This window comes from Burkholderia sp. GW821-FHT14F03, assembly GCF_058803765.1.
Map to the genome: position 1 here is coordinate 33,369 of NZ_JBXAPG010000006.1, position 57,078 is coordinate 90,446.

General features: G+C 69.0%; 51 protein-coding genes (1 of these 51 cut by a window edge). 19 read left to right on the forward strand and 32 right to left on the reverse strand.

Translation table 11 applies throughout. The features are described from left to right. Positions 1-213: 213 nt before the first annotated feature. The 3 genes from AC1RQF_RS06170 to AC1RQF_RS06180 form a co-directional block, all read right to left on the reverse strand. Entirely contained in the window at positions 214-3,588 is a 3,375-nt protein-coding gene (locus AC1RQF_RS06170; RefSeq protein ID WP_273997662.1) for a 3-keto-5-aminohexanoate cleavage protein, read from the reverse strand. Positions 3,589-4,267: 679 nt separating this feature from the next. Beyond that, complete coding sequence (locus AC1RQF_RS06175) at positions 4,268-4,732, reverse strand: DUF3761 domain-containing protein (RefSeq protein WP_273997663.1); 465 nt, start codon at positions 4,730-4,732, stop codon at positions 4,268-4,270. Between the two features lie 882 nt (positions 4,733-5,614). After that, complete coding sequence (locus AC1RQF_RS06180; protein ID WP_492871541.1) at positions 5,615-6,073, reverse strand: hypothetical protein; 459 nt, start codon at positions 6,071-6,073, stop codon at positions 5,615-5,617. A gap of 256 nt (positions 6,074-6,329) precedes the next feature. Here AC1RQF_RS06180 and AC1RQF_RS06185 point away from each other — a divergent pair, with 256 nt between their 5' ends. The 9 genes from AC1RQF_RS06185 to AC1RQF_RS06225 all read left to right on the forward strand — a co-directional run bounded on the left by AC1RQF_RS06185 (position 6,330) and on the right by AC1RQF_RS06225 (position 16,118). Then, a complete protein-coding gene (locus AC1RQF_RS06185; RefSeq protein WP_443111481.1) occupies positions 6,330-6,893 on the forward strand; it encodes a spore coat protein U domain-containing protein in 564 nt (187 codons plus the stop codon). Continuing rightward, entirely contained in the window at positions 6,883-7,422 is a 540-nt protein-coding gene (locus AC1RQF_RS06190; RefSeq protein WP_492871542.1) for a Csu type fimbrial protein, read from the forward strand. The genes AC1RQF_RS06185 and AC1RQF_RS06190 overlap by 11 nt, the downstream gene beginning before the upstream one ends. A gap of 18 nt (positions 7,423-7,440) precedes the next feature. Further along, complete coding sequence (locus AC1RQF_RS06195; RefSeq protein WP_443111482.1) at positions 7,441-8,268, forward strand: fimbrial biogenesis chaperone; 828 nt, start codon at positions 7,441-7,443, stop codon at positions 8,266-8,268. A 2-nt stretch (positions 8,269-8,270) separates the two neighbouring features. Further along, positions 8,271-10,688 (forward strand): fimbria/pilus outer membrane usher protein, encoded by a 2,418-nt coding sequence (locus AC1RQF_RS06200; protein ID WP_492871543.1) that lies wholly within the window; start codon positions 8,271-8,273, stop codon positions 10,686-10,688. A gap of 66 nt (positions 10,689-10,754) precedes the next feature. After that, positions 10,755-11,654 carry a Csu type fimbrial protein gene (locus AC1RQF_RS06205; RefSeq protein WP_337995279.1) on the forward strand — a complete coding sequence of 300 codons (900 nt, stop codon included), beginning with the start codon at positions 10,755-10,757 and terminating at the stop codon, positions 11,652-11,654. A 61-nt stretch (positions 11,655-11,715) separates the two neighbouring features. Beyond that, positions 11,716-14,178 (forward strand): ATP-binding protein, encoded by a 2,463-nt coding sequence (locus tag AC1RQF_RS06210; RefSeq protein ID WP_492871544.1) that lies wholly within the window; start codon positions 11,716-11,718, stop codon positions 14,176-14,178. Beyond that, entirely contained in the window at positions 14,175-14,789 is a 615-nt protein-coding gene (locus AC1RQF_RS06215) for a response regulator (protein WP_337995270.1), read from the forward strand. The genes AC1RQF_RS06210 and AC1RQF_RS06215 overlap by 4 nt, the downstream gene beginning before the upstream one ends. A 75-nt stretch (positions 14,790-14,864) precedes the next feature. Then, positions 14,865-15,119 (forward strand): hypothetical protein, encoded by a 255-nt coding sequence (locus AC1RQF_RS06220; protein ID WP_252987095.1) that lies wholly within the window; start codon positions 14,865-14,867, stop codon positions 15,117-15,119. Between the two features lie 66 nt (positions 15,120-15,185). Then, positions 15,186-16,118 carry a 2-hydroxyacid dehydrogenase gene (locus tag AC1RQF_RS06225; protein ID WP_492871545.1) on the forward strand — a complete coding sequence of 311 codons (933 nt, stop codon included), beginning with the start codon at positions 15,186-15,188 and terminating at the stop codon, positions 16,116-16,118. Between the two features lie 19 nt (positions 16,119-16,137). On the opposite strand, the gene AC1RQF_RS06230 is transcribed toward AC1RQF_RS06225, so the two are convergent. Together AC1RQF_RS06230 and AC1RQF_RS06235 are read right to left on the reverse strand one after the other, a co-directional pair. Further along, complete coding sequence (locus AC1RQF_RS06230; RefSeq protein ID WP_273997674.1) at positions 16,138-16,479, reverse strand: DUF3564 family protein; 342 nt, start codon at positions 16,477-16,479, stop codon at positions 16,138-16,140. A gap of 171 nt (positions 16,480-16,650) precedes the next feature. Continuing rightward, positions 16,651-17,658, reverse strand: a complete 1,008-nt coding sequence (locus AC1RQF_RS06235; protein ID WP_273997675.1) for an Acg family FMN-binding oxidoreductase — start codon at positions 17,656-17,658, stop codon at positions 16,651-16,653. Between the two features lie 158 nt (positions 17,659-17,816). Here AC1RQF_RS06235 and AC1RQF_RS06240 point away from each other — a divergent pair, with 158 nt between their 5' ends. The 4 genes from AC1RQF_RS06240 (at position 17,817) to AC1RQF_RS06255 (ending at position 20,985) form a co-directional block, all read left to right on the forward strand. Then, positions 17,817-18,008 carry a DUF3562 domain-containing protein gene (locus AC1RQF_RS06240; RefSeq protein WP_273997676.1) on the forward strand — a complete coding sequence of 64 codons (192 nt, stop codon included), beginning with the start codon at positions 17,817-17,819 and terminating at the stop codon, positions 18,006-18,008. 473 nt (positions 18,009-18,481) lie between these two features. Beyond that, a complete protein-coding gene (locus tag AC1RQF_RS06245; protein ID WP_492871546.1) occupies positions 18,482-19,063 on the forward strand; it encodes a hypothetical protein in 582 nt (193 codons plus the stop codon). A gap of 313 nt (positions 19,064-19,376) precedes the next feature. Then, positions 19,377-19,862 carry a hypothetical protein gene (locus AC1RQF_RS06250; protein ID WP_492871548.1) on the forward strand — a complete coding sequence of 162 codons (486 nt, stop codon included), beginning with the start codon at positions 19,377-19,379 and terminating at the stop codon, positions 19,860-19,862. An 82-nt stretch (positions 19,863-19,944) separates the two neighbouring features. Further along, entirely contained in the window at positions 19,945-20,985 is a 1,041-nt protein-coding gene (locus AC1RQF_RS06255) for a zinc-dependent alcohol dehydrogenase family protein (protein WP_273997679.1), read from the forward strand. Between the two features lie 30 nt (positions 20,986-21,015). Here AC1RQF_RS06255 and AC1RQF_RS06260 read toward each other — a convergent pair whose 3' ends face one another. The 12 genes from AC1RQF_RS06260 to AC1RQF_RS06315 form a co-directional block, all read right to left on the reverse strand. Further along, positions 21,016-21,702, reverse strand: coding sequence for an HAD family hydrolase (locus AC1RQF_RS06260; RefSeq protein WP_492871549.1), 687 nt, complete (start codon positions 21,700-21,702; stop codon positions 21,016-21,018). A 36-nt stretch (positions 21,703-21,738) separates the two neighbouring features. Further along, the gene (locus tag AC1RQF_RS06265; RefSeq protein ID WP_492871550.1) at positions 21,739-22,416 is read right to left on the reverse strand and encodes an HAD hydrolase-like protein; all 678 of its coding nucleotides are present in this window, start codon (positions 22,414-22,416) and stop codon (positions 21,739-21,741) included. Positions 22,417-22,458: 42 nt separating this feature from the next. Further along, positions 22,459-24,009, reverse strand: a complete 1,551-nt coding sequence (locus AC1RQF_RS06270) for an FAD-dependent monooxygenase (protein WP_492871552.1) — start codon at positions 24,007-24,009, stop codon at positions 22,459-22,461. A gap of 72 nt (positions 24,010-24,081) precedes the next feature. Further along, positions 24,082-24,372, reverse strand: coding sequence for a YciI family protein (locus AC1RQF_RS06275; RefSeq protein ID WP_492871553.1), 291 nt, complete (start codon positions 24,370-24,372; stop codon positions 24,082-24,084). A gap of 19 nt (positions 24,373-24,391) precedes the next feature. Beyond that, positions 24,392-25,258 carry an alpha/beta fold hydrolase gene (locus AC1RQF_RS06280; RefSeq protein ID WP_492871554.1) on the reverse strand — a complete coding sequence of 289 codons (867 nt, stop codon included), beginning with the start codon at positions 25,256-25,258 and terminating at the stop codon, positions 24,392-24,394. Next, positions 25,255-26,301: a 3-oxoacyl-ACP synthase III family protein gene (locus AC1RQF_RS06285; protein WP_492871555.1), complete on the reverse strand. Its 1,047-nt coding sequence runs from the start codon at positions 26,299-26,301 to the stop codon at positions 25,255-25,257. The genes AC1RQF_RS06280 and AC1RQF_RS06285 overlap by 4 nt, the downstream gene beginning before the upstream one ends. Continuing rightward, on the reverse strand, positions 26,298-26,540 hold the full coding sequence (locus AC1RQF_RS06290) for an acyl carrier protein (RefSeq protein WP_273997686.1): 243 nt from the start codon (positions 26,538-26,540) through the stop codon (positions 26,298-26,300). The genes AC1RQF_RS06285 and AC1RQF_RS06290 overlap by 4 nt, the downstream gene beginning before the upstream one ends. 4 nt (positions 26,541-26,544) lie before the next feature. Further along, complete coding sequence (locus AC1RQF_RS06295; RefSeq protein WP_492871556.1) at positions 26,545-27,921, reverse strand: class I adenylate-forming enzyme family protein; 1,377 nt, start codon at positions 27,919-27,921, stop codon at positions 26,545-26,547. Continuing rightward, positions 27,918-28,619, reverse strand: coding sequence for an SDR family NAD(P)-dependent oxidoreductase (locus AC1RQF_RS06300; protein ID WP_273997688.1), 702 nt, complete (start codon positions 28,617-28,619; stop codon positions 27,918-27,920). The genes AC1RQF_RS06295 and AC1RQF_RS06300 overlap by 4 nt, the downstream gene beginning before the upstream one ends. Beyond that, entirely contained in the window at positions 28,612-28,914 is a 303-nt protein-coding gene (locus AC1RQF_RS06305; RefSeq protein ID WP_273997689.1) for a hypothetical protein, read from the reverse strand. Before AC1RQF_RS06305 ends, AC1RQF_RS06300 begins: the two co-directional genes overlap by 8 nt. A 104-nt stretch (positions 28,915-29,018) precedes the next feature. Then, entirely contained in the window at positions 29,019-30,107 is a 1,089-nt protein-coding gene (locus AC1RQF_RS06310; RefSeq protein ID WP_492871557.1) for an AfsA-related hotdog domain-containing protein, read from the reverse strand. Between the two features lie 61 nt (positions 30,108-30,168). Then, entirely contained in the window at positions 30,169-31,725 is a 1,557-nt protein-coding gene (locus AC1RQF_RS06315; RefSeq protein ID WP_492871558.1) for an MFS transporter, read from the reverse strand. A 602-nt stretch (positions 31,726-32,327) separates the two neighbouring features. On the opposite strand from AC1RQF_RS06315, the gene AC1RQF_RS06320 reads away from it, so the two are divergent. Next, positions 32,328-33,233 carry a LysR substrate-binding domain-containing protein gene (locus AC1RQF_RS06320; RefSeq protein ID WP_492871559.1) on the forward strand — a complete coding sequence of 302 codons (906 nt, stop codon included), beginning with the start codon at positions 32,328-32,330 and terminating at the stop codon, positions 33,231-33,233. A 484-nt stretch (positions 33,234-33,717) separates the two neighbouring features. Here AC1RQF_RS06320 and AC1RQF_RS06325 read toward each other — a convergent pair whose 3' ends face one another. The 15 genes from AC1RQF_RS06325 to AC1RQF_RS06395 all read right to left on the reverse strand — a co-directional run bounded on the left by AC1RQF_RS06325 (position 33,718) and on the right by AC1RQF_RS06395 (position 49,312). Beyond that, positions 33,718-34,902 carry an acetyl-CoA C-acyltransferase gene (locus AC1RQF_RS06325; protein WP_492871560.1) on the reverse strand — a complete coding sequence of 395 codons (1,185 nt, stop codon included), beginning with the start codon at positions 34,900-34,902 and terminating at the stop codon, positions 33,718-33,720. A 150-nt stretch (positions 34,903-35,052) separates the two neighbouring features. Continuing rightward, entirely contained in the window at positions 35,053-35,625 is a 573-nt protein-coding gene (locus AC1RQF_RS06330; RefSeq protein ID WP_273997694.1) for a TetR/AcrR family transcriptional regulator, read from the reverse strand. A gap of 40 nt (positions 35,626-35,665) precedes the next feature. Next, positions 35,666-36,085, reverse strand: a complete 420-nt coding sequence (locus AC1RQF_RS06335; RefSeq protein WP_337995280.1) for a MarR family winged helix-turn-helix transcriptional regulator — start codon at positions 36,083-36,085, stop codon at positions 35,666-35,668. Between the two features lie 119 nt (positions 36,086-36,204). After that, complete coding sequence (locus AC1RQF_RS06340; RefSeq protein WP_492871561.1) at positions 36,205-37,728, reverse strand: efflux transporter outer membrane subunit; 1,524 nt, start codon at positions 37,726-37,728, stop codon at positions 36,205-36,207. A 10-nt stretch (positions 37,729-37,738) separates the two neighbouring features. Further along, positions 37,739-39,256, reverse strand: a complete 1,518-nt coding sequence (locus tag AC1RQF_RS06345) for a DHA2 family efflux MFS transporter permease subunit (RefSeq protein WP_492871625.1) — start codon at positions 39,254-39,256, stop codon at positions 37,739-37,741. Positions 39,257-39,333: 77 nt separating this feature from the next. Then, on the reverse strand, positions 39,334-40,425 hold the full coding sequence (locus AC1RQF_RS06350) for an HlyD family secretion protein (protein ID WP_273997696.1): 1,092 nt from the start codon (positions 40,423-40,425) through the stop codon (positions 39,334-39,336). A 290-nt stretch (positions 40,426-40,715) separates the two neighbouring features. Beyond that, entirely contained in the window at positions 40,716-41,912 is a 1,197-nt protein-coding gene (locus AC1RQF_RS06355; RefSeq protein WP_273997697.1) for a cytochrome P450, read from the reverse strand. A 42-nt stretch (positions 41,913-41,954) separates the two neighbouring features. Further along, the gene (locus AC1RQF_RS06360; RefSeq protein ID WP_252985893.1) at positions 41,955-42,140 is read right to left on the reverse strand and encodes a rubredoxin; all 186 of its coding nucleotides are present in this window, start codon (positions 42,138-42,140) and stop codon (positions 41,955-41,957) included. A gap of 16 nt (positions 42,141-42,156) precedes the next feature. Then, complete coding sequence (locus tag AC1RQF_RS06365) at positions 42,157-43,029, reverse strand: ferritin family protein (protein WP_273998307.1); 873 nt, start codon at positions 43,027-43,029, stop codon at positions 42,157-42,159. Positions 43,030-43,041: 12 nt separating this feature from the next. Beyond that, the gene (locus tag AC1RQF_RS06370; RefSeq protein ID WP_273997698.1) at positions 43,042-43,974 is read right to left on the reverse strand and encodes an alpha/beta fold hydrolase; all 933 of its coding nucleotides are present in this window, start codon (positions 43,972-43,974) and stop codon (positions 43,042-43,044) included. Between the two features lie 25 nt (positions 43,975-43,999). Then, the gene (locus tag AC1RQF_RS06375) at positions 44,000-45,100 is read right to left on the reverse strand and encodes a fatty acid desaturase (protein WP_273997699.1); all 1,101 of its coding nucleotides are present in this window, start codon (positions 45,098-45,100) and stop codon (positions 44,000-44,002) included. A 25-nt stretch (positions 45,101-45,125) separates the two neighbouring features. Beyond that, positions 45,126-45,449, reverse strand: coding sequence for an acyl carrier protein (locus tag AC1RQF_RS06380; protein WP_492871564.1), 324 nt, complete (start codon positions 45,447-45,449; stop codon positions 45,126-45,128). Positions 45,450-45,503: 54 nt separating this feature from the next. Further along, complete coding sequence (locus tag AC1RQF_RS06385; RefSeq protein ID WP_273997701.1) at positions 45,504-46,478, reverse strand: acyl-CoA desaturase; 975 nt, start codon at positions 46,476-46,478, stop codon at positions 45,504-45,506. A 46-nt stretch (positions 46,479-46,524) separates the two neighbouring features. After that, positions 46,525-47,454, reverse strand: coding sequence for an acyl-CoA desaturase (locus tag AC1RQF_RS06390; protein ID WP_273997702.1), 930 nt, complete (start codon positions 47,452-47,454; stop codon positions 46,525-46,527). A gap of 16 nt (positions 47,455-47,470) precedes the next feature. Then, positions 47,471-49,312 carry a fatty acyl-AMP ligase gene (locus tag AC1RQF_RS06395; RefSeq protein ID WP_492871565.1) on the reverse strand — a complete coding sequence of 614 codons (1,842 nt, stop codon included), beginning with the start codon at positions 49,310-49,312 and terminating at the stop codon, positions 47,471-47,473. 2,583 nt (positions 49,313-51,895) lie between these two features. On the opposite strand from AC1RQF_RS06395, the gene AC1RQF_RS06400 reads away from it, so the two are divergent. From AC1RQF_RS06400 to AC1RQF_RS06420, 5 genes are all read left to right on the forward strand, one after another. Beyond that, the gene (locus tag AC1RQF_RS06400) at positions 51,896-53,371 is read left to right on the forward strand and encodes an MFS transporter (protein WP_273997704.1); all 1,476 of its coding nucleotides are present in this window, start codon (positions 51,896-51,898) and stop codon (positions 53,369-53,371) included. 9 nt (positions 53,372-53,380) lie between these two features. Beyond that, positions 53,381-53,968, forward strand: a complete 588-nt coding sequence (locus tag AC1RQF_RS06405; RefSeq protein WP_252985902.1) for a hydrolase — start codon at positions 53,381-53,383, stop codon at positions 53,966-53,968. A 55-nt stretch (positions 53,969-54,023) separates the two neighbouring features. Beyond that, on the forward strand, positions 54,024-55,187 hold the full coding sequence (locus tag AC1RQF_RS06410; protein WP_492871566.1) for a zinc-binding alcohol dehydrogenase family protein: 1,164 nt from the start codon (positions 54,024-54,026) through the stop codon (positions 55,185-55,187). A 99-nt stretch (positions 55,188-55,286) separates the two neighbouring features. Continuing rightward, positions 55,287-56,525 (forward strand): CaiB/BaiF CoA transferase family protein, encoded by a 1,239-nt coding sequence (locus AC1RQF_RS06415; RefSeq protein WP_273997707.1) that lies wholly within the window; start codon positions 55,287-55,289, stop codon positions 56,523-56,525. After that, positions 56,522-57,078, forward strand: the 5' portion of a protein-coding gene (locus tag AC1RQF_RS06420) for an HpcH/HpaI aldolase/citrate lyase family protein (protein ID WP_273997708.1). The gene runs 316 nt beyond the window's last position; 557 of the gene's 873 nt are visible here — the first part of the coding sequence; it begins with the start codon at positions 56,522-56,524; its stop codon lies off the right edge, out of view. Before AC1RQF_RS06415 ends, AC1RQF_RS06420 begins: the two co-directional genes overlap by 4 nt.

Below are 57,078 nucleotides of genomic sequence, written 5' to 3' on the forward strand. Positions count from 1 at the left end.
ACGTGCACCCGGCACCCGGCACCCGGCACCCGGCACCCGGCACCCGGCACCCGGCACCCGGCACCCGGCACCCGGCACCCGACACCCGACACCCGACACCCGACACCCGACACCCGACACCCGACACCCGACACCCGACACCCGACACCCGACACCCGGCGCGGCCCGCGTACAGGCCGCGCCGGGCGAGGGCCCGACGCCAACCCCGCCCGTTCAGGCAATCGCCTGGCGGATCGCCTGATTCGCGCTGGCGTCGCGCTGTTCGGTCGCGGCCTGCAACTGCGTGAGAATCGCCTGCGCGCCGGCATCCGGCCGCGCATGATGAATCAGCGAGATCCAGCGGCGCAGCCATAGCGGACTCGACGCGAGATAGCGGCGGATCGAATGGCCGTCATCGAGGCGCGACGCGTCGTCGAGCAGGAACACGCCTGTCAACCGCGCCACCACCTTGCCGCGCGCGCCCTGCTGCCAGACCGGCACCGCGTGCTCGTAGCGATACTCGCCCGGCCGCGCGCGGGACAGGCATTGCTGCAGCACGTCCGAATGCGCGCCCGGCGTCAGCACGTAGTGGCGGTGCGTCGTGCCGGCGAGGCTGCGCACGTCGTTGAACGCGGTGATGTCGAGCACCGAGGTGCCGAGCCAGTCGAGATGGACGTCGGCCGCCGACCCGAACGACACGATCAGCGCCCGGTCGAAGAACGCCCGCAACTCCTCCTCGCTCATCCCCATCCGCTCGCCGTCGAGGCATGCGAGCACGTCGAGCTGCTGCGCGGTCGCGATCCCCGAGCTGTGCGCGAGGAGGCGCAGCAGCGGCAATGCCTCGATGCGGCGCGGGTTGATGCGGCGTGCGATCGAGCCGTCGCGGTAGAGCGGGAAACCCGCCGCGTCGCGGCGCACCAGCAGCGCATCGGTGTAGTCGAGCCGGTCCGGCGCATCGACGAGGCGCGGCAGGATCAGCCGTTCGTAGATCATCTGCGATTCCGGGCTGAACAGACGGCCCGCCAGATCCGCATTCAACGCGAAGCGGTTGTGCAGCATGCTGGCCTCGATCACGGTCTCGCCGTCGTGGCGCTGGCCCGCGTGCGTGATGCCGAGCAGGCGCAGCGGCTTCGCGAGCGGTGCGGTGCCGGGCGGCCGCAGCATCGGGTCGGCGGCGATCTGCGCGACGAAGCCGTGGAAGCGCCGCGTCATGCCGTGCGACAGCTTGAGGCCGAGCGGATAGTTCGTGGTCGGCGTGCTGGGCAGCACGATCCAGTCGAAGCCGTCCGCGGCGAGCGGCCCCGGCGTGTCGAGCGCCTCGCGATGCGGCGGCTCGGCCGGGTTCGCGGCGGTCTCGACCGCGGTCCAGACCGGTCCCGGCGCCTTGCGCGGCGCGCTCGAGCGCTCGCGCAGCGCGAGCGTGAGTTCGCGCGCGGCATGGTAAAGCAGCGCCATCGTCGCGCTGTAGCGGGTGTCCTGGCGCAAGCCGACGTTGACGACATTGCTGTGGTCGCTGTTGTAGCGGCACGGGATCGCGGCCAGGTATTCGAGGCCGCGCAGCGCGAGCGGCTTGAACTGTTCGCTCGGCACCCGGTAGCTGGCGCCTTCGCGCGAGATGGTCTGGCCGGGTCGCGCATAGCGTTCGAGCGCGTCGTCGTAGCTCGCGATGCCGTAGCCGCGCGGGGCGAGGATCTCGCGCGCATAGTTCAGCGCGAGCGGTACGTCGAGGTCGTTGGCGATCAGGTGTTCCTGGTCGGCGTAGCGGTCCAGCTCCTCGACGAACGAGCGGATCGAGAGGCCGAAGCCATGCGCGGTCGCGCGCACGAAGGCCGCGAGCTGGGCCGGCGTGGCGGGCAGGTCGGTCGCGGTCGCGAGGCAGCTGGCCAGTTCGTCCTCGACGCGCCGATAACGATCGATGATCGGCCGCAGCGCGTCGACGATCGTCGATGCGCCGGGCAGGCGGGCGGGCGGCCGCGCGTCCGCCGGATAGCGGGCGAGCGCGGCTTCGGCCTGCCTGAACAGCGCGACGTCGGGGCGCTGCATGCCGAGGTCGTCGCGCAGCGTCTCGGCATCGACGATTGCGATGCCGCGGCGTTCGAGATCGAGCCGCAGCGCGCGGACCTGGTCGCCGGTGCCGGCCGCCTTGCGCACGCCGCCGGGCACGCGTTCGTCGAACACGTTCAGCGCATCCTCGAGACCCACGCGGATGCCGTCGAGATCGAGCCCGAGCGCGACGTCGACGAGCAGCGCCTGGAACGGCCCGGGCAGCAGCAGCGAGATCCGGCAGTCGGGGAAGCCTGCGCGCAACTGCTCGACGCTTGGCCGCAGGCGGTCGACCGCGATGCGCGCGGCCTCGGCGGTTGCTTCGGGTTCGTCCCGCATCAGCAGCTTGGCGATCGCCTTGCGCGAGGCGACGTCGATCAGCGAGTCGTCCTCGGTCTCGCCGCTGACGGGATCGCGGTGGTATTGGTCGACGGCCGCGACCAGCATGAACAGCACCGGCACGCCGGCCGCGATCAGCGGGGCGCGGTACAGCGTCGTCGCGTTCTCGACGATCGTGTGATTGAACACCTCGATCTCGGGCCGCACGCCGTATTCGGCGAAATGCGCGAGCTGCTGCGCGAGGAAACCGTGCGGGTTGTCATAGCCGCCGCCGCCTTGGAACACCACCGGACCCGGGCTGAACGAGGCGACGTCGGGGGCGATCCGCGCGTGTCCGTAGTGCTTCAGGTGCGCGCGCCGCAGCGGGCTTTCGGAGGCGCGGCGATCGCCGCGCGCGCTGGTCGAGAGATTGAGGATCGCGGCCGGTTCGAGGGCGATGAGGCTGGGCACGATGTGGTCGTAGTCGTCGACCACGATGTGATTGCGCTGCGCGCCGATCGTGATGCCGGTGTTCAGGCCCGGTACGGGCAGGCGTCGCTGGTCGTCGGTCGCGCGAGTGTGCAGGTGGACCGCCGCCGCGCCTTCGCGCAGCGCGTCGCGCGCCGCGTCGACGATGCCGCTCGCGGTGATCGGCAGATGCGGCGAGCGCGCCTTGCCGGGTTGCCATAGGCCCGGCCCGCGCGGCTGCCAGCCGTTCGCGAGCAAGGCGTCGAGCGCGGCCGGCGCGTCTTCGCGCAGGCGTTCGACCAGGGCGGGGGGCAGGTAGCTGTGGACGCGCTCGTGCGGCCATTCGAGACCGCCGTCGTCGGTGGCGAGCCAGCCGAACGTGGTCAATTGGAGCACCAGCTGGCGGACCAGATCGCGCGGTGCGATGCGGTCCAGCAGCGCGCGTGGAACGATGAGCGGCAGCCCGACCGCCGTGTGCGCGATATCTCGGCGCAGCACCGCGCCGTCGCGCGACCAGCCGAGTGCGGCGAGGGCGTCGAACTGCGTGCGCGCGGATTGCGCGGCCAGGTCGACGGGCGCGTCGAAACCGCGCTCAAGGGCGATGCCGCCTTCCGGCACGGCTTCCCAGCCATCGGCCTCGAGTGCGTGCTGCAGCGTGCCGCGCGCCGCATCGTCGAGCAGATCGAGAAGCGGGAGCGGGATGAACTTCGGTTCCTGGGGGTCGAGGAACTTGGGGACTGCGCCGACAGGCGCTGCGGTGATGTAGAAGGTCTTGGTCATGATCTTCCCGTGTGGATTGAAGAGGTGTACTAAACAATCAGGATCGGAACACCACGCTTCGCGAGGATGAGATGGCACCGGAGGGACGGCTGAGGGGGAATGCCCGTCCTGGGCCGCGCGTTGCCGAGCGCTGGGCGGGGGCGCCCGGCGCAGGCCGGAGGGGCATGCTGCAACCCCGCTCGAATATTACATTTGATTTACATGCAATGTTCGAATTAATCCGAATTTATTTTTAGAGGGGTCGATTGGGGAATATTGGGCGAATGATGACGATTAATGAATAAATTGAGTGAAAGTAAATGAAGCGCCCGCCGGGCGGGCCCGGCAGCCCGATAGTGAAACGATGACGCGCTGCAATATGCCTGATGTCGGCAACGATGGCGGAGTTTGTTGATGTCTGGATGGAAATCACGTAATTAATCCGCCCCGGCGTGTAGTGGGGAGACTCTAATCTCGAATCGGGGATGGACGTGCGCCGACGGGGATTGGGCCGGCGGGCGGGGCAAGCTTCGGCCGTGGGACCGGTTTGCGCGGCGGCGCGTGGGGACGAGGCGGCGGGATTCGGCGGTGGGATTCGGCGGCGGGCGCGGCGGGTGGTTTGCGCCGCGTCGGTCCGCCTTACGGAAAACGGCCGCTGCACGTACATGCAGCGGCCGTTTTCATGCGGTGCCGGTGCGGCTTAGGAGCAGGCCTTGCCGTGCGCCGGATGGAAGCCCTTCGCCTTCGCGTCCGCTTCCGACATGTAGCTGCCCTGCTTGGTCTTGCCGTAGTACTTGTCGGTCGAGCAGTGGTAGACCTTCGTGCTGGTGTTCGCCCAGACCTGGCCGGGGCCGCCGCCCGGCGCGGCGCTCTTCGTCATCGCGCCGCTCGCGGCGGCGGGCTTCGCGGCCGAGGCGGCGACCGGCGCCGCCATCGCGCCGCTTGCCATCGCGCCGCTTGCCGCGGTGGCGCTTGCCGCGCCGTACCAGGTCTTCACGCCCTTGTGGCCCGCGCACGCGCCTTTCTTGGAGGCACCGGAGTAGAACGTACCGTCCTTGCACAGGCCGGTCGTCCCGGTGGGTGCGCTGGCGGGAACTTGCGCGAAGCTCGTCATCGAGAAGCACAGGCCGGCTGCGATCGCTGCGAGGAATGCTGTCTTTTTCATTTCTACTCCTGACTGAATGGGAGAGGGCGGCACGGTGTGCCCAAGTGCAGCCCGACGGGATCGGACCGGCCCGCTGGCGCATGAACGGCCCCAGTACCGTCAATAACTCCCGGCGACGGCAATTGGTTGACAGCGGCGCGCCGGATGCGCTGCCGCGGGCTCGCATCCGAGGGCGCCGGCAAGCCGCGCGCCTTGCCGCGCAACGCTGCGCGGGATTCTGTCGCATGCGTGCACAGTGTCGCGCACAGATGTAAGTGCATGTAAGTGCGGCGGTGGGCGGCGCCGCGCGTGGTGGACAGTCTCGCGCGTGCCGGAGCGAACCCCGCCGATTCGTGTGGCCCACGACGCGGCGCGGGGATGGCGGGCGCCTCAGTCTTACGAATGCCTTTTGACTGCGTTCGCGACACGGGTTGTCCGGTTCGACCGTCGCGTGTCGATTGCGTCATGCCGGGATGCGAGGAACACATGGCGATCCGATCGGGTTCGCGTGCCTGGAATACGTGAATCAGGAATGCTTGTTAAACCGTGATGCGGAAAATGCCATGAAGTGGATGTCTTGGTGAGATCCCTTGAATTTGTCATTTCATTGGTATTTTTTAAGATCGAGGATCGAATGAAGGTTATTTTGAGACTTGTTCTAATTTATGGATGTGAACGTGTTGATAAGATCAATTGACTTCGCGCAAGCAAGTGCGCGCAGCGTTGCCTATCCCCATCGAGCGCATTGATATGCCCTGGTGGCCAAAGGGAGGGGCATCCCGCCGTGCTCGAAAAACGACGTTGCGGCATGCGATGTCATGATTTTAAGATGATCCGAAATGAATAATAAAAATTGTAAAATGTGATGTTGCTAGGATTATTCCGATGGTGCCGAATTAATAATTAATTCATGATGCTTTCGTGCATGTTTATGTGGCGATGGGCAATTTGATTTGAATATTGAAAATCCGCATGAAGCAAAACCAAAACCACTTGAATCAATTTGATGACGAGCGTCGCGCCGGATTGCCGCGTGGACGCGGGCCGGTCGTGCACGGTGGCGATGGATGCGGTGCGGATTTTGCGTGGTGTCGCGAGGGCCTGCCCGGTCTGTCGATTTCGGGTGGTGCGGCGGTGGGCGGCTTCGAGGCCCGGGGCCAGGCCAAGATCGAGATCTGCTGGGGTCGCGGGGGGGCCGGGTGGGTCGGCCTTGGTGCACCCGCGCCGTGCCGGTTCGTTCGCTCGGCAGTCGGCCGCCGCGCGAACGGCGCGCGCCGGGCCATCGGCCTCGTCCGCCGCGCCGGGAGCGACGGATGCGCTGTCCCGATCGGCTGCGGCCGCAACGGCGATCCGCCACCCCACCGTCTTGTGCGGGACGTTGTCGTGGGCGGACGCGCGGCACGGATTCCATGCCGCGCGCCGCTGGCGCGCCGGGTATCCCGCGACCTGCTTCGTCGACCTCGGTGGCCGCGACGTTGCGCCGCCGCCGGATGGGGCGATCAGCGGCCCGGGCGGCGCCTATCCGTTCAGATTCCATGAGGATGTCCCCGGCATCATGCTGAACGGGTGATCCGGGTGCTGATGGCAGCACTTCTTTCAATAACATATAGGAATACAAATGAAATTGAGCATGAAAACCTGGATCACGCTCGTGGCCGCGTCGGCTTGCGGGGCCGCCTATGCCGAATCGAGTCCGCTCACCGGCAGGATCGATACGAAGCTGATGCTGACCTCGGGCTGCGTGATCAACGCGGGCGGCGGGTCGGTCGGCGCGACCAGCTTCGGCACCCTCGACTTCGGCATGCAGCCGAGCGGCTTCACCGGTTCGCTGCGCAGCGCGGTGAGCGGCAGCGGGTCGTCCGGCGCTGCGCAGATCACCTGTTCGCCCGACGTGGCGGCGGTCCAGGTCACCGTTGACGCCGGCCGGCATGGGGGCAAGGGGGCGGGCATCGGCGCGGGCACCCGCGCGGTCAGCAACGGCGCCAGCTACGTACCCTATGAAATCTACGCGGACAAGGCGGGCAGCACCCAGTATGTGTCCGACACCGCGCAGACCATCTCGGTGCCGACGCCAGGCGCCGCGTTCGACCTGCCGGTGTATGGCGTCGCGAACAAGGTCAGTCCGTCGGCGCTGGACGCCGGCGCCTACAACGACACGTTGAGCATCACGCTTGGCTGGTGATGGCATCGCGCGCGGCCTGCGGGCCGCGCTGTGGTTCGGCGCGCTGGCATGGCCGGGCGCGCCGCGCGCCGATACGCCGTTGCCGCGCACTCAGGCCTTCGGCGTCAGCGCGCAGATCGTCGCCGGATGCGGGCTGCGCGGTGCGGGGGCAGGCGCGCTCGACCTCGGGCCGCTCGATTTCGGCGTGCATCCCGCGGTGGCGGCAGGGAAGGTGACGGTCGCGACCGCGGGCCATGCCTTGCAACTCGAATGTTCGCCCGGCACGACCCTGGCGCTGACGATCGATGGCGGACGCCAACCCGGTGCGGGCCACGGGGCCCGCCAGCTCACGGCGGGCGGCGGCGTGCGGATTCCCTATCGCCTGTACGCGGATGCCGCGCGCACGCGGCCGATCGGGATCGGGCAAGCAGTGTCGATGCCGGTGTCCGGCATCGTCGCGTTGCCGATATACGGCGAATTGAGTCTGCCGGGCGGTGGGGTGCCGGCGGGCGTCTATACGGATACGGCGCAGGTCACGTTCGGATATTGAATCATTCAGGGGTGCGTGATGATTGGGGCAAGAGAGGGCAGTGTCGGCAGCGGTCGTCGAGCCCGGCTCGTCGTGCTGGGCATGCTGCTGCTGGCGGCGCGGGGCACGTGGGCGGCGGCGTCGATGATGATCTGGCCGATCGATCCGGTCATGGAGAGCGACCAGCGCGCAGCGGCGCTGTGGCTCGAGAACCGCGACGACCAGCCGGTGACGCTGCAGGTGCGGGTGCTCGGCTGGCGGCAGGTGGATGGCGCGGACGTCTACGACGAGACCCAGGCGCGCGTCGCGGGCAGTCCGCCGATGGCGACCGTTCCGCCCGGCGCGCGCCAGTTGGTGCGGCTGACGCGCATCGCGCCGGTCGCGCCGGGCGGCGAGGACGCGTACCGCGTGCTGATCGACGAGATTCCGCAACCCGACGACGAGGCGCCAGTGTCGGCGGGCCATGCCTCGCTCGGCGTGAAATTCCAGATGCACTACTCGGTGCCGTTGTTCGTGTACGGCGAGGGACAGTGGACCCGCGACGATCCGAGCCGACGTCGCGATCCCGCGAGCGCGGGACGGCCGGCGCTGCGCTGGTCGCTCGCGCGCGAAGGCGGCCGGCGCTGGCTGGAGGTGTCGAACCAGGGGCCGGTGCACGCGCGCATCACGCAGGCGGTGCTGGAATCGAACGGCGCGCGCGTGGATCTGGCGCGCGGGCTGCTCGGCTATGTGCTGCCGGGGGCGCGGATGCGCTGGCCGGTGCCGGGGACGTTCGCGTCCGGCACCCGGCCGACCCTGGTCGCGACCGTCAACGGCGCGGCCGGCCTCGCGCTCGAGGTGGAACAGGCGGAGCCGCCCGGGCGCTGAGATTGCTTGACGAACAGAATGACGACCGCGCCGCGCTCGACGGTGCGAGGGCGGCGCGCGCCCAAGGGCCAACTGCGTCCGCGCGCCGGGCGCGGCTCGGCCGACTCGCGGGCGCGGCCGGCTGCTGGCTGGCCTTGGCCGTGCAGGCGCAGACGGGCTCGCCCGCCGGCGAGCCCGCGCGCGACGCGATGCTGTATCTGGACTTGGTCGTCAACGAGCGCGACTCGGGGCAGATCGTCGCGGTGCGGCTGCGCGGCGGCGCATATGCGATCCGCGCGGGCGATCTCGCGCGGGCATCGGTGCGGATAGAGGCGCCGGCTGATCAGTGGCTCGATCTCGGCCGGCTCGACGGGGTGACGATGGAATACGAAAGTACGCTGCAGCGATTGAAACTGACGGTGCCGCCCGGCTGGCTGCCGCATCAGCAACTGGGCGCGGCCAATTCGCGCGAGCGGGCGCCGGCCGAGGTGAGTTTCGGCGCGTTGTTCAACTACGACGTCTACGCGGCGGCGTCGGCGCAAGGCCGCAACCGCGCGTCCGCGTGGCTCGAGCAACGCGTGTTCGACCGCTGGGGCGCGCTCGTCAATAATGGGGTGTACCACGCGGACGGCAGCGTCCCGGGCGCGCGCTATATGCGCTACGACACGTCCTGGCGCTACGCCGACGAGGACCGCATGCGCACCTATGCCGCGGGCGACCTGATCACGGGCGCGCTGCCGTGGAGCAGCGCGGTGCGCGTGGGCGGCGTGTCGATCGCACGCGACTTCTCGGTGCGGCCCGATCTCGTCACGTACCCGCTGCCGCGCTTTTCCGGGCAGGCCGCGGTGCCGACCAGCGTCGATCTGTTCATCAACGGCAGTCGCGCCGCGAGCGGCCAGGCGCAGCCGGGGCCGTTCACGATGGACAACGGGCCGTTCATCAACGGCGCGGGCGAGGCGACGCTCGTTACCACCGATGCGCTCGGCCGGCGGGTCGAGACCCTCGTGCCGTTCTATGTCGCGAACACCTTGCTGCGGCGCGGCTGGTCCTCGTATGCGCTCGATGCGGGCTTCGTGCGGCGCGACTACGGCCTGCGGTCGTTCGCCTACGGGCGGTTCGCCGTATCCGGGGTAGTCCGCCACGGCGTGACCGACAGGCTGACGGCCGAGGCGCACGCCGAAGGCGGCGCGCGGCTCGCGCTCGGCGGCGCGGGCCTGACGCTCGGTCTCGGCCAGCTCGGCGTCGTCAACGCGGCGCGCGCGTACGGCCGCGTCGACGGTGCGGGCGGCTGGCAACAGGCGTTCGGCTACAGCTATACCGCGCAGCGCGGCAGTGTGGCGGTGCAGCGGGTGCTGCGCACGCCCGGCTATGGCGATCTGTCCGTGCAGCGGCAGGCGGGGCCGGGCAGCCGGGCCCGGCTCGCGCGCGCGAGCACGCAGGCGACGGGCGCGCTGAGTTTCGGCCGCGCGGGCGGGACGCTCGGCGCCGGCTACTTCGAGATGCGCGGCGCGGACGGTGGACGTCACCGGGTCTTGAACCTGTCGTATTCACGGCCGCTGATGCGGGGCGCGACGCTCTACGCCGCGCTGAACCGCACCCTCGGCGAACGCGGCGCGAGCGCGCAACTGGAGCTGATCGTGCCGCTCGGCGCTTACGGCGTGGCGACGGGCGGCGTGGTACGCGACACGGACGGGCGCATCAGCGAGCGGCTCCAGTACAGCCGCGGCGTGCCGAGCGACGGCGGGTTCGGCTGGACCCTCGGCTATGCCGGCGGCGGCGCGCGCTATCGGCAGGCCGACCTGGCCTGGCGCCATCGCGCGCTGCACGTGCAGGGCGGCGTCTACAGCCACGGCGCGGAGAATCGCTACACCCGCTGGGGCGAGGCGCAGGGCGCGCTCGTGTGGATGGACGGCGCGTGGCTCGCCGCGAATCGGGTCGACGACGCGTTCGTGGTCGTCAGCACCGACGGCGCGCGCGGCGTGCCGGTGCGCTACGAGAACCAGCCGGTCGGCGTGACGGACCGTTCCGGCCATCTGCTGGTGCCCTGGGCGCCGTCGTATTACGCGGCCAAGTACGAGATCGATCCGCTCGACCTGCCGTCCGACGTGCGCGCGCCGGCCACCGAGCGACGGGTCGCGGTGCGCGAGCGCGCCGGCGCGCTGGTGCGGTTCTCGCTGCGGCGGGTCGCGGCCGCGCGCGTCGCGCTGGTCGATGCGGACGGGCTGCCGTTGCGGGCCGGCTTGCGCGTCACCCACATCGAGAGCGGCGGAACCTCGCTCGTCGGCTGGGGTGGCGAGACCTACTTCGAGAACCTCGCGGCGACGAATCGCATGCGCGTCGCGTGGCCGGACGGACGCGCCTGCGAAGTCGCGTTCGCGTTCGACGCGGCCGCGTCGGGTGCGCGGCGGGTCGGCCCGCTGCGTTGCGACGCGACGCGCTGAGGTCCGCGCATGAGCCGCCTTCGCCCGCTTCTTCCGTCGCTCGCGCTGTCGTGCGCGGGCGCGGCCATGCCGGATGCGCATGCCGACTGCGCGGTCGTCGCCGCGGCGCCGGCCTCGTTCGGCACCGTCACGTCGTTCGTGCTCGCGAGCCAGCGGCAGTCGACCTCGACGACGAGCAGCGGCCTGTCGTGCAGCGGCGCGCCGGCCGGCTTGCCGGCGGCGGGCGATTTTATCGAGATGACGGTCGTTTCACGGCGCGGGGGGCGTCTCGCGGGACCGACGGGCGATCGGGTGCCATACCAGATCCACGCGGATGCGAACCGCGCGATCCCGCTCAATCCCGACACGGCCTACAACTGGGCGAGCGGCCGCCTGCTGAACCTGCTCGGCGTTTTCGGCGGGCAATCGAACCTGCTGCCGCTCTATTTCCAGATCCCGTCGGGCCGAAACGTGGCGGCAGGCGTCTATCTGGACACGCTGACGTTCTCCTGGCGTTGGGACTATTGCGCGGGGATCGGTGCGGGGGGGCTGTGTTCGCGGCGCGACCGCGGCAGTGGTTCGGCGAGCGTGCAACTGTCGGCCACGGTCGCCAACGACTGCGTGATCCATGCGCCCGATCTCAGTTTCGGCGCGGCGCCGATCGTATCGAACTTCGCCACGGTCACGGGCAGTCTCGCGCTGCGCTGCACGAAAGGCATGGCCTATACGGTCGGCATCGGCGCGGGCGGGCAGCCGCACGCGAACGGGCGGCGTCAGATGGCGGATGGCGCGCATCGCCTGCAATACGACGTGTTCGGTCCCGACGGCGCGGTATGGCGGCAGGCGGACAACCGGGCATCCAGCGACGGCGCGGCCGACGGCCAGTCGAGCGAACTGTTTCCCTATACCGCGAAGATCTATCCGGATCAGGCCACGCCGCCCGTCGGCGCGTATACCGACAGCGTGATCATCGACGTTCGCTACTAGCCTAGCCGCCGGCGCAGGGGGCGCGGAGGTCGCCCGGCGGCATTTCGATTGGAACGACAACATGAAACGCAACGGCTTCGTCGCCGGAAAACATTGGCGCCGCGTACTCACGCATGCATGGCTGGCTGGGCTGGCGGTCTGGGCGCTGGCCGCGTTCGCGGACTGCGCGCGCGGCTGGGGCGCTTTATGGCCGGCAGCCTGCGGCGCGGCCGGCCACTGGCTGCCGCCCGCGCCGGGGCTGAGCGCGCTGGGCGTGACGGGGCTCGTGATCGCGGGTCTGGGCGGCGCGTGGTTGACCCGGGAGGCGCGGCGCACCCGTGCCGCGTTGCGGGCGAGCCGCGAGTACCTGGCGATGGCGAGCCACGAGCTGCGCGCGTCCGCCAACGGCATGCTCGCGTTGATCGAACTGTTGCCGCGCGGCGCATTCTCGGCGGACGAGCGGCGTCTGCTCACGCATGCCCAGGCGTCCGGCAGCACGCTCGCGCGGGTGCTCGACGACATGCTCGACTACGCGAGCATCGAGGCCGGCCAGGTGACGCTGCGGATCACGCGCGTCGACGTGCGCGGCTGGCTCGAAGGGGCGCTTGCGCCGTTCGGCGCACGGGCGCGGCGCAAGGCCCTCGGTTTTCGCTGGCGGGTCGCGGATGAGGTGCCGGCGCGCATCGTCACCGACAGCGACCGATTGCGGCAGATCCTCGTCAATCTGCTCGACAACGCGATCAAGTACACCGCGCGCGGCAGCGTGTCGCTCGTCGTCGACGTGCGCGAGGTCGCGCAGGGCGCGGTGACGCTCGTGCTGACCGTGGACGACACGGGCGCGGGCATCGCGGGCGGCGATCTCGCGCGGCTGTTCGATCCGTTCGCTCGGCTCGGCGGCGAGGCCGCGCGGCACACGCAGGGCGCGGGGCTCGGCTTGCCGATCGCGCGCCAGCTGGCCCGCGCGCTCGGCGGCGACGTCGCGGTGACGAGTGACGCGCGGCAGGGCACGCGGGCCGAGGCCTGGATTCGCTGTGGGGTCGTCGGGGCGCGCGCCGCCCGGGTGGCGCGGGTGGATACCGGTGGCGCGGACGAGGGCGCGGCCGCGGCCGCCGCACGGCCACACCCTCGGTCCGCGCCGGCATCGTGGGGCGAGGCGTCGCCCGGGGCGGCCGGCTGCGCCCGGCTGCGCGTCGTCGCGTCTGCCCGGGCGGAGGCTGATCCGTCGGACGCGTCTGGAGGGATGGCGTTTGGTTCGATGGCGTCCGGTGCGACGGCGTGCGATGCGACGACATCCAGCGCGATGGTGTCCGGTGCGGCGGTGCCCGGTGCGGCGGCGTCCGGAGCGACGGCGTGCGACGCGACGACATCCAGCGCGTTGGTGCCCGGTGTGGCGGCGTCTGGTGCGACGGCGTGCGACGCGACGACATCCAGCGCGCTGGTGCCCGGTGCGGCGGCGTCTGGTGCGACGGCGTGCGACGCGACGACATCCAGCGCGCTGGTGCTCGGTACGGCGGCGTCTGGTGCGACGGCGTGCGACGCGACGACGTCCAGCGCGATGGTGTCCGGTGCGGCGGTGTCCGGTGCGGCGGTGCCCGGTGCGGCGGCGTCCGGAGCGACGGCGTGCGACGCGACGACATCCAGCGCGCTGGTGCCCGGCACGGCGGCATCCGGCGCGACGACGTGCGGCACGACGACATCCAGCGCGATGGCGTCCAGCGCGACAACATCCAGCACCGAGGGCGCGATGATGCGTCGCGGGAGCGGCCCGTCGTCGTCGCTCCGGATCCTGGCGGTCGACGACCATCCGTTGAACCGGCTGGCGCTCGCTCGGCAACTGAGCGCGCTCGGCTACGACAGCCGTCTGTGCAGCGACGGCGCGCTGGCGCTGGCTGCCCTGGAGGCCGCGCCGTTCGACGCCGTGCTGACCGACTGCGTGATGCCGGGCATGGACGGCGTGGCGCTCGCGACCGCGATCGGCGCGCATCCCGATCCGCGCGTGCGCGCGACGCCCGTGATCGGCGTCACGGCGCTGGCGGCGCGCGACGAGGTGGCGCGCTGCATCGCGGCCGGGATGGTCGTGTGTCTCGACAAACCGACCCCGCTCGACACGCTGCGGCGCGCGCTGGCCGACGTATGCGCGGGCGGCGGCGGCTTCGATCCCGGGCGGCTCGACAGTGCGGCGCTGCTCGACGGGATCGGCTGCGTGCCGGTGCGCGGCGCATGCCGGCGCGAGTTCCTGGAGGCCTTCGCCTGCGCGCTCGAACACGACCGCGCGACGCTCGAACAACACCTGCGCGGCGTGCTGCCGGGCAACGCGCTGCGCACGTGGTGCCATACCGCGCGCGGTACCTTTGGTCTGTTCGGGCAGCGGCATGTCGACGAGCTGCTCGACGAACTGGAACGCCGGCTCGATGGCGAACCCGATGCGCTGCGCACCGCTGTCGGGGACGTGTTCGCGATGATCCGGCATCTGCAGCATCGCGTCGCATCGGCGGCGGGCGAACGCGACGCCATCGTGGTATCGCGTCAACAGAAAGGAGAATGAAGATGCGTGTACTGATTGCGGATGATCATCCGATCGTGTTGATGGGGATTCGCCAGGTGCTGTCGCAGCGTCCCGACGTGTCGATCGTCGGCGAGGCCAAGGACCCGGCCGCGCTGCTGGCGGCGCTCGCGGCGCAGCCGTGCGATGCCGTGATCACCGATTTCGCGATGCCGGGCGGCTCGGCTTCCGACGGTCTCGCGATGCTGGCCGCGATCCGCGCGGGCTATCCCGCGACGCGGATCATCGTCCTCACGATGCTGACCAATCATGCGTTGCTGCAAATCATTCGCGACGCGGGCGCGTTCGCGGTGCTGAGCAAGCGCGGCGGGCTGGAGGAGCTGCCGCGCGCGATCGGGCAGATGGCCGACGATCCGTCGTCGGGCGGGCCGCGCCCGGCCGGCCTCGGCGCGATCCCCGCGCCGCAACTGAGCCCGCGCGAAGTCGAGGTCGTGCGTTTGTGCGCGAGCGGCCTGACGCTCACCGACATCGCGCAGATGCACGGCCGCAGCATCAAGACTGTCAGCACGCACAAGCACAACGCGATGAACAAGCTCGGCTTGAAGAGCGATGCCGAACTGGTGCTGTACGCGTCCGGCAGCGGGCTCGCGTGAGGGCGCGCCGCGGCCGGCCCGTCGTGCGATACTCGCTACCCGGCCGCGCAGCGGCGCATCTCGACGGGAGTCGCCGTGTTTTCAAGCTTTGCACCTACCGCCACGGGCTTCGTGACCGAGATCGAAGGTTGCCGTTGCAGCATCGAAGGCGCGCCGTCGCCGATCGCGGACCGGATCGACTGGCTCTGGACGATCGCGCAGCCCGAACTCGATAATCTCGATGGTTCGGACCCTTTCAAGTACGAGACCCTGGCGACGGGCGAGACCGTGACGCCGCTGCAGGCCGCGCAGCAGATCGTCGCGTGGCTCGACGCGCATCCGCCCGAGTAAGCCCGGGCCGGGCCGGCGGCGCGCTGCTACACTGCCCATTCCCTTCCTCGCCGCCGCCCCGCCATCATGAAGCCGACGCTGCTCGTGCTGATTCCGCTGCGCCCGCCCGCGCATGCGGCGCTCTCCCATGCATTCGAATTGCGCCACGCGGCCGATCCGGCGTCGCGCGCGGCTGCGTTCGCCACCCCCGATCCCGCCGTGCGCGCGGTGCTGACCAACGGCAGCACCGGCTTGCGCGCGGACGAGATCGACCGGCTGCCGGGCGTCGAGCTGATCGGCGCGCTCGGCGCGGGCCATGAAAACATCGCGCGCGACCACGCGCATGCGCGCGGCATCGCGGTGGTCAACGGCGCGGGCACCAACGACGCGTGCGTTGCCGATCACGCGTTCGCGCTGCTGCTCGCCGTGGTGCGCGGCATCGTGCGCCTCGATGCCGCGTGCCGCGCGGGCATGTGGCGCGATGCGCTGCCGATGCAGCCGAACCTGTCCGGCAAGCGGCTCGGGATTCTCGGGCTCGGTCATATCGGCGCGCATGTCGCGCGGCGCGCGCTCGGCTTCGACCTGGCGCTCGGCTATCACAGCCGCCGGCGGCGCGACGGCGTCGCGCATCGCTATTTCGATTCGCCCGAAGCGCTCGCGCGCTGGGCCGATTTCGTCGTGGTGTCGACGCCGGGCGGGGCGGCCACCCGGCACCTCGTCGATGCGCGCGTGCTCGACGCGCTCGGCCCGCAAGGCTATCTCGTCAATGTGTCGCGCGGCAGCGTCGTCGACACGGCCGCGCTCGCCGACGCGTTGCGCGCGCGGCGCATCGCGGGCGCGGGGCTCGATGTCTACGAGGGCGAACCGCAGCCGCCCGCCGCGCTGCTCGACCTCGACAACGTCGTGCTGACGCCGCACGTCGGCGGCACCTCGCCCGAGGCGGTCGACGCGGCGGTGCGCCTGTTCGTCGACAACGCCGCGCGGCATTTCGCCGGCGAAGCCCTGCTGACGCCGATCTGAATCGCGGCGGCGGCCCGCGTCAGGCGGACGGCGCGCGATCCGCGTCGATGCACTGCACATGCCAGACGCCGAGCGCCGCGCGCGCTTCGGGCGTCGCGCGCCAGCGCGCGATGCCGGTCTCGCCTTCGAACGGCCCGTCGACATGCGTCAGGTCGAGCCCTTCGAGCACGCAGTCGAATTCGCCGCCCGGCTGCGCGGCGAGGCGCGTCGCGCCGTGGACGCAGGCGAGCAGCCCGCCGGCGGGCAGGCTGAGCCCCGCATGGCCTTCGCGCGACCAGCGATGATGCGATTTGTCGAACCACAGGATCGCGTAGGTGTTCGGGTGCCGGTCGAATGCATCGAGATGAACGGTGATGCGCACGGTGATCTCCAGTCAGTCAGGATAGTGGGACAGGGTGGACGCGAGGCGAAACGGCGTCCGTGCGTGAAGCGGTGCGCGCAGCGCGCGCCGTGAAGCGATCCGCGCGGGGATGTCTGCCGGCGCGGGGCGCGAGCCGATCGAAGGCGGGATCGGCTTCGCGCGCCGCCTGCGTCACGACACCACCGCGTCCAGCGGCCGGCGCGGCGCGTGCGGCATGCGCGGCCCCTGGCCGATGCGCAGCAGCAACTGCGGCGCGCCGTTGAGCCCGAGCAGCTGGCCGAGGCGCGCGCGCAAGGTCTCGACCTCGATCGGCTGGTTCAGGTACGACGCCGTGAAGCCGGCCTGCGCGGCGACCAGCAGCATGCGTTCGAGCGCCTGCCCGGCCGAGAGCCAGGCGTCGCGGTCGTCGCGCGTGGTCGCGATGCAGGCGAGCAGCGGCGCGCCGTGCGCGAGCGCGAGATGGCGCGCCGCGAGGCCGTCGCCGAGATCGAAGGTGCGGATCGCGGAGGCGGCGAGCGGCGTCGCGAAATCGAGCAGCGCCGGCGCGCCGGCCGCATAGGCGGGCATGCCGTCGCCGTGGCGGCGCGCATCGATCCAGCTGGCCAGCTCGCGGCGGAAGCGCGGGTCCGCGAACTGCTCGCGGTCCGCCTGCGCGACCAGCCCCGCGACCCGCGCGCGCTCGTCCGCATCGCTCACGCAGGCCACTTCCGCCCCCTCGGCGGCGCCCGCTTCGACCAGCGCCTGCACGACGCGTTCCGGCACCGCGGCGCTGGAGAACGGCAGACGCGTGGTGACGCGCAGCGGGATGGCGGGCAGCAGGGCGGCGAGCGCCGGATCGAGGTGGCCGTGCGCGTCGATGCGCACGAGCGCGAGCACGTCGGGATCGACGTCGGACGGAAAGGACTGGATCGTGTGCGCGAAGCCGGCGTGATGCAGCGCGACGCGCAGGTTCAGCAGCGCCGCGCCGCAGCTGATCAGCAGTTCGCGGTCGTAGGGGTCGACCACCGGCAGCGCGCGCACGCGGTCCGCGCACACGGCGATCGTGCGATCGTCGACGACGAAGCGCCAGGGCTGCGAGTTGTGGCTCGACGGCGCGAGGATCGCGTAGCGCAGCAGCGCGTGCAGCGAAGCGCCGCGCGGATCGTCCTCGTCGGACAGAGGCAGGGCGTCGGGAGGCATCGGCTTTCTCCTGTCGGGTGGCGGAGCCGTCACGTTTGCATCGTGCCGGTGTCGCGCCCGCGCGCGTTGATGCACGTCAAGCGCGACGCGCGGGACGACGCGCGCCGCGCGCACGGCGGGCTTAGGGTGAAGGCGGACCCTGCACGAAGGAGGACCCGATGCGGCACGAATGGCTGACCGACGCGCTGCGCGACGCGGCCCGGGAACTGGCGATCCCGGACGACGCATTGACACGCTGGTACGACGAGGCGCGCGCGCAACTCGAAGCGGGCGCGCGGATTCACGATTACGTGCGCGTGTTCGCATTGCGGCGCGTGCGCGATCGGTTGAACGCGGCGCGGCTACGCTAGGGGCGCGGTGCGGAGGGGCGCCCGGACGCGGGATGTCGCGGGATCGATGCGGGCGCAGGCATCGGGATGAGGCTGGGGTATGCCGCGCCTGTCAGCGTTGCACTGGCGCGGCGGCGTTCCGCGACCGTGGGAACGGTTTCCGATCGAACCGGGCCGGCCGCGTGCGAAGGGCGCTCCCATTCCGGTTTCGCGCGTGTCGTCGAGCGATTCGCGCGGCGGTGCGCCGTCGCTTGCCGTCGCGACAGGCCGGAGTTCAGCCTGAGTGGACGATGCGAGGTGCGAAAGTGTGCGCGGAATGCGCGATTGTTTCGAGTTGATTTTCCAGTCGCGCTTCTTTCATTTCCTGATTTTTATCCTTTCATTACCCTGGGCGGTTTATGGCGATTGAAATGCGCCGGTCAATTGATTCGGCCATCGCGCAACGGCTTGCCCGCGACAACCCTACCCGGGGATAAACCTACAAGGAGCAGGAGATGAGACAGATGAAACGACGCGTGTTGTCCGTGCTGTTCGCCGTGCAAGCGGCGGTGCTCGGCGCAGGCGTGGCGCACGCGGCCGGCGAGGTGGACGTGAACCAGCTGCGCGCGGCGGTGGCGGGCACGATGACGCGCGCGAGCGACGGCCTCGACCGATCGAGCCTGAATCAGGAACAGCAGGCGCAACTGGTGCAGTGGCTGGCCAAGTCGCCGGGGTTGATGTGGAATCCCGGCACGATCTGCCTGTACAACTGCCCGCCGCCTTACGGCAGCCTGTCGGCGGACCCGCAGCGCGTGACGGTGCCGGTGAACGGCACGGCCAGCACGACCATTCACTGGACCTGGAACGAGGATCGCGCCAAGCCGGTTGCCGAATACGCCTGCCTGTGGGTGACGACGCCCGGCGATCCGAATGCCTATGTGGTGGACTGCGAGCATCCGGGCAACCAGTACAAGGTCTATATCCCGTGGATCGCCGAGGGCTCCTACAACTTCTTCGTGGCGCTGCGCAAGCAATCGCCCGCGCCGATCGCGGGCATGCCCATGCTCGCGACGACCACGGTCACCGGCGCGCGCTGACGCGCATCGGCCGCGCAGGACGTCCGCACGACGGGCATCCCGCATGATGCAGGCGGGTGGCGTGGCCGCCCGCCGCCGTTCGCCCGGGCCGGCCCGACGGCCGCCCCGGGCTTTTCTCCGCGCCGCGCCCAGCGCACCTTTTCTTCGTCGCCGCGAACGCGCTCCCTGCGCGCCGATGTCGCGCGCCCGGCGCGCTCGCCCGCTTGACGTGCGTCAACGGCCGCCCGGCGCGGAGGTCGCACAGTGAATGGGTCGCGGGCCGGCTTGGCGGCGCGACGCAGAGATCCGCCGATTCGATCAAAGGGGAGAACCGATGATGACGGGGAACACGACACCGCTCGACGGCTGCCGGGACGGTTGGGAAGCGACGCTGCGCGCGCTGGCGTGCGCGCAGGACTGGCGGCGCGACTGGCATGCGCTGATCGGGCGCGGCATCGAGCGCGATCGCGATGCGCTGTGTCGCGTCGGCGATGCGCTCGGGTCGTCCGCCGACGCCCGCGACTTGACGGACGCCTGCCGGCTCGCCTGGCGCGATTATCTGCAGGTCAGCGCGGGCCTGTGGCAGGACGCGGGCGCCTTGAACCTGCGCGCGCAACAGGCGTCGGTCGCCGTGCTGCGCGACGGGCTGCATGCCTGGCAGGGCGATTGGACGAAACACTGGCAGCACACGTTCGACGCCCGGGACGCCTCGATGCCGTGGCGCGACTGGGCCGCCGCGTTCGGCGCACAGCCGGCGGGCGGCTTCGCCGATGCGCCTGCGCGGCCGAACGGCACTGCCGCGGACGCGCATTCAAACTAAGCGGAACGCCGCCCCGCGATCGCCCCGTCGATTCCGGCGATTCCGGCGCGGCATTCCCAGGGTTTCATTCGGAGAACGCAAGATGAAAGCACTCGTCTACCACGGCCCCGGTCGCAAGTCGCTCGACGAGCGGCCGAAGCCAACCCTGCTGGCCGCCACCGACGCGATCGTGCGCGTCACGCGCACGACGATCTGCGGCACGGACCTGCACATCCTGAAGGGCGACGTGCCGAGCTGCGAGCCCGGGCGCGTGCTCGGGCACGAGGGTGTCGGCGTGATCGAACAGGTGGGCGCGGCCGTCGAGTCGCTCGCGCCCGGCGATCACGTCCTGATCTCGTGCATCACCTCGTGCGGCCGCTGCGGCTATTGCCGGCGCGGCATGTACTCGCATTGCGAGACGGGCGGCTGGATCCTCGGCAACCGGATCGACGGCACGCAGGCGGAATACGTGCGCATTCCGCACGCGCAGGCGAGCCTGTACCGCATCCCGTCCGGGATGGACGAGGATGCGCTCGTGATGCTGTCCGACATCCTGCCGACCGGCTTCGAATGCGGCGTGCTCAACGGCAAGGTGCAGCCCGGCGATTCGGTCGCGATCGTCGGCGCGGGGCCGATCGGGCTGGCCGCCTTGCTGACGGCGCAGTTTTATTCGCCGGCGCGGATCGTGATGATCGATCCCGATGCGAATCGCCTCGAGATCGCGCGGCGCTTCGGCGCGACCGATTGCGTCGACGGCCGCGACGGCGATCCGGCGGGCGCGGTGCTGCGCCTGACCGAAGGCGTGGGCGTTGATTGCGCGATCGAGGCGGTCGGCATTCCGGCCACCTTCGAGCTGTGCACGTCGATCGTCGGGCCGGGCGGGATCGTCGCGAATGTCGGCGTGCACGGGACCAAGGCGGACCTGCATCTCGAGCAGCTGTGGGATCGCAACGTCTCGATCACGACGCGGCTCGTCGACACCATCAGCACGCCGATGCTGATGAAGACGGTGCGCGCGGGCCGGCTCGACCCGACGCAGTTGATCACCCACCGTTTCCGGCTCGACGAGATCGGGCGCGCGTACGAAACCTTCAGCCACGCGGCCGAGACGCACGCGCTCAAGGTGCTGATCGAGGCCGGTTGATGCACCGCCGAGGCATGCCGCCGCGCGCGCTTACCAGAAGCGGCCGGCGAGCAGGGCCGTGTCGATGCGGTCGAGCAGCGCGACGCTGATTTCGGCGACCGAGTCGACCAGGTGTGCGACGCCCGCATCGCGCATCAGCTGACGCTGGAATGCCGTCACGGGCGCGCCGATGAAGCCCGCGCCCAGCGTCCGGCAGGCTTCGCCGACCTTGGCGAGATCGTCGATGAACAGCACCTCGTCGAACGCCAGGCCGAAGCGGTCCCGCACGATCTCCTTCATGCCCGGGCGGATCAGGTCGATGTCGACGTACGGAATCTCGGCGTCGAGCAGCGCGCGAAACGGCCCGAGATACTGCGCGAACATCGCGTCTTCCGGGCGGCCGCCATAGGTGGTGATGCGCGCGCCCGTGCCGTGCAGCAGCGCGAGCGCCTCGCCCACGCCGGGATTGAGCGTGACCGGATCGTCGCGCGTGTAGGCGCGGTGTTCCGCGAGGAACGCGTCGATGGTCTCCTGCGCGGTCCACGGCAGCTTGCAGGCGAGCGACATGATGTGGCCGCCCGCGATATGCGGCGCGCCCAGCACGAGGCGTTCGAGTTCCGGCGTATGCACGCCGCCGTGGCGTTCGACGAAATGCTTGATGGTGACGCCGAACGTATCCTTCAGCAGGACGCCGTTCGTGTCGACCGCGATCAGCTTGATTTTACGGAAGCGATTCATGTCGGGTTCGTGGTCGGGGAGAGGAAGCGCGCGGCGTCAGACCTGGGCCGCGATCGTCGCGACGGCGTCGGGCAGCGCGGCGAACGTCGCGATCTCGGCGTCGGGTTCGACCGTGGCCGGGTCGATGTCGCTGTAGCCGTACGTCGCGTAGACGATCGGCAGGCGGGCGTTCCTGGCCGATTTCACGTCGACGCTCGAATCGCCGATGAAGATCGCGCCCTGGTCGGGCGTGCGGCCCGCGCGCGCGATCGTGCCGAGCACGTGCGCGGGGTCGGGCTTTTTCGCGCCGGGAAAGAAGTCGCCGCCGCAGACGGCCGAGAAGAGGCGGGCGATCCCGAGCCCTTCGAGGATCGTCGTCGCGGGGCCGGTGCCCTTGCTCGTGCAGACGGCCATCTCGTAGCCGTCCGCGCGCAGCGCGCCGAGCACGTCGGCGACGCCGTCGTACAGCGTGGCGTGGTCGAGCAGATGCGCTTCGTAGTGGGCGACGAAGCGTTTGAGCAGCGTCTGCCGTTCGTTGGCCGTGCAGGCCTGCAGGCGCTCGCCGAAGCCGCGTTCGAGCAGCGCCGGCGCGCCGCGCCCGATCAGGTTGCGCGCATCGTGCAGCGCGACGATCGGCAGATCGTGCTCGCGCAGCAGCGCATTGAGCGTACCCACCAGGTCCCGGGCGGTATCGACCAGGGTGCCATCCAGATCAAAGACGAGAAAGGGTTTCATGACGACCTTCGTGTGAGGTTGGGGAAAGAGGCGTGCGTGCGTTCAGGCGCATCGCGATGCTTCGTGCTCGCTTTCGAGCGCGATGGCGTCGAGGAACGACGTGAAGCCGTCCTCGTGTTCGAGCGCGTCCTCGATGCAGACGATCCCGTCCGGGCGCAGCAGCAGCGCGCGCGCGCGCGACAGGTGCAGCGCGTCGAGCGCGGGGCGGTTCGCTTCCGTGGGGTCGATCGCGACCGTGCGCACGAGGTCGCCGTCCGGCCAGCGCGCGGCGAACGCGGGCGGCGCGACGCCGGCCGTCAGCAGCACGAAATGCGCGCTGTCGATCAGGTCGTAGGTGCAGCACGGCGCGCCCGCGACGGTGAACGCCGCATACGGCACGAGCTTGCCGACCAGCTCGCCGCCGCCGGAGACGAACAGGCCGCTCGCATAGCGCTGGCCGAGCCCCGAGAAGTTGTCGGGGAAGCCGTGCGCGATGCGCGGCCGGTTGCGCATCGACGGCAGCCAGTCGCGCAGCGGGCCGTGTTCGTCCTTGTCGAGGCGCGTGATGAGGCGCGTGTTGATGTCGGTGCTCGCGATCAGCTGGCGCGTGATGCCGCGCCGCTCCTCGACGTACGAATCGAACACGCGCTCGCTGAAGCGCCCCTTGACGACGCCGGCGAGACGCCACGCGAGCGCGAAGGCGTCCTGGAAGCCGGTGTTCATGCCGAGGCCGCCGATCGAACTGAACAGGTGGCACGCGTCGCCGGCGAGGAACACGCGGCCGCGTCGATAGTGGCTCGCGAGCCGGTTGTAGTACTGGGTCCGCGATTCCCAGATCACGGCCTCGACGCGCACGCCGGGCGGGCCGTATTTGTCGACCAGCGCCTGGTAGGCGGCGGGCTTGTCGGCCGCGCGCTCGTCGACCGTTTCGTCGTCGCGCGTCTTGATGATGATCCGGTGGGTGCCGCTCGCCTGCGGGATGATGATCAGGAAGCTGCCTTCCTTCACGTAGTAGTGCACCACGCCGAGGTCGCCGTCCCAGGCGATCCTGCTGTCGAACATGATGAAGCCGACGCCGTGGTCGATGCCGTCGAAATCGAGGCCGAGCAGCGTCCGGACCGTGCTGCGGCCGCCGTCGCAGCCGACCAGGTAGCGGCAGGTCAGGCGCCGTTCGGGCGCGAGCGATACCGCCACGGTGTCTTCGTGCTCGGTGAAATCGAGCAGCTCGGTCGAGCGGAACAGGTCGCCGCCCAGCTCGACGCAGCACGCTTCGAGCAGCGCCTCGGTTTCCGGCTGAGACAGGCCGAGGATGTAGTCGTAGCGCGACGGCAGGCGGCGATAGTCGACGCGCATCAGGCGTCGCTCGTTCCAGTACAGCACCAGATCCCGGATCGGCTTGCCGGCGTCGAGAAAGCGCGGCGCGACGCCGAGCGCATGCAGGATCGCGAGGGAATAGGCGTTCATCGACGACGCTTTCGACTGCGTCGAGCGGGTCGCGCGTTTCTCGACGACCGCGACGCGCAGGCCGAGCCGCGTCAGATTGGCGGCGAGCAGCAGCCCGATCGGGCCGGCGCCCGCGACGATGACATCGTAGTGCGTCCGTGTATCCGTCATGGTGGCGTTCCGTTCGTCAACTGAACCGCCGCCGCGCCCGGGCGTCCCGCACCCGGGCGCGGCGGCGGGGGATCACAGCGCCTTGAGCGCCGCGAACTGCTCGGTCGCGAACACCGGATCGAACGCGACGATCTGGTTCTCGACGAGCTTCTCGGTGACGAACGAATCCTCGGCGATGATGGCCGCGAGCGCGGCCTTGTCGATGCTCCTGGCGAGGATCACGCCGCCCGCCTTGGTGTCCTTCGGGCCGGCGATGATGAAGGTGCCGTCGGCGACGTGCTTCGCGACCCAGTCCGCGTGCGACTTGCGGTGGGGATCCACCTTGGCCGGATCGACGATGTAGTTCGAGATGATCAGATACATGCTTGCTCCTGTCGGTAGGTTAAGGGTGCGCCGGGACGAACGGCGTTCGTCCGGCGCGTGTGCTGCAAATGGGTGTCGGGTGCGCGGGCCGCGGCGGCCGGCCCGGCGCGTGGATGCCGAAGAAGGTCTCCAGCAGGTGAGCGAGCGCGCGCCATTGCTCGATCGTGCTCGCGTGCCCGCCCGGCAGCGTGACGCGCTGCGCGGCGGGGATCTCGCCCGCGAGCGCGTCCGCTTCCGCGACGAGGAAGCGGCGATCGGCGGCCGAATCGACGATCAGCGTCGGCACGCGCAGCCCGCCGACCCACGCGCGCGAGTCGAACGCGAGCAGCGCATCGAGCTGCCGGCGCAGGCCCAGGATGTGGCCCGCCTCCATCGACCGCGCGCGCCGCTCGACGATCGCCGCCCCGGCCGCGCCGCGCAGCGGCCCGCTCGCGAGAAGATGCGCGGACAAGCGATGCTGAATGTCGGCCCAGTCCCGCGCATCGCACGGCGACCGCAGGCGCGCCTGGATCGCGGTGAGCGTGTCGCTGCGCATCGCGCGGAACGTGTTGCACAGCGCGAGCGCGCGCACGCGCCCGGGATGCCGATGCGCGAGCCATTGCGCGATCGCGCCGCCCATCGAATGCCCGGCCACGCAGAAGCGCTCGATCGACAGGCTGTCCATCAGGCACAGCACGTCGTCCGCCATCGTCTCGATCGACAGCGGCGCGCCGTCGAAGCCGCTGCGCCCGAAGCCGCGGTTGTCCGCCGCCACGGTGCGCCATGCGGGCGACAGGCTCGCTTGCACAGCGCGCCAGATCCGATGGTCCGCCTGCAGGCCGGGCAGCATCACGACGGCTTCCGGGCCCGCGCCGTCGAGGCGGTGGAACAGCGTCGGGCCGTTCACGCCGGAACCTGTTCGGCGATGTCGCGGGTCGCATCGGCCGGCGCGACGTCGACCGGCGCGAAGCAGCGGGTGGCCGAGAGGTCGAGCCGCGCCGCCGCGATCGACAGGCCGATGCCGAAGCCGCACAGCAGCGATTGCTCGCGCGCCCGCTCCGGGAAGCCGAGCCCGGTCGAGAGCAGCAGCGGAATCGACGAGGGCCCCGTGTTGCCGACGTCGGCCAGGCCGATCGGCGTCTGTTCGGCCGTCAGCTTCAAGATCTTGCGCAGGTAGCGCAGCATGAACTGGTTGGCCTGGTGGAGCGCGACGAGGCCGAGCGCGGCGCGATCGAGGCGGCAGTGCGCGAGCAGCGCGTCGACGAGCGGCGGCACGCGCGACAGCGCGAAGTTCATCACCTCGTTGCCGTTCATGTGCAGATGGCCGACCCGCGCGGCCGCGTGCGCGCTGTTCGTGTAGTCGATCGGCGTCCTCAGGTGGCCGACGCCGCCGCCGTCGGTCCAGCACGCGAAGTCGATGCATCCGCCGCCGGGTTCGACGAGGGTGGCGCTCGCCGCGTCGCCGAACACCATCCGCACGTGGCGCTCGCCGGGCTTGAGCAGTTTGGTGGTCACGTCGCCCGTGCACAGCAGCACCGAGCGGCAGCCGGCGCGCACCAGCATCGCGGCCTGCAGCAGGCCGTATACGTAGCCGGAGCAGCCGTGGTCGATGTCGAACGCGAGGCAGTCCTGCGCGAGCCCGAGGCGCGCCTGCAGGCTGACCGCCGCGCCCGGCATGAAGTCGTCGGGCGTCTGCGTGACCACCACCACCGCGTCGATCGCCTCGGTCCGCACCCGCGCCTGCGCGAACAGGCGGCGGGCCGCGGCTTCGCACAGGTCTCCCGTCGAGAGCCCCTCCGCGACGCGCACCGCGCGGATGCCGGTGCTCTCGACGATGCGCCGCGTCTCCAGCTCGCCGTATTCGGCGGCGAGGCTGCTCATGTCGAGCGTGCGCGCGGGCAGCGCGGCGGCGACCGCCGACACGCGCACCTGATCGAGCGAGAGGATCATCGCGCGGCTTCCGCGCAGGCGGGCGCGAGCAGCGCGCGGATCTCGCCGACCGTCGCGAGCTTCTCCAGCCGGTCGACGTTTACCGAGGGCTGGCCGCCGCTGACGAGGTAGGCGATCAGCGCCACCATCGCCAGCGAATCCCAGTTGCCGAACTGATGCAGCGGCGCGTCGTCGGTCAATTCCCCGACCGGCACTTCGAGCAGGGTGGCAAGCTCCGCGCGGATCGTTTCCATGTCCATGATGTCAAGCCTCCTCGTTGGCGAACGAATCGCGGTCGACCGTCGTGCGCATCTTCTTGAAGCGCTCGCCGTGCAGCGGTTCGGTGGTGATGCGGATCTTGCGGGGAATGCGCGCGGCCGGCAGCCGGCCGCTGCAGAACGCATACAGGCGCTGGCGGAATGCGTCGAGCGGCTCGGGCGCGGCGACGCGGAACGTCGCGGTCACGATGTGCCCGACGAGCGGATGCTCGCCGCGGCTCACCGTGACGTCGATCACGCCGTCGAGGTCCTTCAGCACGCGCTCGATCTCGGCGGGATAGACCTTCTCGCCGCCGACGTTGATCAGTTCGGACTGGCGGCCGACGATCCGGAACAGCTCGCCGTCGCGCACGACTGCATCGCCGGTCCTGAAGTAGCCGTCGTCCGTGAACGGGCTCGGCGCGTTCAGGTAACCGAGCATCGTGGTCGCGCTGCGCACTTCGAGCAGCCCGTCGACCACGCGCACATCGCATCCGGGGCCGCCGATGCGCACCCAGTTCGAGGTCGACGATGCGGAGCGGGTCGGCACGATGCCCGTCTCGGTCAGGCCGTAGGCCTGCGAGAAGCGCGTGCGCGGCAGCGCGGCGGACAGGCGCTCCAGCACGCGCTCGGTGATCGGCTCGGTGCCGTAGTTGACGACTTCCAGCGCGCTCAGGTCGTATCGGTCGAGCGCGCCGCTGAAGATCAGCAGGTTCAGGAAGGTCGGCGAGGTGGTCAGCGCCTGCACCCGGTGCGTCTCGATCGCCTGGGCGACGATTTCCGGCCGCCGCGACGCGGGCACGACCAGCATGCCCTGGTTGAACAGCACGTAGAGCAGCGTGTTGAGGCCGCCGACATGATCGAACAGCAGGAACGAGATCGAACGCAGGCAGCGCTTCTGACCGACATGCCGGTCGAGGAACGGCAGCGCGCGATGGACGCTCGCCTTCGGCCGTCCGGTCGAACCCGACGAGAAGATCACGAAGCCCGGCTCGCGCGCCTCGTTCAGGCCGGCGAGCAGCGGGTGCGATACCGTCGCGCCGGTCGCCGCGAGCCGGACGTCGCCGTCCGCGCCGCTGCGGATCACCCAGCCGGCCTCGGCGATCGCGATCAGCTCGCGTTCCTGCGGCGCCTGCCGGTCGGTCAGCAGCGCCACCACGTTGCCGAGCCGCCACAGCGCGATCAGGCACGCGATCGAGCGCAGCGAATAGTCGGCCACGAGCGCGACCACGCCCGCGACGCAGCCCGCGTCGCGCAGCCTGCGCTCTTCGTCCGCGATCGCCGCGCGCAGCGCGCCGTAGCGCAGCGCGTCGTCGCCGACGACGAGCGCCGTCGCATCGCCGGCGGCCGCAAAGCGCGCGTCGAGCGTGTCGAGCGCGTTCATACGCCACCCAGGTAGAGGTTCTGTCCCGTCACGAAGTCGCTCGCCGGACGCAGGAAGAAGTCGATCGCATTGGACACGTCGGCGAAGGTGCCGAAGCGCGGGATCGCCTGACGCGCGAGCAGGCGGTCCATCTTGTCCTTCGGCACCGAGCGGATCAGGTCGGTCTCGATCGGCGTCGGGCCGACCGCGTTGACCGTGATGCCGAGCGGCGCCAGCTCCCGCGAGATCACCTCGGTCAGCGAGCCGATCGCCGCCTTCGACGCCGCGTAGATCGCCTCGCCCTCGAGCTTGAGCGGCGTCGCGACGGTCGTGAAGTTGACGATGCGCCCCTTGCGGCGCTTCGCCATCAGCTTCGACGCCTCGCGGCAGAACAGGAAAGTGCCGGTGACGTTGGTGTTGAGGATCCGGTTGACGGTCGCGAGCGGCGTCAGCATCACGTGATTCATGCTTGCGATGCCGGCGTTGTTGATCAGGTTGTCGAGCCGGCCGTGCTTGTCGCGGATGAAGCTCATGATGCGGCGCACCGCCGATTCGTCGGCCACGTCGGCGCACAGATGGTCGTAGCCGGACAGCGTCCAGTCGGCGTCCTCGCGGCTGCAGCCGACGACTTCGTGGCCGAGGGATACGTAGTACTCGGCCAGATACTTGCCGATACCCTTGCGGGTGCCGGTGATGAGCGTGATCGGCGCGTCAGACACGGGCAGCCTCCGGCAGCAGCGATTCGATGAATTCGGCGAGCGCGCCGATGGTGGCGAACGGGCTGCGATGCGCCGACATGGCCTTTTCGCTGACGAGCGTGATGCCGGCGCCCAGCTCGCCCTCGACCATTTCCTCGATCTGGACGATCAGCGCGACGAGCCCCAGTGAATCGAACGGCGCGCCTTCGCCGAAGATCGGCGTGGCGTCGCCCCGCGAGCGGTCGACCGGTGCGGGCAGCAGGGCTTCCTGCGCGTCGATCGCGCGATTGATGATGTCCCGAATGATTTCCGTCATGACGTGTTCCCTCGAAATACTTCAAGTGATCGTGCGTTTATCAATCTGATATGTATGACTAAATAAAACCCATGCCTGGCGCGGTCGTCGCGGCGCGCCGCCCGTCAAAACATCGGCGCGCCCTCGCTGGCGACGAAGCCGCGCTTGACGACCCGCCCGATGTCGATGACCTTGTCCGGCGTCGAATTCACGAAGCGCCACAGGGTCCGGCCGTCGTCGAGATCGCGGTCGAAGGCGACCTCCTGCTCGAACGCGACGCCTTCCGGGTCCGACACGACGAGCGCATGCACGCGTCCGCGTTCGAGATCCAGCGCCCGCGTCACGCAGCCGGCCTTCGATACACCGAGCAGCTGCGCGTCGCGGCGCACGCCGTCGGTGTCGACCCGGCACTGCACGCGCGCCGCGTCGATCGGCGCATACCAGTCGTCGGAAACCAGGAAGATGTCGCGGATCCGCTCGAAGCCCGCCATGTCGATCACGGTCGCTTTCGTGTCGATCACCGCGATCAGGTTCCGGCGCTGGTAGAACGACACGCGATAGTCGATCTTGCGCGGCCGCGCGACGGGGCCGGGCGCGAGGTCGTCGACCACCAGCTCGATCGGATACATCAGCTCCGCATACGCGTGGAAGGTGGAGTTCAGCGCGTTGAGGCTGACGGTCACCCGGCCGCGCTGGTGCGCCGTGTGCTTGTACAGATGGCAGTACACCGCCTGGCGCTGGGCCTCGATCAGCATCACGCCCGGCACGTGCTCGTGCTCCTTGCGGTAGAAGTAGTAGTGATCCGCATGGTTGATCATCTCGTAGGCGCTGGACCAGCGCAGCGCGTCGCCGCCGGCCGCGGCGAGCCGCGCCGCCGCGTCGTCGAGCGGCGCGCCCGCGAGGCGCGCGTCGAGCACCTGGTAGGGCACGCCGCGCAGCGCATGCCAGCGCGGATCGGCCGGCACGCGGCTCGACAGCGCGGCGTCGTCCCCGCGGAACTGGCCGTGCGCGTCGAGCGGCACGTCGAGACGGGCGCGCCGCCCGTCGCAGGGCCGGTACAGGCCGGCCAGCGCGCCCGCGTCCGGGTGGGCGGCGATCCGGGCCGCTGCCGTTTCGTCCAGATAGAGGGGCGGCGCCGGCCGATAGCGGTGAATCAGGACGTCGTCGGCCGACCCCTTGTGCAGCAGTTGCGGCGGGATTTCATGCAGCATCATGATTCCGGTCCACCCGTTTCGATGAAGTTGAGGAAATTCGCGCGCGTCGCGAAGCCAGCGTTCATTCAGCGACGGACATGCCGAGCGCCGGCTCGGCGCTGTCTTCGTCGTGTTCCAGGTTGATGCGCCAGAGCAGCGCGAACACCAGCAGCGTCGCGGCGCTGGTCAGCGCGATCAGCACGATCAACAGACGGTGGAACGCGCCGTCGTAGGCGGCCAGCAGCTGGGCGTGGCTCAGCGACGGCACGAGGCTTTGCGCCTTCGGCAGCGCGCCGGCGGACAGCTGCGCGGACGCCACCGCGACCGCCGCCGGGTCCAGGCCCGGCGTCGCGCTCATGTGCTGCGCGATGAAGAACGCGAGCAGCGAGCCGACGATCGCGATGGCCGTCGTGTCGAACGACACGCGCAGCGCGCCGAAGATGCCGATCGCCATGCCGGCCTTTTCCTTCGGCACGACCGAGACCGCGAGGTTGTCCATCAGCCCCCACGGGATCGCGACGCCGAAGCCGATCACGGCGAGATTGATGCGCATCGCGAGGCCGTGGTCGCCGACCGGCACGCGCATCAGGAAGAACATGCCGACCACCGAGATCAGCATGCCGAAGCCGGCGAGCACGCCGATCGGCACGAAGCGGGTCAGGCTGGCCGCGACGAATGGGATGAACAGCAGCGAACCCGAGAAGTAGATCATCAGCAGGCCGGAGTCGAGCGCCGTGAGCTTCTCGATGCCGATGAAGCGCAGCGGCAGCACCACGAGCAGGACCGCGTAGCAGTAGGCGGCGGCGAGCGGCAGCAGCTGCACGCCGACGAACTGCGGATAGGCGAACAGCGACAGGTCCAGCATCGGATTGGCGACGCTGCGCTCGATCAGGACGAACACGACGAGCGAGAGCGCCGAGGCGGCGAACAGGCCGAGGATCAGCGGGCTGGTCCAGCCGCTCGTCGGCGCCTGGATCACCGCGTAGGTGAAGCAGGTCAGCATCAGCGTGAAGACCGCGGCGCCCCACCAGTCGAGGCCGCGCGCGTTCGGATCCTTGCTGTCGGTCATCGCGGTCACGCACAGCAGGAGGGCGACCAGGCTGATCGTCGTGCTGCCGAAGAACACCGCGCGCCAGCCGAAGCCGGTGATCAGGATGCCGGCGATCGTCGGCCCGAACGCGAGGCCCGCGCCGAAGGTGATGCCGATCGCGCTGAAGATCTTGGCGCGCGTATGCCCCTCGAATTCCTGCGCGAGGATCGAGATGCCGCCCGAATACGCGCAGGCGGCGGCGAGCCCCTGCGGCACGCGCAGCAGGTCGAGCACGAACACGCTCGGCGCGAACGGCATCAGGAACGACATCACGGTCGAGATCACCATGCCGATCGCGAAGATCTTCTTGCGGCCGAACTGGTCGGCCATCGCGCCCGCGACCATCAGCGTGCTGCCGCAGGCCAGGAAGAACGCATTGGTGATCCACGACAGCGCCACCGCGCCGCCCGCGAGATCGTGGGCGATATAGGGCTGCGCGGTCGGTCCCGCGGTGAAGTTCAGCGGCACGCTGAAGCACGCGAGAATCACGGCGATCAGAACCAGACCCTGCCTCGACGAGGCGGTCGCTGTTTGAACGTTCGAATTCATGGATGACTCGTGTATGGCGAACGGTTGGGGGAAACGGCGGGCGGCGGGGGCCGCCTCGCGCTTGCGTGGAACGGCAGGCCTTATCCGCAGGGAACGGGCGCGGCGCTCGACCCGGAGCGGGCGCGGTCGACGAGAGACTCAACTCGATGCACTTGCTTCTCCCAGTGGACTCGGGATGGAGAATGTCGGCCGCCCGGATTGGCGCGTGACCGGTCCGGCGGGCTTAATGCCGCTTAATGTGAAATCTCAGAATAAACAAAACGCGGGCAAAGTGTTTTTAAGACTTGTTGTCGACCGCGAAATAATGCTATCGGCAATGCCGCTTCCGAAAAAGCGAAAAATACGCTAATGTGGTGGTGCCTTGAATTCGCCAGGTTCCCGACATATCTATTCCGTCGGCCTTACAAAAGATTAAAAGAAGCTGACGCGAAGCGAGGCTCCGAGGCGGTGCGTTCGAGGCGCTATATCAAGGCTGGAATGCACCATTGTCGATAAATTACAATTCCTTTCCAACGGTGCGATTGGAAGGGCGGTGATTTGTCATCGATTTTCAATTGGGTCGCGCATTCGACGCTTGATGGTTTTGAATGCGCCAATCGGCCATGAGACTCCCTTCCCTACGGAATCTGCAGGTATTCGAAGCCGCCGCGCGGCATCAGAGTTTTCGCGAAGCGGCCAATTCGCTGTTTCTCACGCATGGCGCGGTCGGACGGCAGGTCAAGGCGCTCGAGGCGGAGCTGGGCGTCGAGCTGTTCGCGCGGGTCGGGCGGCGCATGGTGCTGACGCCGCACGGCCATCGCTTGCAGCTTGCGATGTCGAGCGCGTTGAAGCTGATCACCGATACGTCGAACGAGCTGCGCCGGGAGGCGAAGCAATCGGCCAGCCGCCTGCCGGTGACGGTCGTGCCGTCGTTCGCGACGCGCTGGCTCGCGGAGCGTCTGCCGGATTTCCATGAGCAGCATCCGGAAATCACGGTGGAGCTGATCCCGACGATCGTCCCGCTCGATCTGTCCGCCAAGCAGATTCCGCTCGGCATCCGCATGGGCTACGGCAACTGGGACGGCCTGGAGGCCGAGCGGCTCGCGATCGAATACCTGTTCCCGGTCGTCGCGGCGAGCGGCGTGGAGGGCTTCGAGAACCTGCCCGAATCCGCGCAGGACATGCTGCGCTATCCGCTGCTGAATCCCTACGACGAGTGGGAGCGCTGGTTCAAGCGCTGCGGCGTGATCGCGCCGCCGATGGCGGGCGGCATGACCTACGAGGACTCGTCGCTGCTGTTGCGCGCGGTCGAGGAGCGCAAGGGGATCGCGCTGGGGCGCAAATGGCTCGTCGCCGGCGCGCGCCGCGACGGCCGCCTGATCCGCTTGCCGGGCCCGACGATCCGCGCCAATCGCGACTACTACCTCGTCTATCCGAAGGGCGCGCCGTTGCCGGCCGCGGCGCGGGTGTTCGTGGCCTGGCTCCAGCAGGAGATCGCGCGCTGTCTCGCGAACGAAGGCGAGGGGTGAAGGCGCGCTGTCGGGAAACCGAGGCGGGGTCGCCCGGCGGACGGCTCCCGGGGCTGTAAGGTTATTCGTGAAAGCAGCACGTAATGCTTACTGTGAGGGTGCGTTGAAGGCCGCCTATCGGGGAGCGTGATTGCCCGACCCCGGGGCATGCCGAATTAAATGGATTTAATGAATAAACGATCGCGCGGTATATTTCGCTGAATGATCGCGTAAAAAGTGCGCCTTTTGATTTTCACGGCGCAATTTTTTCCTGAGATGAAAAGATGTGTGGTGAAGCGCTTTTTTGCGGGAAATGAGAGAAGCGACGATGCGCGGCATCTTCCGGCGCAGGGTCTCGCGGATTCACGAACGGCGCGCGTCAAAGGCGCGGGACGGGATGGCTCGCGCGGTCGGGAGGAAGGGGACGGGATGTGCGCCGAGGCGCTTGGGCGGGACGCGGCGCGCGCGGCGCCCGGGCCGCCGCGCGCGCCTTGGGGCGTAGCCGTTACAGCAGTTCGACCGCGAGCGCCGTCGCTTCGCCGCCGCCGATGCACAGGCTCGCGATGCCGCGCTTCGCGTGATGGGCGCGCAGCACGCCGAGCAGCGTGACCACGATCCGCGCGCCCGACGCGCCGATCGGATGCCCGATCGCGCAGGCGCCGCCGTGCGCGTTCATGCGCTCGCGCGCGATGCCGAATTCGCGCATCACCGCCATCGGCACGACGGCGAACGCCTCGTTCACTTCGTAGTAGAGATCGTCGCCCGGCTGCCAGCCGGTGCGCGCGAACAGCTTCTTGAGCGCGCCGATCGGCGCGGTGGTGAACCACTCGGGGTCCTGCGCGTGCACGCTGTGCGCGTGGATCCGCGCGATCGGCTGCTTGCCGAGCCGCTTCGCGACCGATTCGCGGGTGAGCACGAGCGCGGCGGCGCCGTCCGACAGCGGGCTCGAACTCGCCGGCGTGATCGTGCCGGTCGGGCTGAACGAGGGCTTGAGCTTCGGAATCTTCGCGGCGTCGACGGTTTGCGGCTGCTCGTCGGCCTCGATCGATTGGGTGCCTTGCTTGGTGGCGATCTCGACCGGGGCGATTTCCCAGTCGAAGCGGCCTTCCTGTTGCGCGCGCTGCGCGCGTTGCAGCGATTCGGTCGCATAGGCGTCCTGCGCCGCGCGCGTGAAATCGTAGTGCGCCGCGCACTGCTCGCCGAATTCGCCCATCGCGCGGCCGCGCTCGTAGGCGTCTTCGAGGCCGTCGAGCGCGACGTGGTCATAGAACATCGCATGGCCCGCGCGATAGCCGGTGCGCGCCTTCAGCGCCAGATACGGCGCATTGGTCATGCTTTCCATGCCGCCCGCGACGGCCACGTCCAGGCTGCCGTTCGACAGCGCGTCGAACGCGTAGCGGATCGACTGCATCCCGGAACCGCACACCTTGTTGACCGTCACGGCCGCCACCGAGCGGGGCAGGCCGGCGCCGAGCGCCGCCTGGCGCGCGGGCGCCTGACCGAGGCCCGCGGACAGCACGCAGCCGATGTAGGCTTCCTCCACGCTGGCCGGATCGATCGCGGCCCGCTCGATGGCGGCGCGGATCGCCGTCGCACCCAGTTCGGGCGCGCTCTTCGGGGACAGGTTGCCGAGATAGCGTCCAACCGGCGTACGCGCCGCGGACAGAATCACGATCGGATCGGTAGACATGGCAGGCTCCAGGATGATTGAGGAAAACAGTGCATCGAATTGAATGCATATACATATATGTGCCGCGTGGACATCATACAATGCGGCGCGAAACGGGATGGGATCGGCGAGACTTCCGCTGACCGGCGTCATGAAGCGACGCCGCGCGGCTCAGTCGGCGAGCTTCTTCGAGGCGTTGACGCCGGCCGCGATCAGTTCCTTCGAGAGCGCGGGATCGTCCACCGCGCGTGACAGGATCAGCGCGCCGACGGCGAGCGCGACGGCCGCGAGCCCGGTTTCGCGGCGCTCGCGCGGCGCGCCGTCGTCGGGCGTCGCGCAGGCGACGAGCGATTCGAGCTGTTCGGTGAACACCTGGCGCACGGCGTCGCCGCTGCGGCTGATCTCGGCGCCGAGCGTGGCGGCGACGCAGCCGGAATCGGGATGGTCGCGATGCTGCTCGTTCAGGTAGGTCTGCATGAACGCGACCGGGCGCGGCCGGGCGGGCCGGTGGGTCATGCCTTCGCGCAGGCGGTTGGCCGTCTGCTCGAAGCCGACCGCGACCGCCGAGGCGACCAGCGCCTCCTTCGACGGGAAATGCGCGTAGAACCCGCCGTGCGTGAGCCCGGCGGTCTCCATCAGGCTCGCCACCCCGACCGCATCGATGCCTTCCTCGCGAAAGCGCGCCGAGGCGACGGCCTCGATGCGTTCGCGGGTTCTCGCCTTGTGTTCCGGGTCGTATCGCATGATGGCCTCTCGTCGGGGAAGGGGGCGGGTGGGGGGAGCGTCAGGCGGCGAGCGCTTCCGTCAGCTCGAAGATGCGGTCGTCGAACGCCTGCATGTCGCGCTTGCCGTTGCGCCGCGCGACTTCCTTCTGGGCCGCCTCCCAGTCGGGCAGGCAGGCTTCGAGCAGCGTCTCGCCCTTGCGCGTGAGACACCAGAGCCGCATCCGCTTGTCCGCCTCGTCCGCTTGCGCGCGCACCAGCTTGCGCGTGCGCAGCGTGGCGAGCGTGCGGCTCAGCGTCGTCTGGTCGAGCAGCAGCAGCGAGGACAGCAGGCGCATCGGCATGGCCGCGGTGCCGCGCAGCGCCATCAGCAGCGTGAACTGCGTGATGCGGATGTCGTGCTTGGCCAGATGGGCATCATACAGCGCCGTGACGGCCCGCGCGGCTTGCCTCAGCGTGCCGCAATGGCACTGCAATCTCAGCGGGCCAGGGCTCATGACATGCTCCTTGTCGGAAATGAAGTTGCAAGACAGGTTGCCCGTCATTTTATGCCATCGCGCGCCATTGTTGCGCGGCGCGATTCGATGGGCCGTCGATTGTTTCAGTGCGCCGACGCGACGGCCGGCGTCGCGGCCGCGTCCGGCGCCTGCCAGCCGCCGCCGAGCGCGCGGAAGGTCGCGACCGCCGCGCGCGCGGCATCGGCATTCAGGCGCGCCTGCTCGCCGCGCGCCGACAGCCACTGCTGATCCTCGATCAGCACCTCGACGAGGCTCGCGTCGCCCTGCGCATAGGCGTCGCGCGCGGCGCGCTGGGCGACCGCCTCGGCGTCGACCTGATGGGCGACCTCGTCGCGCTCGGCGGCGATCTGCGCCCAGGTCGTCACCGCGTTCTCGACGTCCTCCGCCGCGCGCAGCACCGTCTGGCGGTATTGCGCGAGCGTTTCCGCGTAGCGGCCCTTGGCCTGGCCGACCTCCGCGTCGACGCGGCCGAAGTCGAACAGGCGCCAGCGCAGGCCCGCGAGCACGCCCGGCTGGAACGCGGCGGACTTGAACAGCGGGCCGTTCAGCGCCTCGAAGCCCAGGATCCCGGACAGCGACACCTGCGGATAGTATTCCGCGAGCGCCGCGCCGATGCCCGAATTGGCGGCCGCGAGCCGCCGCTCGGCGGCCACCACGTCGGGCCGCCGGCGCAGCAGCGCATCCGGGCGGATGTCGGCCGGCAGGCCCGGCACCGCATAGGCGGCCTCCGCATGGGCGGCCCCCGCATGGGCGGCCTCCGTCCCCGCGAGTTCGGCCGCGTAGGTGCCGGGCGCCGCGCCCATCAGGATGTCGAGCCGGTTCGACTGGCGCGCGCGCCCGGCTTGCAGGGGCGGCAGCTGCGCGCGGGTCTGCGCGAGCCGCGCGCGGGCTTCGGCGGTCTCGCGCTGGGTCGCGACGCCGTTCGCCACGCGGTCGCGCACGAGCGACACGAGGCGCGTATTCGCGTCGATCTGCGCGTTCACGATCGCGATGCGCGCCTGCAGGCCGCGCAGTTGGAAGTAGGCGTCGGCGGCGTCGGCCGCGACCGACACGCGCGAACCGGCATGCAGCGCCTCGGCCGCCTCGGCCTCGGCGCCCGCCGCCTGCGCGCGTCGCCGCAGGCCGCCCGCGAGATCGAGTTCCCAGCTGGCGCCGAGGCCGAGCTGGGTGAGGCTCTGACCGCGCTCGTAGCCGGGCAGCGCGGAGCCGATCCGGCCGAGCGGCGATTCGAGCGATTGCCGCTGGCGCGCCGCCTGGCCTTGCAGGTTGAATTCGGGCAGGTATTGCGCGCCCGCTTCCGACGCGGCCGCGCGCGCCTGCGCGACGCGCGCCTCGGCGGCGGCGAGGTCGAGGTTCTGGGACAGCGCGCGATCGATGATGCGGGTCAGCGCCGGATCGTTGAATGCGCGCCACCAGGTGTCGAGCGCGGCCGCCGGCGCGGCCGCGCCTTGCAGGGTGCGCAGCGTGTCCTGGCTTGCGTAGCTGGCCGGCAGCGGGCTCTGGACGCCCCGATAGTCGGGGCCGACCATGCAGCCGCCGAGCGCGGCCGCGAGCGCGCAGACGAACGGCAGGGCGGCGAGGCGGCGGGGGGAAGGGATCGTCGGCATGTCCGGATTCTTAGTGAGCATTGTTCGAGGCCCCGGTCGTGGGCGGCGGCGGCACGACCTTGCGCATCAGCGGCACGATCAGCGTGGCGAACATGAAGCCGATCATGATCGTGGTCAGGGCGTCGCCGTAGGCCATCGTCTGCGCCTCGCGGAACGCGAGGTCGTGCAGCTGGCGCAGCGCGGCGGCCTGGCCGGCCTGCGGCGAGCCGAGCACGTCGCCGAGGTGCGAGCCGAGGCCGTTCAGCATCGATTGCATCGGCTGGTTCGCCGCCGTGAGGCGCGAGGCGATGTCGGAGAAGTGTTCGTTGGTGCGGTCGTTGAGAATCGCGCCGACCACCGCGATCCCGACCGCGCCGCCGAGGTTGCGCATCATGTTGAACAGGCCGCTCGCGTACTTGAGGCGATCGGGCGGCAGGCTGCCGAGCCCCAGCGTGACGGCGGGCGCGATCGCGAACACCTGCGGGAAGCCGCGGATCAGTTGCGGCCACAACAGCTGCGCGTCGCCCCAGTCGTGCGTGATGAAGCGGAAGTCCCACATCGACAGCCCGAACATCGCCATGCCGAACATCATCAGCCAGCGCAGGTCGGTCTTGCGCGCGAACAGCACGTAGACCGGCACGCCGACCAGCGCCGCGATGCCGGTGGGCACCATCGCGATGCCGGTCTGCCAGGCGTCGTAGCCGCGCACGTAGCCGAGGAACAGCGGCGTCAGGTAGATCGACGAGAACGCGCCGACGCCGGTCAGGAACGACAGCGTGCAGCCGATCGTGAAGTTGCGGTTGCGGAACGCGCGCAGGTCGACGATCGGATTGTCGATGCTCAGGCAGCGCGCGATGAAGATCGCGCCCGCGGACACCGAGATCACGACGCAGCGGCGGATCGTGTCGTCTTCGAGCCAGTTCCAGCGCGCGCCTTCCTCGAGCACGAACTCGAGCGTGCCGAGGAACACCGCCATCAGCGCGATGCCCGGATAGTCGGCGCCCTTGAGCAGGGAATGATCGGGATGGTCGATGTCGGCGCTCATCGATACGCCGAACGCGACCAGCAGGCCGGGCACCAGGTTCACGTAGAACAGCCAGCGCCAGTTCGCGGTATCGGTGATCCAGCCGCCCACGATCGGGCCGAGCGCGGGGGCGAGCGACGCGATGGTGCCGATCACGGCGGCGGCGATCACGCGGCGCTTGCCTTCGAAGTAGTGGAACGACGAGGTGAACACGGTCGGGATCATCGATGCGCCCAGCACGCCCTGGATCGCGCGGAACACGATCATGCTCTCGATGTTCCAGGCGAAGCCGCACAGCATGCTCGCGCCGGTGAAGCCGAGCGCGGACGCGGCGAACAGCTTGCGCGTCGAGAACACGCGGGTCAGCCAGCCGGACATCGGGATCACCGTGATCTCGGCGATCAGGTAGGCCGTCTGCACCCAGCCGATCTGATCCTGCGCGGCGTCGAGGCCGCCGCCGATTTCCTGCAGCGAGGAGGCGACGATCTGGATGTCGAGCAGCGCGATGAACATGCCGACGCACATCACGGCGAACGGCCAGGCGGCCGGCTGCGGCGGCGCCGTCTGCTCGGGCGGCGCGATGACGGCCTGCGTGGTGTCGCTCACCGGTCGCCTCCGCGCGTGTCGACCGAGACGACGGTGGACAGCCCCGGCCGCAGGATGCCGAGCACGCCGTCCTGCGCGTCGAGCGCGATCCGCACCGGCACGCGCTGCACGATCCGCGTGAAGTTGCCGGTCGCGTTCTGCGGCGGGATCACGCTGAACACCGCGCCCGTCGCGGGCGCGAGCAGGTGCACGCGGCCGCTGAAGCATTTCGACGACTGCACGTCGGCGCAGACCTTCGCCGACTGGCCCGGCTTCATGTGCGTGAGCTGGTCTTCCTTGAAGTTCGCGTCGACCCACAGGCCGTTCGCGGCGACCACCGACATCAGCTGCGTGCCGGGCGTCACATAGCTGCCGAGATGCGCCGAGCGATTGCCGACATAGCCGTCCATCGGCGCGCGCAACTCGGTGTAGCCGACGTTGAGCTGCGCGGTGCGCAGCGCCGCGCTCGATTGCAGCAGCGCGGCGTCGGCGCCGGCGATCTTGCCGTCGAGCACGGCGACCTGCTGGCGCGCCTCGCGCTGGCGGGCGTTGGCCGCGTCGAGCTGCGCCCTGGCCTGCTTGAGCGCCGCGTTCGAGCGTTCCTCGGCCTGGCGGGTGCCGGCTTCGGTGACGACCAGCTTGCGATAGCGCGCCGCGTCGGTTTCCGCGAACGCGAGCGATGCAGCCTTCTCGGTCACGTCGGCGCCGGCCTGGTCGATCACGGCCTGCTGGAGCGCACGCTGCGCGACGAGCTGCACGCGCGCGGCGCGCATGGCTTCCTCATTGGCCTTCGCCGCGTCGAGCTGCGCCGAGTAGTCGCTCTGCTGGAGCCGCAGCAGCGGCTGGCCGGCGCGCACCCGCTGGTTGTCCTCGACCAGCAGCTCCGACACGTAGCCGGCGACGTGCGGGGAGATGACCGTGATGTTGCCGCCGACATAGGCGTCGTCGGTCGTCTCGATGAAACGGGCGTGCAGCCACCAGTAGACGCCGTAGGCGATCAGCAGCCCCCCCAGCACGATGATGACCGGCAAGACCAGCTTGCGTTTGCGCGCCGGCTTGTCGCCGTCGACGCCCTGGATGACCTGCGTGTCCGAACGGGTTTCGCTCACCACTTACCTCTCCTATGCTTGGCAATCTGGGTTCCGGCGGACGCCGCCGTCGACGCGCCTTCGGCCGGCGCGCCCGGCTGGGCGCGCCGGCGGGGAAGGGGGACGTGCCGCGATGCGGACGCGCGCACCCCGTCCGCGCAAGCGGCGCGGCGGTCGTTCCGGTACGCGGACCTACCTCGGTTTTAATATTATGGTGATCATGTAATAAAGGCTTGTCAAGCGTCGCCGCGCGGGCGACGCCGTCCGGGCCGGCGCTCACGCGGCGCCGGCCCGGAGGCTGGGCCGCCTACCTACCAGGTGGCCAGCAGGGAGTCGACGCCGCGCAGCGCGTTGTTGCGGCGATACGGCAGCGCGTCGAGGTTGGTGATGTGCAGGTTCGGCAGGCGCGCGTAGATGGTTTCGAGCGCGGCGGCGATTTCGAGGGTCGCAAGCCGTGCGCCGAGACAGTAATGCAGACCGTTGCCGAACGACAGCGGGCGCACGCCCTCGCGATCGATGTTGAGCGTATTGGGGTCTTCGAACTGCTGCGGGTCGCGGTTCGCGCCGCCGAGACAGACGCAGATCAGGTCGCCGCGCTTGAGCGCGTAGCCGTCGATCTCGATGTCCTCGAGCGCGACGCGCTGCGCGATCTGCACCGAGCTGTCGAAGCGCAGGCATTCGTTGACGACGTTCGGCATCAGCGACGGGTCGGCCTTCACGCGCTCGCGCTGCTCGGGATGGCGCTGCAGCGCGATCAGCGAGTTGCCGATCATGTTCTCGGTGGTCTCGTGGCCCGCCACGAACAGGAAGCACAGGTTCGCGACGATTTCGTCGTCCGTCAGGCGCTCGCCGTTCTCCTCGGCGAGGATCATCTGCGAGATCAGGTCGTCGCCCGGATGCTTGCGGCGCTCCGCGAGCACGCGCGCGAAATAGGCCTCGAGCTGCAGCGCCGACTGCTTCGATTCCTCGAGCTGCTCCGCATTCAGCGGCGTGACGTTGAGCGCGCCCGCCGCCTTGTCGGCGGCTTTCTTGAACATTGCGCCGTCCGACAGCGGCACGTCGAGGATGGTGCAGATCGTCTGCATCGGCAGCACGAACGCGAAGCCGCTGACGAGGTCGCCCTGTGGCTCGCGGGCGAGCTTGTCGACGAGCTGGTTCGAGATCGCGTACGACGCCTCGCGGAACTTCTCGATCTGGCGCGCGTTGAACGACTTCATGATCAGGGCGCGCAGGTGCGTGTGCTTCGGCGGGTTGAGGCCCGGCAGCATCGCGCGGAAGGTGCGGAACGGCGGCTGGTCGATCACGCCTTCACCGTAGCGGGCCTTGACCGCCTCGACGATGCCCTTGCCGAAGCGGCGGTCGAGCAGCAGCTTCTCGCCGAACGCGTAGTGGGAGGTCGCGTACAGCCGCGGCGCGAGCTGCACGAGCAGCGCCTCGTCGCGCATCGCGTCGAGGACGGGGTAGGGATTGTCGAGGTAGGCCGGGGTCGAAAGGTCGCTGTATTGCATGGTGTTGAATCCTGTAGGGTGGGAAGGGGCGCGCGGGCGCGCTCAGATCGAGACCATCTCGAAGTCGCTCTTCGGCACGTCGCATTCCGGGCAGCGCCATTCGCCCGGAATGTCTTCCCAACGCGTGCCCGGCTGGATGCCGGCTTTCGGATCGCCGGTTTCCTCGTCGTAGATGTAGCCGCAGATCAGACACATCCAGGTGCGGTACTCGATTGCAATGTCGGACATCGTGCAGTTCTCCGGATTAACTTTCGAGCGCGGCTTCCGCGCTCGGGCATTCGATGCTCTGGTTCAGTTGCTTGCGCAGCTTGTTCAGGTCCTTGATCGACAGCAGCGGGCGGTCGAGCAGGAGCGACAGGTTGTGCAGGATGCGGTCGGCCACCTTGCCTTCCCAGTCGCGGTCGAAGTGGATCTGCTTGTCGAGCCAGTGGCCCAGCCACTCGGGGTCGGGCAGCCGGCTCTGCACCGTGTCGTTCGGGAACAGCGCGCGGTTCACGTGCAGGTTGGTCGGATGAATCGCCTTCGCCGAGCGGTTGCCGCTCGCCATCAGCGTGCCGATCTTCGCGAACGCGCGGCGCGCCTCGTCGCCGTAGCGCTCCAGCGCGCGCCGCATGTACTTCAGGTAGGCGGCCGCATGGCGCGCCTCGTCCCGCGAGATCAGTTCGTAGATCTGGCGGATCACCGGTTCCGTGTGCCAGTGCGCGGCGCACCGATACCAGTGATTGAGCCGGATCTCGCCGCCGAAATGCAGCGTCAGCGTCTCCAGCGCGGGCGCCGGATCGAACGGGAAGCGCACCGCGTGCAGCTCGTCCTCGCTCGGCGCGAGGTCGGGGCGGAAGCGCCGCAGGTACTCGATCAGCACGAGCGAGTGCTTCTGCTCCTCGTAGAACCAGATCGACATGAACGCGGAGAAGTCGCTGTCGTGCTGGTTGTCGCGCAGGAACATCTCGGTCGCCGGCAGCGCGGCCCACTCCGTGATCGCGTTCATCTTGATCGACAGCGCCTGCTCGTCGGAGAGACGCTTGCGATCGAAGCGGTCCCAGGCGACGTCGTGCTGCATGTTCCAGCGCGCGCGTTCGAGGCTTTGGTACAACTCGGGATAGAGCATCATCGAAATCTCCCTGCGGCGCTAGGCGCCAGTCGCGGCGTGCACGGCCTGATCCGCGTCGGCCGTCAGGAACTGCGTCACGCGCCGGATCACGCCCGCGTCCGACAGGATGCGCACGTGTCCGACCTTCTCGACCCGCTCGAACACGACGCCCGGCAGCGCCGCGACGATGTTTTCCGATTCGCAGATCGGCACGACGTCGTCGTTCGGGCCGTGCATCACCAGCATCCGCGCGGCGAGCCCGCGGCCCAGCACGCCGATGTCCCAGTGCTGCGGCGGCACGCCGTTGCGGCTGTGCAGCTCCGCGTACAGCGCGCGCATCACGGGCGGCGTCAGCTGCAGGAAATCGTTCGACCAGCGATCGATCACGGCGGGCAGCGTGCACGGCGGCGCGAGCATCACGAGACCGGCCGCGCTCGCCGGGCCGAGTTCCGCGAGCGCGCCGGTCGAGGCGATCGACCCGAGCGAGTGCGCGACGATGGCGTGCACGCCGCCGAGCGAGCGGATCGCACCCTTCACCGCGTCCTTGAAGGCCGTCATCGTGGTCACGGTGCCGGGCGACACGCCGTGCGCGGGCGCATCGAACGCGGCGACCCGGAAGCCGGCCTTCTGCAGCCACGGCACGAACGAGAACATCGTCGCGCTGTCGGCGCCCCAGCCGTGCACCAGCAGCACGGTGCGCTCGCCCTTGCCCCATACGTGGCCGTGCTTGACGCCCGCGACGCCCTCGATCTCGAAGCGGCGCGCGCCGAGCGGCGTCATGTCCTTCGGCGGCGTCTTGCGGAACGTGCGCGTGTAGCCGAACAGGTCGGTCGCCCGCCGCGCGGCGGCGGCGGACGACACCACGCTCAGCGCGTCGACGTAGCCCTTGACGAGCCGCTTGCGGAACGGCATCGGCGGCGCGGCGGGCTGCGCCAGGGCGCCGGGAAGAGATTGCTCGGAAGTATTGGACATCGCTGCTTCTCCTGCGTGAAGGACGTCAGATCGCGGTGTCGGCGCGCGGCGGCGTCGGCGCGGCGGGGGTCGCGACCGCCTCGAACGACTGGTAGTAGCCGTGCACCGGGTCGTACAGGTGGCAGGAACGAATCACCTTCCATACCTCGCCCCAGGTGAACGTCTTCTGCCGGATCGCGCCCGGGTACTTGCGCTTGAGCGCCTCGCGCGCCTTCGGCAGGTTGTAGAACGGGATGACCGGCACGACATGGTGGGCGGCGTGCACCGAGATGTTGTGCGTGAAGAAGTGCAGCCACTTCGGGTACTCGTAGTCGGTCGTCATCATCAGCCGGCTGCCGTTCAGGGTCCAGTGCTCGCGGGTGAGGAACGGCATGTCGTCGGCGATGTGATGCATCATCGTCGTCGTGCTGAACCACGCGTGAATGCCGAGCCACGGGCCGAGGAAGTACAGCAGGAAGCCTTGCCAGCCGGTGAAGTAGATCAGCGCGGGCAGGTAGATCGCGGCGAACAGCACGGTCACCACGATCGAGCGTCGCACGTCGTTGCGCGCCTCCAGCTTCGGGAACATGCCGGGACGGAAGCCCGAATGGCGCTGGTAGTTGACGGTGCCGAGCCAGAACAGCCAGCTGCGCGTGCTGCGATACACGAACTTTTCCCACAGCCCCATGCGCCGGTACTGCTCGGGCAACACCGGGCGCCAGTCGGTATCCATCTCCAGGCTGTTGGTGTTCGCGTGATGCAGGTTGTGCATGTGACGCCAGCCGTGGAACGGATACAGCAGCGGGAACAGCGCGATCTGGCCGAGCATGAAGTTGAAGCGGCGGCTCTTCGAGAACGAGTTGTGCCCGCAATCGTGCGCGATGCAGAACAGCCCCCAGCCGCCCAGCCCCGCCGCGAGCCAGAGTGGGATGTAGAGCGACCAGTGCGGCGCGTAGTGGACGCCGACGACCGCGCCGACGTAGAGCGCGGCGCTCGCGAAGAAGCCGAGCAGTCCGCGCGCGAGGCGCGGTTCGTACAGCTCGCGCGGGATCGCGTCGGCCAGGCGCTCGTGGTCGAGCGTCTTGAGCGAGTCGACGAACTCGCGGAAGCCCTGCGTCTGCTGCTGCGGTAGTTTGATGGTTGCCATCGTATAGGCTCCTTTGCCGTGCGGGCTACGCCTTCACTTCGCTCGACGCGAGCTCGGTGGCCAGGTAATGCGCGAGATCGTCGATGTTCTGGTGTTCGAACAGCAGCGCCGGGGACAGGCGCTGTTCGAGCAGCTTCTCCAGGTCGCCCGCGACCTGCAGCGCGACGAGCGAATCGAGGCCGTAGGACTCGAAGGTACGCGCGGTCTCGATCTGCGCGGCCGGTACGTTGATCTGTTTCGCCAGCCGCTCGACGAGCCACTGGCGGATGCCGGCTTCCGTCAGCGGGGCGGCCGAACGCTTTTCCTCGGTGAAGCCGATCTTGTTGAACAGGCTCGAAATGAACGCCATGATGTGTACTCCAACGTCAGGGTTGAGAAAACGAATCGAAATGACGACCGAGGTTCAGGTCGCGTTGCGCGCGCGCAGGCGGTCGATGACTTCCCGGCTCGGCGAGCGCAACTCCCAGACGATGCCGAGCTTGCCCAGCAGCGTCAGGACCCAGCCCGACAGGTCGGGCTCCCACCACCGCACGCCATGCCGGTACCAGGCCGGGAATGCGTGGTGGTTGTTCTGCAGACCTTCGCCGAAGGTCAGGAACGCGACGATCCAGTTGTTGGTGCTGTGATCGCGGTTGTCGAATGGCCGGCTGCCGTAGCGATGGCAGATCGAGCCGACGCACCAGGCGAACTGGTTGGCGAGGAACATGCGCGCGAAGCCGCCGAACAGCAGGCCCGACAGCGCGCCGGTCCAGCTCGACGTCACGAGGCCGCCGATCGCGGCGGGCGTCAGCAGGCCGAGCACGACCCAGTAGAAGTAGGTGCGGTTGAAGAACAGCAGGGTGCGGTCCTTGAGGATGTCCTGCGCGAAATAGCTCCAGCTCGACATGTCGGGCGCCATCATCCACGGCATGTGCGCGTGCCAGAGGCCGCGCAGGCGTTCGGCGCGGCTGTCGCCGAGCAGGTTCGGCGAATGCGGATCGCCCGGCTTGTCGCTGTAGGTGTGATGGCGGCGATGCGTGGTGACCCAGAACAGGATCGGGCCCTGCGCGGCCATCGAGCCGCAGACCAGGATCAGCGCGCGGAACACCGACGAGGTCTTGAACGCGCGATGCGCGAGGAAGCGGTGATAGCCGATCGATACGCCGGCCATGTGCAGCACGTACATGACGCCGAACAGCCCGGCGTCGAGCCAGGTCGCGAGCCCCAGGTGCCACATCCACGCGGCGCCCAGCGAGCCGGCGAACGGAATCGCCATCACGCCGAACGCGGTGCGCGCCTTGATGCGGGCGCCGCGCGCGTCGAGCTGGTTGACGCCGCGCACGGGCGTGGGCTGGTCGCCGGCGGTGGCTGGCGGACTGCTGAAGTCGAGCGGGTTCATCGAGGGCTCTCCGGATGGCGGACGATGGAGCGGCGGGGGCGGAATGTCATGACTGCGTGGCCCGGTTCGCGGGGCGTTCGGGACGACGCACGTCCCAGACGAGGCCGAACAGCGCGAGCAGGTCGATCAGCGCGCCCGACGGATCGATCTGCCAGAAATGCTGGCTGGTGCGGGCGAGCGCGGGAAATGCGTGGTGGTTGTTGTGCCAGCCGCCGCCGACCGCCGGCAGGGCGAGCCAGAACACGTTGCGGCTCTGGTCGCGCGTGGTGTTCGGATGCGGCCCGAAGCTGTGGGCGAACGAATTGATGGCCCAGGTCGACTGGTCGACCAGGAAGATCCGCATCAGGCCGCCCCACAGGAAGCCCATCAGCGCCGAGTAGGCGGTGCCGCCGATCAGCCAGCCGGCCGCGGTCGGGATCGCGAGGCCGACCGCGATCCACACGAAGTAGAACTGGTTGAGCTTGACGACCAGGCGGTTGCGCAGCAGGTCGGGCGTGAACGTGCTCCAGTTCTGCCGGCGCAGCGTGAACAGCCAGCCCACGTGCGCATGCCAGATCCCGCGCAGGCGGCCCTTGAAGTCGTCGCCGTGCAGGCGCGGCGAATGCGGGTCGCCTTCCTTGTCGGTGAAGGCGTGGTGCATCCGGTGGGTCGCGGCCCAGAACAGCACCGGGCCCTGCGCGGCCATCGAGCCGAAGATCGCGAACAGCGACGTGACGATCGGGCCGGCCTTGAACGCCTGGTGCGAGAAGAAGCGGTGCAGGCCCGCCTCGACGCCGAGCGCGGTGCACACGTACATCGCGGCGAGCAGCCCGAGTTCGAGCCGGCCGATGCCGTGGAAGCAGGCGAGCACCACCGCCGCGACCGCGCCGGCGGCCGGGATGCCGACGGTCAGGTAGGCGAGGCGGCGTTCCGAGGCGCCGGTGCGGTCCGCGATCGCGGACGGTTGGGATGACGCGTGTTGGGTCTGGGTATCCATGATGTCCTTGTCCGCGTCAGGTGCGGGCGTGGGGGTAGCTGGCCAGCGCTTCGGCAAGCAGCGCCTGGCGGGTCGCATAGCGCTGGATCTTGCCGCTCGTCGTCAACGGGATCGCGCCCGTCGGCGCGAAATGGATCACGTGCGGCGCCGCGCCGAGGTGCAGCGTCACGCGCTCGACGATCGCGTCGCGCAGCGAATGCAGTTCGTCGGACGTCACGCGCTCGCCACGGCGCAGCTCGGCGACCACGGCGATCTGTTCGCTCGCGCCGGTGTCGATCGAGAACGCCGCGACGCCGTTGGGCCGGATCCTCGCATCGGTTTCCTGCACGAGTTGTTCGATGTCCTGCGGGTACAGGTTGCGACCCGCGTGGATGATCAGATCCTTGATCCGGCCGGTGACGAACAGCTCGCCGTCGCGCAGGAAGCCGAGGTCGCCCGTGCGCAGGTAGCGGTCCGGCGAGCCGGGCAGCGTCGCGTGGAAGGTTTCGCGGCTGCGTTCGGTCTGGTTCCAGTAGCCGACGCCGATGTTCGGGCCGCTGAACCAGATCTCGCCGATCGCGCCGTCGGGCAGCGCGCGGCCGTCCGCCGGGTCGACGATGCGCAGGTCGTGTCCGGGCGCGGCGATGCCGCAGCCGGCCAGCGTCTGCGCGCGCGGATGATCGTCCGGGACGTCGAGCGCGGCGCCGTGCGCGAGGCGTTCCTGGTCGACGCTCGTGAAGATCGGCGCGGCGCCGTCGGGCTTGCCGGACACGAACACGGTCGCTTCCGCGAGCCCGTAGCAGGGGCCGAACGCGGCGGCGCGAAAGCCGCGCGACCCGAAGCGCGCCGCGAAGCGCTCGAAGGTGCGCAGCCGCACCGGCTCCGCGCCGCAGTAGATCGCCTCGACGGTCGACAGATCGAGGGTCGCCAATTCAGCGTCGTCTATCGTGTCGCAGCAGAGATCGAAGGCGAAGTTCGGCGCGATGGTGGTCGTCACCCGGTAGCGCGACACGGCGGCGAGCCAGCGGTAGGGGCGCTGCACGAAATGCCCCGGCGACAGGATCACGGTGGGGAAGCCTTCGTAGATCGGCTGCAGGATGCCGCCCATCAGGCCCATGTCGTGATACGGCGGCAGCCAGGTGCAGCCGACCCGCGCGCGCTGCCCGCCCATCCAGCGGCTCGCGCAGTGGCAGTTGCTGAGCAGGTTGCCGTGCGTGAGCATCACGCCCTTCGGGGCGGACGTCGATCCCGAGGTGTACTGCAGCAGCGCGAGGCTCTCCGGATCGAGCCGGGGCAGGTCGTCCGCGCCACTGGGCGATTTGTATGTATATGCATTGTTATGACCGAGAAGAAACGGGTCGACATCCGTCCAGGCGTCTTCCGGGAGCGTGTCCGGCAGCAGGGCCAGCACGCGCTCGCGCAGCTTCGAGAAACGGCCATTGGTCAGGATGATGTCGGCTTGCGCGTCCTGCGCGATCGACGCGAGGCGGCCGAGCGCACGCGTGCCGACGGGCGGGAACGAAGGGACCGCGACGGCGCCTGCCATCAGTACGCCGAATAGTGCGGCGACGTAGTCGATGCCGGCCTCGAACAGCATCAGCACACGTTTGCCGACCGATTCCCGCGCGCTCAGGTGATGCGCCACCGCGAGCGCCTGGCGATACAGATCGCCGTAGCTGATCTCGCGCACCTCGTTCTCGCCATCCACGAGGTGAATGAAGGCGATCTGCCCGGGCCGCTCGGCGGCCTGCAGGCGCAACACGTCGACCATCGTCGCAACCGGGTAGCGCTCGAGCGTGGCGGGCGCGCCGTGACGCCGCTGCGTCGGGGCCGACGCGGAGATCCGCGCGGTTCCGGAATCGGTTTCGGATATTGTCATGTCGCCATCCTTTCTTCAGTAACGCGTTGTCTGCCGGTGTTTGAAACACACGCGGCCCGGAACACAGGCATTAAAGAAAACGACCGTTCTGTTCGATTTCTTTAAGCGAACATAAAAAAGCGCGATAACATGCCATTCCCGATTTACGTAGAATTACGTAAATTCCAGGAAAATATTTGTTTTCCGATTATTACAACGAATGCAGACCGTCAATACGCCGGCCTGTTGAAACTCGGCGTCAAGCAGATAACGGCACTCCCCGCGCCCGGCGCACGAGACGCGGGGCGACAAGGCAAGACGAGCCGTGGGCATCCGGCGGCGAGCCGGCGTCCAAGGATGATGCCGATGTGTTGCAGCGAGCGACGACTACTGGAGAAGCGAGTACCACCGGCCCAGGCACAAGGGCTGGTGGCTATGGGGAGACACGGACGAGCGTCCGGCAAGGTCGCGCCTAACACTGGACGCGTCCTGGCAAGTAACGATGCCAGGTATCACGTCAGCCTCTTCCACGTGCCAGACGGGAATTGGAACGTACCCTGCACTCATTGCGGCCCTCGGTGACTCTTTTCATGTATATGCACGGATATTTATTCAGAGAAAAATTAAAGTCAAGTGTATTTTTTAAGTAGCTGCCGTTTCGTGAAGATGTGAAGCATTACGGCAGGGTTCAGTTCGCGGCGCTGTTCTGACTCAAACCATTCTCTGGGTGGCGCGATTTTAATGGATATGTAAGCGTAAGACAAACTGAATGTTTGTTCTCTAATTTCGAAAATGCCCGGGGAGATATGGAGGAGGCGACATGTCGGGGAGAGGGCGGGGGGCTTTTGAGGGACGGAAAGCACGACCGGATTCTCATGGAGGGTCGGTAGGAATCCGGAGCAAAAAGCTGGATGTCTCGCCGAGGGATTCGGGTTGGAAGCGCATGTCGTGTTCATCCCTGGCGATGCGAGACCGGTGCGGATGCATGCCGTCGGTCGGGACGAAAGGGGGCGAGGCGAGGAGGCGCTTTCGCGGCGAATCGGTCGAGATGGTTGCGCGGGCATCGAGCCGCTTGCGTTCCGCAGCCGTCGCCGGCGATGCATGTGACGTGTTCTGTCGATTGCGGTATGGAGGAGGCATCGATCGAACAAGCGCGATGCGGCGAACGGGAAGGAAGGCGGAGCGTTATCGCGCGCGATGTGCTGACCGTGATCGACTGTGCTGTACTCGAAGCACGTGTTCGGCGAGCGATCGTGTTGCATCGGACATTGCCTCGATGTATCTCGCATGGGGCTGATCTGCCCGATCCGTTTCGGGAACGGCGTGAATGACCCGATCGATACCATGACCTTGCTCGGTCGACGCGATGGCTTCCATCCGGTCGGTCGCGGGCAAGAGCGAATGCGCGATGTCATATCGTTGGAAAACCCGCGATATTCCCGTATTTCACGGCGCGCGGACACATCAAACGGAGTACTGAATCAATATCCGGATTGGTTTTGCCGACGATTTTCCCGTAACGGATGTTCCGGATGGCGACCATTGGCTGCTGCTGCGCGTTCTCGCTGTCGAGTCATTCGCTGGGTGCGCGCTTCGCAGGCATGTCGACCACGGAACGCGCGATCCGGACCGCATGCACGAGATCGGTCTCGCGTTCGTCGAGGCGTATCTCGCGACTGTGGTGTGCGTCGGCGACGGACAGTTGGAGAAGACGCGGCACGCTCGGCGCTAACGGAAACGCGCAGCGATCGCCGCGAAATTTTCCCCGTCGTAGTTGACGTGCGTGTCGCGTCGTCGCCCATCCTTGGAAGGAGGCGACGGCGATTGCCCGGCCTGCCTGCGCGCCTGCGGCGGCACGGAGTCGGATGCGGACAGTGTGTGATCCGGCAGTGAAGATAAGCGGTGGGGCGATGCGATCGTTCGGATGCCACGCCCTCGGAATCGGAGGCGAGACGGGATATCGGCGCGTCACTCGATGAGGTGCCCCGGTCGAACGCATCCGCGCACACGATCCCGGCATCGATATCGATCGAGCGTTCCGAAGCGGGTTGCACGGCGATCGTGCATGACGCCCGACCCGCGCATCGTTTCGCAGCAAGGAGCGGCATGGCGGCGCAGCGTGCAGCCGCCGCGATACGAGCAGGGAAGGGACCGGCCAACGGCAGCTATTCTTTACCAACACATTACGCAGTCCGGATAAAAAACCGCCGTTCACCAAACGGAAATAATAAAAAGATTCCATCCTCGTTTTTCGGAAATTCTGAAAAAGACAATACTTTTTTGGGTAGAGCATTCTCTCCACGCATAGATTGCACTGCCGCAAAAAAAGTGTCACGGCACAGGTTCGAGCGCGCTTTTTCGATGCCTGTCCCGTCCCGCCGATATCCGCGGAAATCCCTTGTCGAACAAGGAACATAGCGCCGCACAAGGCTCCGCGCGCGATCCGCTCTGCCCGATATCGCCCAGCACGGGCCACTCACGCATTCAAGCGGGGAATGTGTGCATCGCAACAATCCATTTCAATCCGTCCGTCCCGAACGGTATGGTGAACACACGTTCGATATTCATTGAGCGATGCGAACAAACCGAGGGAAGCCGTTCTCCATGAAACCTGTTCATACCGCATCCGCAAGCGACCAACCCGCCCAGGGTGCGGCCGCGCGCGCAGCCGACGCGGGCTTGCGTCTGCCCGGGCGGCTGGTCGGGCCGATCGTGCTGGGCACGCTGTTGAACGCGCTGAACTCGTCGATGATCGCGGTCGCGCTGGTCAGCATCCAGCAGACCTTCGCGCCGGGCGCGCGCTTCGACACCATGTGGCTCGTCTCCGGCCTCTATCTCGCGACCGCGGTCGGCCAGCCGACGATGGGTCGTCTCGCGGATCGCTTCGGCGCGAAGCGGATGTTCTGCATCGGTCTCGCGATCGTGCTCGCCGCCTCGGTGCTCGCGCCGTTCGCGCCGTCGCTGGGCGCGCTCGTCGCCGCGCGCATCGCGCTCGGGATCGGCACGTCCGCCGCGTATCCGGCCGGCATGGCGCTGATCCGCGCGTGGTCGCAGCGGCATGCGAACGGCGCGACGCCCACGGGCGGGCTCGGCGCGATCTCGATCGCCGCGCAGGTGGCGGTCGCCTTCGGTCCGCCGCTCGGCGGCGCGCTCGTGCAATGCGCCGGATGGCGCGCGATCTTCTGGATCAACGTGCCGATCGTGCTCGCCTCGTTCGTGACGGCCGCGCGCTGGCTGCCCGCCGATCCGCCGTACCAGGGCGCGCAGGCGCGCCGCACGTTGGGCGGCACGCTCAAGGAGCTGGACGTGCCGGGCCTCGTGCTGTTCGTGCTGACGCTCACGGGCCTGCTGCTGTTCCTGCAGACCGTGGCGCACCGGCCGAACTGGCTGCTGCTCGGCGCGACGGCGCTGCTCGCGCCGCTGCTCGTGCAGTGGGAGCGGCAGGCGGCGACGCCGTTCATCGACGTGCGGATGCTCGCGGAAAACCGCCCGCTGCTCGGCACCTACCTGCGTTGCGTCGGCACCTATGCCGTGTTCTACGCGATCTTCTACGCACTGCCGATGTGGTTGCAGGAGGCGCGCGGGTTGTCCGCCGCGAACGCGGGCCTCGCCATGCTGCCGATCGCCGCGCTCGGCACCGTGACCACCTTCGTCGCGACCCGCATCGCGCATCGCCACGGTCCGCGCCCGGTGCTGATCGTCGGTTCCGCGCTGCTGTGCATCGGCAGCGTCGTGATGAGTTGCTTCACGAGCAGCCTGCCGATCGCGGCCGTCGTGCTGCTCTCGATCGTGTTCGGCGTGCCGAACGGTTTCAACAACCTCGGCAATCAGGCGACGCTGTACCAGAGCGCGCCGCACGACCGGATCGGCGCCGCGTCGGGGTTGTATCGCACCGCGCAATACGTCGGCGGCAGCCTGTCGTTCGCGCTGGTCGGCGTCGCGCTCGGCCACCCGGCGAGCGACCGGGGCCTGCGCGAACTCGCGATCGTCCTGGCCGCGATCAGCGTGGTGCTGTTGCTCAATGCGGCGTCGAGCCGTCATATCGGCGCCGTGGTTCCTTCCATCCAACAACAGAAGTGAGGTGTTTGCATGTCCATTCCGACGCTCAACCGCACGGTCGCCCTGGTGGCCATCGATCTGCAGAACGGCATCGTGTCGCTGCCCGTCACGCCGTACACCGGCGCCCAGGTGGTCGCGAAGACCGTCGAGCTGGCGCAGGCGTTCCGCGCGCAGCAACTGCCGGTGATCTACGTGCACACGAGCTACCGGCCTGACGGCGGCGTGGCGCTGAAGGTCCGCACCGACGCGCCGTCGTCGCCGCCGAATCTCGATCCCGAATGGAGCGCGTTCGCGCCGGCCCTCGGCGTCGGCCCGAACGATCTCGTGGTCACCAAGCATCAGTGGGGCGCGTTCACCGGCACCGATCTCGACGTGCAGCTGCGCCGCCGTGGCATCACCGACATCGTGCTGACCGGCATCGCGACCAACATCGGCGTCGAATCGACGGCGCGCCAGGCTTATGAAAACAACTACAACGTCGTCGTCGTCAGCGACGCGGTGAGCACGTCGTCGAGCGACGCGCAGAACTTCGCGCTGACGCAGATCTTCCCGAAGCTCGGGCAGGTCGCCGCGGCGAGCGACGTGGAGGCGGCACTGGAACAGGCGTTCTCACGCTGACCGGCGCGCGCCGCCGGCGCACCCGGAAGACACGCTTATAACCCGAGGGATGACAATGATTTCGACAGATGCATGGGTCCTGTACGCGGGACCGGAGACGGGCCGCAAGGCCGCGCCCGTGGCAGGCGAACTGCAACGCGAGACGTTCCGCTTCGACGAGCTGGCCGCCGACGAGGTGCTGGTCGAGCCGCTGTACGGCTCGTGGGAGGCGAACCTCGATCACGCGCTGTCGCGCAATCCGGTCGATATTTGCCGGCAGCGCCGCGAGGACAAGATCGTGCTCGGCAACGGCGCGCTGGTGCGCGTGCTCGAACGCGGCGGCGCGGTGCATTCGCTCCAGGAAGGCGAGATCTGCATGGTGATGCCGTTCGGCAAGCGCGATGAGAACGGCTTCGCGGAACTGGTCTACGCCTACGATGCGCCGGGCACGATCGGCGTGATGGCGCGTCGCACCAAGATGCGCGCCGACAATCTCGTGCCGGTGCCGTCCGACAGCCGCCACTCGCTGCTGCAATGGGCGACCTACGGCCGCTACTTCACCGCCTGGGACAACTGGAAGGTCGCGTCGGCATGCTGGCGCTCGCAGCTGCCCGACGTCGATCCGGCCGACTACCTGGTGTTCGGCTGGGGCGGCGGCACCACGCTCGCGGAGCTGCAACTCGCCAAGCGCGAAGGCTTCCGCGTCGCGATGACGGCGAGCAACGACAAGCGTCTCGATGAGCTGACGAAGCTCGGCATCACGGCGGTCGATCGCCGCAAATTCCCGCATCTGAGCTTTGACGACGAGCGCTATCGCACGGATCCGGAATACCAGGCGAACTATCGCGAGTCGGAAAAGGTGTTCGCGGACACGATCAACGAACTGAGCGGCGGACGCGGCGTCGCGATCTTCCTCGACAACCTGGGCGGCGCGCTGTACCGCGCGACGATGCGCGTGATCGGCCGCACCGGGATCGTCGCGACGGTCGGCTGGAAGACCGGGATGCGGCTGTGGAACCTGCGCGCGACCGAGTGCATCAACCGCCGTCTGCACATCCACACGCACGCCTGGCGCTATGACGACAGCATCACGATCCGCGATTTCCAGGAATCGACCGGCTGGATCGGGCAGGAGCCGACCGAGATCTTCGATTTCGACGAGGTGCCGAAGCTGGCGTCCGACTACCTGAACGGGAAGATCCAGACGTACTTCCCGATCTATCGGATCAACGAGGTCTGATCACCGGCTCGCGCGCCGCGTCGAATCCGCATCCAATCATTCAGTGATGCGAAATAGTGACGCGACGCGCGAATCGATTCAATTGAAGGGAGAAATGCGATGGCCACGGTGGAAACCGAAGATATCGCCGCCGCGCCGGCCGCGGAGCGTGCGCGCTCCGGGCCGCTCGACGGCATCCGCGTGATCGACGCCGCGACGCTGTTCGCGGGGCCGCTCGCCGCGACGATGCTGGCCGACTATGGCGCGGACGTGATCAAGGTCGAGCATCCGACGGGTGATCCGGCGCGCAAGTACGGCGCGCGGCGCGACGACGTGCCGCTGTGGTGGAAAGTGCTCGCGCGCAACAAGCGCGCGGTCACGCTGAACCTGAGCGACGCCGAGGGCCAGCGCCTGTTCCGCGAGCTGGCGGCGCAGGCGGACGTCGTCGTCGAGAATTTTCGGCCCGGCACGCTCGAGCGCTGGGGGCTCGGCTACGACGCGCTGTCGGCGGTCAATCCGCGCCTCGTGCTGGTGCGCGTGACGGGCTTCGGCCAGTTCGGCCCATATTCGAGCCGGCCCGGCTTCGGCACGCTCGCGGAAGCCATGAGCGGTCTGGCCGCGCTGACGGGCGAACAGGACGGCCCGCCCCTGCTGCCGTCGTTTCCGCTCGCCGACACGGTGGCGGGGCTGACGGCCGCGTTCGCGATCATGACGGCGCTGAAGGCGCGCGAACGCACCGGGCGCGGCCAGGTGGTCGATCTCGCGATCATCGAGACCATGCTCGCGGCGATGGGCGCGCAGGTCACGAGCTACGACCAGACGGGCCAGGTGCCGGTGCGCACCGGCAATCGCTCGGCGAACAATTCGCCGCGCGGCGTCTATCGCACCGCGGACGGCAAGTGGGTGGCGCTGTCGACGTCCGCGCAGAGCATCGCCGAGCGCGTGATGCGGCTCGTGGGGCGCGCGGATCTGATCGACGAACCGTGGTTCGTGAACGGCGCGGAACGCGCCCGGCACGCGGACGAGCTCGACGAAGCGGTCGGCGGCTGGATCGCGCGGCGCACCCGCGACGAGGTGCTGGACGAATTCGAGCGCGCGGAAGCGGCGGTCGCGCCGATCTATGACGTCACCGACGTGCTGCGCGATCCGCAATATGCGGCGCTCGGCTCGGTGGTGTCGGTGCCGGACGCGGAGCTGGGCGCCTTTCGCACCCACAACGTGCCGTTCCGCCTGTCGGACACGCCCGGCGCGATCCGCTGGGGCGGGCCGCGGCGCGGCGCGCACAACGACGAGGTGTTCGGCGCATTGGGACTGGAGCGGCCCGAGATTGCCGCGTTGACTGAACGGGGAGTGCTATGAAGAGCAGTGCGACGTACCGCAGTTACCTGTATGTGCCCGCGCACAAGGCGCAGGTGGTGGACAAGGCGTATGCGAGCGAGGCCGACGCGATCGTGCTCGACCTGGAGGACGCCGTGCCCGCGAGCCACAAGGCCGAGGCGCGCAAGGCCGCGGCCGAGGTGCTCGCGGCCGGGCCGTCGAAGCCGACCTACGTGCGCATCAACCCGGCCTCGAGCCCGTGGTGCCGCGACGACGTCGAGGCGATCGCGCTGCCCGCGCTGCGCGCCTTGCGGCTGCCGAAATGCGATCGGCCGGAGCAGATCCGCGCCGTGGCCGGCTGGCTCGACCAGCTCGACTGCGAGGCGGGGATCCAGATCCTGATCGAGTCGGCCTATGGCGTCGAGACGGCCTATTCGCTGGCGACGGCGTCGCCGCGCCTCGAACGGATCGGGCTCGGCGAGAGCGACCTGCGCGCGGACTTGCAGGTCGGCGTCGACAATTTCACGCTGGAGGTCTGCCGCGCGCGGTGCGTGATCGCGTCGCGCGCCGCGGGGCTCAACGGGCCGATCCAGAC

What these genes read in the sequence shown, in the direction of transcription:
- AC1RQF_RS06340 (WP_492871561.1), bottom strand. Translation starts at nt 37,728, where the DNA reads ATGCCGACGATCCCTTCCCCCCGCCGCCTCGCCGCCCTGCCGTTCGTC.
- AC1RQF_RS06345 (WP_492871625.1), bottom strand. Translation starts at nt 39,256, where the DNA reads ATGTGCGTCGGCATGTTCATCGCGCTGCTCGACATCCAGATCGTCGCC.
- AC1RQF_RS06355 (WP_273997697.1), bottom strand. Translation starts at nt 41,912, where the DNA reads ATGCAATACAGCGACCTTTCGACCCCGGCCTACCTCGACAATCCCTAC.
- AC1RQF_RS06215 (WP_337995270.1), top strand. Translation starts at nt 14,175, where the DNA reads ATGAAGATGCGTGTACTGATTGCGGATGATCATCCGATCGTGTTGATG.
- AC1RQF_RS06325 (WP_492871560.1), bottom strand. Translation starts at nt 34,902, where the DNA reads ATGTCTACCGATCCGATCGTGATTCTGTCCGCGGCGCGTACGCCGGTT.
- AC1RQF_RS06170 (WP_273997662.1), bottom strand. Translation starts at nt 3,588, where the DNA reads ATGACCAAGACCTTCTACATCACCGCAGCGCCTGTCGGCGCAGTCCCC.
- AC1RQF_RS06320 (WP_492871559.1), top strand. Translation starts at nt 32,328, where the DNA reads ATGAGACTCCCTTCCCTACGGAATCTGCAGGTATTCGAAGCCGCCGCG.
- AC1RQF_RS06270 (WP_492871552.1), bottom strand. Translation starts at nt 24,009, where the DNA reads ATGACGGATACACGGACGCACTACGATGTCATCGTCGCGGGCGCCGGC.
- AC1RQF_RS06370 (WP_273997698.1), bottom strand. Translation starts at nt 43,974, where the DNA reads ATGTCCAATACTTCCGAGCAATCTCTTCCCGGCGCCCTGGCGCAGCCC.
- AC1RQF_RS06195 (WP_443111482.1), top strand. Translation starts at nt 7,441, where the DNA reads ATGATTGGGGCAAGAGAGGGCAGTGTCGGCAGCGGTCGTCGAGCCCGG.
- AC1RQF_RS06385 (WP_273997701.1), bottom strand. Translation starts at nt 46,478, where the DNA reads ATGAACCCGCTCGACTTCAGCAGTCCGCCAGCCACCGCCGGCGACCAG.
- AC1RQF_RS06305 (WP_273997689.1), bottom strand. Translation starts at nt 28,914, where the DNA reads ATGACGGAAATCATTCGGGACATCATCAATCGCGCGATCGACGCGCAG.
- AC1RQF_RS06410 (WP_492871566.1), top strand. Translation starts at nt 54,024, where the DNA reads ATGATTTCGACAGATGCATGGGTCCTGTACGCGGGACCGGAGACGGGC.
- AC1RQF_RS06405 (WP_252985902.1), top strand. Translation starts at nt 53,381, where the DNA reads ATGTCCATTCCGACGCTCAACCGCACGGTCGCCCTGGTGGCCATCGAT.
- AC1RQF_RS06175 (WP_273997663.1), bottom strand. Translation starts at nt 4,732, where the DNA reads ATGAAAAAGACAGCATTCCTCGCAGCGATCGCAGCCGGCCTGTGCTTC.
- AC1RQF_RS06330 (WP_273997694.1), bottom strand. Translation starts at nt 35,625, where the DNA reads ATGCGATACGACCCGGAACACAAGGCGAGAACCCGCGAACGCATCGAG.
- AC1RQF_RS06245 (WP_492871546.1), top strand. Translation starts at nt 18,482, where the DNA reads ATGAGACAGATGAAACGACGCGTGTTGTCCGTGCTGTTCGCCGTGCAA.
- AC1RQF_RS06290 (WP_273997686.1), bottom strand. Translation starts at nt 26,540, where the DNA reads ATGGACATGGAAACGATCCGCGCGGAGCTTGCCACCCTGCTCGAAGTG.
- AC1RQF_RS06310 (WP_492871557.1), bottom strand. Translation starts at nt 30,107, where the DNA reads ATGATGCTGCATGAAATCCCGCCGCAACTGCTGCACAAGGGGTCGGCC.
- AC1RQF_RS06400 (WP_273997704.1), top strand. Translation starts at nt 51,896, where the DNA reads ATGAAACCTGTTCATACCGCATCCGCAAGCGACCAACCCGCCCAGGGT.
- AC1RQF_RS06360 (WP_252985893.1), bottom strand. Translation starts at nt 42,140, where the DNA reads ATGTCCGACATTGCAATCGAGTACCGCACCTGGATGTGTCTGATCTGC.
- AC1RQF_RS06295 (WP_492871556.1), bottom strand. Translation starts at nt 27,921, where the DNA reads ATGAACGCGCTCGACACGCTCGACGCGCGCTTTGCGGCCGCCGGCGAT.
- AC1RQF_RS06185 (WP_443111481.1), top strand. Translation starts at nt 6,330, where the DNA reads ATGAAATTGAGCATGAAAACCTGGATCACGCTCGTGGCCGCGTCGGCT.
- AC1RQF_RS06255 (WP_273997679.1), top strand. Translation starts at nt 19,945, where the DNA reads ATGAAAGCACTCGTCTACCACGGCCCCGGTCGCAAGTCGCTCGACGAG.
- AC1RQF_RS06380 (WP_492871564.1), bottom strand. Translation starts at nt 45,449, where the DNA reads ATGGCGTTCATTTCGAGCCTGTTCAACAAGATCGGCTTCACCGAGGAA.
- AC1RQF_RS06250 (WP_492871548.1), top strand. Translation starts at nt 19,377, where the DNA reads ATGATGACGGGGAACACGACACCGCTCGACGGCTGCCGGGACGGTTGG.
- AC1RQF_RS06375 (WP_273997699.1), bottom strand. Translation starts at nt 45,100, where the DNA reads ATGGCAACCATCAAACTACCGCAGCAGCAGACGCAGGGCTTCCGCGAG.
- AC1RQF_RS06315 (WP_492871558.1), bottom strand. Translation starts at nt 31,725, where the DNA reads ATGAATTCGAACGTTCAAACAGCGACCGCCTCGTCGAGGCAGGGTCTG.
- AC1RQF_RS06225 (WP_492871545.1), top strand. Translation starts at nt 15,186, where the DNA reads ATGAAGCCGACGCTGCTCGTGCTGATTCCGCTGCGCCCGCCCGCGCAT.
- AC1RQF_RS06240 (WP_273997676.1), top strand. Translation starts at nt 17,817, where the DNA reads ATGCGGCACGAATGGCTGACCGACGCGCTGCGCGACGCGGCCCGGGAA.
- AC1RQF_RS06205 (WP_337995279.1), top strand. Translation starts at nt 10,755, where the DNA reads ATGCCGGATGCGCATGCCGACTGCGCGGTCGTCGCCGCGGCGCCGGCC.
- AC1RQF_RS06390 (WP_273997702.1), bottom strand. Translation starts at nt 47,454, where the DNA reads ATGGATACCCAGACCCAACACGCGTCATCCCAACCGTCCGCGATCGCG.
- AC1RQF_RS06210 (WP_492871544.1), top strand. Translation starts at nt 11,716, where the DNA reads ATGAAACGCAACGGCTTCGTCGCCGGAAAACATTGGCGCCGCGTACTC.
- AC1RQF_RS06415 (WP_273997707.1), top strand. Translation starts at nt 55,287, where the DNA reads ATGGCCACGGTGGAAACCGAAGATATCGCCGCCGCGCCGGCCGCGGAG.
- AC1RQF_RS06275 (WP_492871553.1), bottom strand. Translation starts at nt 24,372, where the DNA reads ATGTATCTGATCATCTCGAACTACATCGTCGATCCGGCCAAGGTGGAT.
- AC1RQF_RS06260 (WP_492871549.1), bottom strand. Translation starts at nt 21,702, where the DNA reads ATGAATCGCTTCCGTAAAATCAAGCTGATCGCGGTCGACACGAACGGC.
- AC1RQF_RS06265 (WP_492871550.1), bottom strand. Translation starts at nt 22,416, where the DNA reads ATGAAACCCTTTCTCGTCTTTGATCTGGATGGCACCCTGGTCGATACC.
- AC1RQF_RS06285 (WP_492871555.1), bottom strand. Translation starts at nt 26,301, where the DNA reads ATGATCCTCTCGCTCGATCAGGTGCGCGTGTCGGCGGTCGCCGCCGCG.
- AC1RQF_RS06395 (WP_492871565.1), bottom strand. Translation starts at nt 49,312, where the DNA reads ATGACAATATCCGAAACCGATTCCGGAACCGCGCGGATCTCCGCGTCG.
- AC1RQF_RS06235 (WP_273997675.1), bottom strand. Translation starts at nt 17,658, where the DNA reads ATGCCTCCCGACGCCCTGCCTCTGTCCGACGAGGACGATCCGCGCGGC.